Here is a 56616-nt window from a genome sequence, read left to right on the forward strand (position 1 = left end):
CTCATGCTGCTCCTGCAGTACATCGTGTACCGGACGCGCTTCGGCACCTCGATGCGCGCCGTGTCCTTCGACTCGCAGGTGGCCGGGCTCATGGGCATCAACGTGAACCGGGTCATCGCGGGCACCTTCGCGCTCGGGAGCGCGCTGGCGGCCGCGGCGGCGCTGCTCTTCGCGGGCTCCCGGCCCAAGGTCGACCCGCTCATGGGCCTCACCCTCGGCATCAAGGCCTTCGTGGCCGCGGTCTTCGGCGGCATCGGCAACGTGCCGGGCGCCATGGTGGGCGGCCTCGCGCTGGGGCTCGCCGAGGAGTACGTCTCGGGCTACGCGCTCTCGTCGTACCGCGACGGCATCGCCTTCGCCTTCCTCATCATCGTCCTGCTCGTCCGCCCGGCCGGGCTCTTCGGCTCCTTCCGCCCGGAGAAGGTGTAGCCGTGAGACCCGTACGCATCGTGCTGCGCTCGGCGCTGCCCTTCCTCGTCGCGCTCCCCCTGCTCTTCGCCCTCCAGGGCGTCATCTCGCCCGGCTGGGCCATCGTCCTCATCTCGGCCGGCATCAACGTCATCCTGGCGGTCTCGCTCAACGTGGTGAACGGCTTCACCGGCCAGTTCTCCATCGGCCACGCCGGCTTCGCGGCGGTGGGCGCCTACACCGCGGCCAAGATCACGACCGCCATGCACGGCCTGCAGATCGTCGGGCTGTCGGCCGGGGTCTCGGACCAGGTGGTGTTCCTGCTCGCGCTCCTCGCCGGCATGGTCACCGCCGCGCTGGCCGGCGTGCTGGTGGGCATGCCCTCCCTGCGGCTCCGCGGCGACTACCTCGCCATCGTGACGCTCGGCTTCAACGAGATCATCCGCGTCATCATCGAGAACACGCCCTTCCTCGGGCAGGCGACCGGCATCAGCGGCCTGCCTCGGCTCACCACCGTGGTCTGGGTGGGGATGGGCGCGGTGGCCACCATCTCCATGGCGCGGCGGCTGGTGGGCTCCACCCACGGCCGCGCGCTGCTCGCCATCCGCGAGGACGAGGTGGCGGCCGAGGCGATGGGGGTCGACACCACCGGCTACAAGGTGCGCGCCTTCGTCATCGCCTCCGCCTTCGCCGGCCTGGCGGGCGGGCTGCTCGTGCACCTCATCCAGCTCTGCACCCCGCGCTCCTTCACCTTCGTGAAGTCGATCGAGGTGGTGGTGATGGTGGTGCTGGGCGGGATGGGCTCGGTCACCGGCTCCGTGGTCGCGGCGCTCGTGCTCTCCTTCGCGCTGGAGGGGCTGCGCGAGGTGCAGCAATACCGCATGGTCGTCTACTCGCTCCTCCTCATCGTGCTCATGCTCACCCGCCCGAGCGGCATCTTCGGTACCCGCGAGATCTGGGACATCGTGAAGCTGCCGGGGGGCCGCCGCAAGGCCGCCGGCGCGGAGACCTCGCCGTGAGCACGCCCGCCGCGGTGCTCGAGGCCCGCAACGTCACCATGCAGTTCGGGGGCCTCAAGGCCCTCGCCGACTTCAACCTGACGCTCCTGCCGGGCGAGCTGGTGGGCCTCATCGGCCCGAACGGCGCCGGCAAGACCACCGCCTTCAACGCCATCACCGGCGTCTACCCGCCCAGCGCGGGCGACGTGCTGGTGGCGGGCGAGCGCGTGAACGGCCGGCGGCCGCACGAGATCTGCATCGCCGGGGTGGCGCGCACCTTCCAGAACATCCGGCTCTTCAAGGAGCTCACCGCGCTCGACAACGTGAAGGTGGCCTGCCACCACGGGCGCAAGGCCGGCTTCGCGGGCGCGTTCTTCCTCACCCCGTCCTTCGTCGCCGACGAGGAGCGCATCACCGCCCGCGCCGACGAGTACCTGGAGGTCATGGGGCTCTCCCACCGCCGCGCGGCGCTGGCGAAGAACCTCCCCTACGGCGAGCAGCGCCGGCTCGAGATCGCGCGCGCGCTCGCGAGCGGGCCCAAGGTGCTGTGCCTCGACGAGCCGGCCGCCGGCATGAACGCCTCGGAGAAGGTGGCGCTCATGGAGCTCATCCACCGCATCCGCGACCAGTTCCGGCTCGCGATCCTGGTCATCGAGCACGACATGCGGCTCGTCATGGGCGTCTCGGAGCGGCTGGTCGTCCTCGACCACGGCGTCACCATCTCCCAGGGCGCGCCGGAGAAGGTGCGCAAGGACCCCAAGGTGATCGAGGCCTACCTCGGCGACTCGTACCTCGAAGAGAAGAAGATCGCCGTGCCCGGAGCGCCGACGCCATGAGTGAGCCCGTGCTCTCGGTGAAGGACCTGGTGGTCCACTACGGCGCCATCGAGGCGCTGCGCGGGGTCTCGCTGGAGGTGCCGGAGGGGCAGGTGGTGGCGCTCATCGGCGCCAACGGCGCCGGCAAGACCACCACCCTGCGCGCCGTCTCGCGCATGCTGCGCCCGACCTCCGGCTCGGTCCGCTTCCGCGGCGAGGAGCTGACGCGGCTCATGCCGCACGACATCGTGGCGCGCGGGCTCGCCCACGCGCCCGAGGGGCGGGGCATCTTCCTCAACCTCACGGTGAAGGAGAACCTGGACCTGGGCGCCTTCCTCCGGCGCGACGGCGACGGCATCGCCGCCGACCGCGAGCGGATGTTCTCGCTCTTCCCCATCCTGCGCGAGCGGATGAGCCAGGTGGCGGGCACCCTCTCCGGCGGCGAGCAGCAGATGCTCTCGGTGGCGCGGGCCCTCATGAGCCGGCCGAAGCTCCTGCTCCTCGACGAGCCCTCGCTCGGCCTGGCGCCGCAGGTGGTCGAGCGCATCTTCCAGGTGCTGCGCGACGTCTCGGCCCAGGGCGTGGCGCTGCTCCTCGTCGAGCAGAACGCGCACAAGGCGCTGCAGATCGCGCACCGCGCCTACGTGCTCGAGACCGGCGAGGTGGTCATGACCGGCACCGGCGCCGAGCTGCTCGCCTCGCCCGAGGTGCGCAAGGCCTACCTCGGCGAGTAGGGCGGGGGCTTGTCCCCCGCCGCCGCACCTCCCACCACCTTCGGCGCGAAATCCCGATGCAGGGCGGCGGCTTGCCCCCCGCCGGACCGTCCGCGGAGGATGAATCCGCGCCCGCCCCGGGATAGGGTGTCCCCCGTCCATGGCTCCTGGCCCCGGCCACACCGTCCTCCTCGTCGACGACAACCACGAGCTGCTCCGGCTTCTGGCGCGGCTGGTGGAGGGGGAGGGCTGGCGCGCGGTGACCTGCGCGCGCGGCAAGGCGGCGCTCGACGCGATCGCCACCGAGAAGCCGGCGGTGGCGGTGGTCGACATCCTCCTGCCGGACATGATGGGCTACGACATCGGGGCGGCGCTGCGGAAGGCCGGGATCCCGTTCGTCTTCATGACGGGCATCTTCAAGGGCGGGCGCGCCGCCTCGGAGGCGCGCGTCCAGCACGGCGCGGCGGGCTTCTTCGAGAAGCCGTTCGAGGCGCGGAAGCTGCTCGAGACCCTGAAGAACCTCCTGCCCGCGCCGGCCGGCCCGCCGCCCCGCCCCGAGGTGGCCGGCGAGGACTTCGAGGTGGAGGTGGCGGTCGAGGCCGAGGAGCCCATCGACGCGCTCTCCATCACCGGCAAGGTCGAGGTGCGCGAGACCGGGCGCGTCTCCGCCGTCATCCGCGGCGACCCGCTGGAGGCGGCGCCGGTGGCGGCCTTCACCCCGCCGCCCCTCAAGCCTTCGGCGGCGCCGGCGGCGCGGGTCGAGCCGGCCGCCGAGGCGCGGGCCGGCCGGGCCGAGCCGCCCGACGAGGGCGAGCTCCGGGACAACCTGCCCGACCTCATCACCGCCTTCTGGCTGACGCAGCAGACCGGCGAGCTGACGCTCCAGCGCGGCAAGGTGAAGAAGACCATCTACTTCGACCACGGCCGGCCCTGCTACGCCATCTCGAACCTGGTAGCGGACCGGTTCGGCCAGTTCCTGGTGCGGGTGGGGAAGCTCACCACGGCCCAGCTCGAGCTGTGCGAGAAGACGGCCGAGCGGCGGGGCGTCCGCGCCGGCGACGCGCTGGTGGAGCTCGGCATCCTCAAGGAGACGGAGAAGCTCTACTACGTGGCGCAGCAGGTGAAGGCGATCGCGTACTCGCTCTTCGGCTGGGAGGAGGGGCGCTACCGGATCCACTTCAGCGGCCGCGCCCAGGCGGAGTCGACCAAGATCGACGTCCACCCGGCCCACCTCATCGCGCGCGGCGTGAAGAAGCTCTACCGGCGCGAGCGCCTGGTGCGCCTGCTGCCCGACGGGGCGCGCCTCATGCCCACCCAGCAGCCGGCGTTCGGGCTGCACGAGGTGGAGCTCGAGATCTGGGAGGCGCAGCTCCTGCCGCACGTGGACGGGACCCGGACGGTGGCGGAGCTGGTGGCGCTGGCGCGCAGGCCGCCGGAGGAGGTGCGCGCGAGCCTGTGGGCGCTCGTGGCGCTCGAGATCTTCGAGCCGCGGGCCTAGGCGGCGGTCGGGTCCTTCCCCGTCGCCAGCGGCGGGATGCGGGCAGCGAGCGCGAGGTGCTCCGCGGTGCGCAGGCGCGCCCGCGCCGCGCGCGGATCCGCCGCCGGACCGGCCCAGCGCAGCAGCGCCGCCACCCGGCGCCGCGCCTCCGCCAGCCGCTCGCGCGAGACCTGCCCGCGCTCGACGGCGGCGCGGGCGAGGTCGATGGCGCGGTGCTGCACCGGCGCCTCGTGGCAGACGAGCAGCGCGTCCACGCCCGCCGCGAGCGCCTCGGGCACCGCCTCCTCCAGCGGGAAGTGCTCCGCCACCGCCTTCATCTCCAGGTCGTCCGAGATGACGCAGCCCTGGTAGCCGCACGCCTCGCGCAGCAGGCGCAGCACCGGGGCGGACATGGTGGCCGGCCGGCGCGCGTCGAGCGCGTCGAAGACCACGTGGGCGGTCATGACCGAGGCGACGCCGGCCTCGGCCAGGGCGCGGAACGGGACCAGCTCCACCGCCCGCAGCCGGGCCAGCTCGTGCGGGAGCCGCGGCAGGTCGCGGTGCGAGTCCTGGCTCGTGTCGCCGTGCCCGGGGAAGTGCTTGGCGCAGGCGGCGACGCCCTCCGACTGCAGGCCGCGGGCGAGCGCCACCCCGAGCCGCCCCACCGCCTCGGGGTCGCGCGAGAAGCTGCGGTCGCCGATGACCGGGTTCTGCGGGTTCGTGTCGACGTCCACCACCGGCGCGTAGTCCTGGTCGATCCCCACCGCGCGCAGCTCGCGGCCGAGCAGCGCGCCCGCGGCGAAGGCGACCTCGGCGTCGCCGGTGTGCCCGATCGCGCGCATGGGGGGCAGCTCGGTGAAGCCTTGGGGCGAGCGCAGCCGCGCCACCCGGCCGCCCTCCTGGTCGATGGAGACGAGGAGCGGCCGCCCCGCGGCGTGCTTGAGCGCGGCGACCAGCTCCGCCACCTGCTCCGCGTCCACCACGTTGCGCGCGAACAGGATGACCCCGTACACCCCGCGCCGGAGGAGCTCCAGCACCTCGGGCGAAGGGGTGGTGCCCTGGAAGCCGACCGAGAAGAGGCCGGCGACTTCTGCGTCGAGCGTCGACATGCGTGGCTCCGCCTCTCCCGTCACGCCACCAGCAGCCCCTCGGCGAAGAATGCCACGATCCCGAGGGCGAGGAGGATGGACCAGAGGGGAATCCGGCGCGGGCCCTGGGCGGCGTCGCTGGCGACGCGGGCGTGGCCCTCGCCGCCGAACCAGGCGGTGAGCTCCTGCGGGTCGAGGCGGGCGGTGTCGCTCTCGCGCGGGTCGGGCAGCGCGGCGAAGGCGAGGCGCGGGTCGAGGCGCTGCTCGCCGCGCTGCTCCACCTTCACCTGCCACAGGCCGGGCCGGTCGGGCACGAGCGAGAGCGCGCCCGCCGCGTCCCGGCGCAGGGCGGAGGCGGGGAGCTCGCGGCCGTCGGGGGCCACCACCGAGACGAGGCGCTGCCCCTCGCCCGGGGCGAGCGCGCGCGGCGCGTCGACGAGGGAGGGGCGGTCACGCCGCTCCTCGAGGCTGCCCGCCAGGTAGGCCGCGAGCCGCTGGATGGCGGGCAGGAAGCTCGTGCGGATGGTCCAGTCGGACCAGGCGCGGTCGACCGTGGAGGTGTAGAGCATGACGCGCCCCTGCCCGCGCCGCGCCTCGACCAGCGCCGGCGCGCCGTCGTCGTAGGAGACCAGCACGCGGTCGCCGGGGCCGCCCCGCTCGGCCGGCTTGAGCAGCATGTAGCGCCAGGTCCGCACCCCCTCGAACCCTTCCCGCGCCGGGCCGGTGAAGACCTGCAGCGCCGGGTGCTCCCAGTCCACGTCGGCGAACCGCGCCGCGCGCGCCTCGGCGCCGGGCGCGCCGCGCTCGGCGGCGGTCTTCACGACGTGCAGCGGGCGCGGCAGGAGCGCCTTCAGCTCCTCGTCCCAGCGGTCGGGGTCGACCTCCTCCCCCATGGCGAGGAAGAGCCCGCCGCCGGCCTCCACGAAGGCGCGCAGGTCGGCCGCCTTGGGCCCGACGGCGCGCACGTTGAGCAGGAAGACCACGTCGTAGTCGGCGAGGCGCACCGTCCGCAGCGCCTCGACGTCCACCACCGTCGGGCGGACCGGCGAGGCGGACGAGGCGAGCGCGGCCTCGACGAAGAACGCCTCGTCCCGGTGGCGCACCGGGGACGGGGCGCCGTTCACGACGAGCGCCTTCACCTCGCGCGGGACCTCCAGCGTCGCCACGCGCGCGTCGTCCACCTCCAGCGGGTCGGCCGGGAGCGTCACCGAGAGCGCGGCCGGGCCGCCCTGGGGGAAGCGCACCGAGAGCGTCTTCTTCACCGCACCGCCGGCGGGCACCTGCGCGTAGGAGCGGATGGCGACGGGGGCGGCGGGGGGGCCGAGGTGGAGCTGGAGCTCGACGTCTTGCCCCTCGCCCTTCTTCGCCGCCTCGCGGCCCCGCTCGGCCCGCCCGCCGTACGAGGTGACGGTGGCGGTGACGCGGTAGCCGCGGGGGCCGGCCGAGGCGTCCGGCTCGGCGGTGAGCTCGGTGACGGCCAGGTTCGGGAGCGGCTCGCCGCGCGCGGCGTCGAGCAGCGTCACCTCCGGGCGCTCGCGGCCGGTCGCGCCCTGCACCATGGGCGGCGCGGCGTCGAGCCGCCAGGAGGAGGCGGCGAGATCGGTCGCGATCACCAGCCGCTTCGCGAGCGGCGCGCCGGTGGCGCTCTCGGAGAGGGCGCGGGCGGCCGCGGCGGCGCAGGCGGTCAGGTCGGCGTGGCCGAAGGTGACCTGCGCCTCGCGCAGCGCGCGCCGCACGGCCGCCTTGTCGAAGCTGGGCGGCGGCGCCGCCGGGGCGGCCGGCCCGCCGCACACGACCAGGGTGGCGGGCTCCTCGCCCGAGAGGTCGTCGAGGGCGGCCAGCAGATCGGCGCGCGCGCGGTCGAAGAGCGCCCCGCCGCGCAGCCGGTAGCCCATCGAGGCGGAGGCGTCGAGCACGAGCGCCACCGCCGCCGGGCCGCGCGCGGCGGCCGCCCGCGCCTGCTCGGGCCGCTCCAGCCGTGGGCGCATCAGCGCCGCGGCCACCGCGGCGAGGAGCAGGGTGCGGGCGGCGAACAGCACCAGCTTCTTGAGCCGCAGCCGCCGCTCGGTCTCCCGGCGGGCCCGCAGGATGAAGTCGATGGCCGGGAAGGGCGTGGGCCGGGGGCGCCGCCGGAAGAAGAGGTGGATGGCGAGCGGGACGAGGGCGGCGAGGAGCCCCCAGCCGAGCGCCGGGTGCAGGAAGGAGAGGCTCATGCGGCGCGCCGCTCCCGCCGCGCCAGGAAGGGCAGGAGCACCTCGTCGAGCGGGCGGTCGCTGCGGCAGAGCACGTGCTCGAGGTCCGCCTCGGCGGCGGCCCGGCGCGTGCCCTCCAGCCAGCGGCGCAGCACCTCGAGGTAGCCCTTCCTCACGTCGCGCCCGTTCGCCTCCACCTCGCGCGCGTCCTCCATGGAGAGGAACAGCGTCGGGTCCTCGAACGGGAAGTCGAGCTCGTGCGGATCGAGCACGTGGAAGAGCGTCACCTCGTGCTTGCGGCGCCGCAGCAGCGCGAGCTGCCTCGACACCTGCTCCTCGGCGTCGAAGAGGTCGCTGAAGACGAGCACCGAGCTGCGCCGCGGCGCGTGCTCGAGCACGTGGTCCACCGCCGCGGCCAGGCGGGTCGGGCCCTTCGGCGCGAGCGCGGCCAGGGTGTCCACCAGCGCCGGCAGGTGCGAGGCGGCCGCGCGCGCCGGGATGGTCTTCACCACGCGGTCCGCCACCACCACCAGCCCGGCCGCGTCGCCCTGGCGGACGAGCAGGTACGCGAGCGAGGCGGCGAGCGCGCTCGCGTACTCGAGCTTGGTGAGCCGCTCCGGCTGGCCGCGGTAGCCCATGCTCCCGGACGCGTCCACCACCAGGAACGCGCGCAGGTTCGTCTCCTGCTCGAACTGCTTCACGTAGTACTTGTCGAACTTGCCGTAGGCCTTCCAGTCGATGCGGCGCACGTCGTCGCCGGGCGCGTACTCCTTGTGCTCGGCGAACTCGACCGACTGGCCGTGGTGGGGCGACTTGTGGAGGCCGGTCAGCACCCCCTCGGTGATGGCGCGCACGCGCAGGTGGAGCGTGGCGAGGCGCGCCAGCACCACCGGGTCGAGGAGGGGCCGGCCGCCGTTCACGGCCGGATCTTCTCCAGGAGCCGGTCCACCACGTCCTCGCTCCGCACGTTCTCCGACTCGGCGCGGAAGTTGGTGATGACGCGGTGGACGAGGACCGGCTTCGCCAGCGCGCGGACGTCCTCCACCGAGGCCGCCAGCCGCCCGTCGAGGATGGCGCGCGCCTTGGCGCCGAGCACCAGGTTCTGGCTGGCGCGCGGGCCAGCGCCCCACTCCACCAGCGCCTTCACGAAGTCGGGCGCGCCCGGCTCCTTGGGCCGGGTGAGGCGCACCAGCTCCACGGCGTGCCGGATGACGTGGTCGGCGGCGGGGACCCGCAGCACGAGCTCCTGCAGCTCGCGGATCTTGTGGGGCGACAGCACGCGGGTGAGCGCGCGCCGGACGGCGGTGGTGGTGGAGCGGACGATCTCCACCTCCTCCTCGGCGCTCGGGTAGTTCACGTGCACGTAGAACATGAAGCGGTCGAGCTGCGCCTCGGGCAGCGGGTAGGTGCCCTCCTGCTCGATGGGGTTCTGGGTCGCGAAGACCAGGAACGGCAGCTCGAGCGGGTAGGTCTCGCCGCCCGCCGACACGCGGTACTCCTGCATCGCCTGCAGGAGCGCCGCCTGCGTCTTGGGCGGCGTGCGGTTGATCTCGTCCGCCAGGATCAAGTTGGCGAAGATGGGCCCCTGCACGAACCGGAAGGCGCGCTTGCCGGTGGTGTGGTCCTCCTCCAGCACGTCGGTGCCGGTGATGTCCGACGGCATGAGGTCGGGCGTGAACTGGATCCGGTTGAAGGAGAGGTTCAGCACCTCCGCCACCGTGGAGATGAGGAGCGTCTTGGCGAGCCCGGGCACGCCCACGAACAGGCAGTGCCCGCGCGCGAAGAGCGCGGTGAGGAGGTGGTCCACCACCTCGCGCTGGCCGACGATGCGCTTCTCGATCTCGCCCAGGAGCAGGCGCCGGGCGTCGGCGAGCTCCTTCACCGCGGCGAGGTCGGCCTCGGGGGACGGCGGGAGCGGCGGCGGGTGGGTGGTCATCGTGGTGTCCAAGGTACCCTCACTCGTGCGCGAGCAGCTGCGCGAAGCGCTTCTCCCGCGCCGCCAGCTCGGCCTGGCCGGAGGCCTCGTGGACGGCGGCGAGGCCGGCGTGGATCTCGGGGTCGAACGGGTCCTGGGCGTTGGCGAGCAGGAGCTGCTCCTTCGCCTCCGGCCAGGCCTTCCGCTTCACCTGCAGGCGGGCGAGGTGCAGGTGCAGCGCAGCGTACTGCGGGTGGCGGCGCAGCGCCTCGGTGAGCGCCTCCTGCGCCTCGGCGTCGTGGCCCGACATCATGGCGGCCAGCGCGAACTTGTCGGAGAGGACGGCGATGCCCTTCCCGGCGCGCGCCACCGCCTTGCCGTACTCGACCCGGGCGGCGGCCCACCGGCCGCGCTCGCGGAAGATCTCGCCCAGGCGGGCGAAGCCGCGCGCCCGGTCGTCCGGGATCTCCGCCCACTCCGAGTGCGCGCCGCCGTGCTTCGGGTCGCCCTTGAAGCGCAGCTTCTCCTCGACGTGGAGCCCGCCCTCGGGCAGGGGGCGGGCCGCCATGAAGCGCTTCCAGTCGGCCAGGAACGCCTCGTAGCTCACGCCCAGCGCCTGCGCCACCGCGCGCTCCGCCGGCTCGCCGCCGGTGACGCGGTCGAGGATGCGGTTCATGAGCGGCGCGCCGCCCTTCGCCTCCAGGTATTCGACCGCCAGCTCCACCTCGGCGAAGGCCAGCGCCGCCGCCTCCTGGGAGGGCAGCTTCGCCATCGACGGGTGCATCTGCGCGAAGGTGATGAGCTGGTCCTTGCGGAGCGCGTCCTTGAGCAGCCCGGCGGAGGAGGCCGACAGCTCGCCCCCCTTCCCGCGCCAGCGCGTCTCGGAGAACTTGGCCAGCCCCTCGTGCAGCCAGATGGGCGTGTTGTCGTGCGTGCGCGCGGTCACCACGTAGTGCGTGTACTCGTGGGCCGCCGTGTCGAGCCAGTCGTACCCCTTCACCAGCGCCTTGGGCGACACGATCATGAGCTTGTTGAACTTGCAGAGCGCGATGGTGCCGGAGGTCTTGATCTCCTCCTCGGTGAGGGTCGACAGCCGCGCCAGCTCGCGGGTGTCGTTCAGGATCTCGATGGTGACCTTGCCGGCCGTGGACCAGCCGAGGTCCTGCGCCAGGGCCGCCCGCTGCGCCTCGAGCGCCTCGAGCACGTAGGGGACGAGCACCTCGTCCTTGCCCTTCGGGTAGGAGACGGCGAAGTGCTCGCCCTCGGCGCGGGCGTGGTCCTTCGTGACCTCGCGGGCGGCGCGGGCGAGCGCGAGGTAGTCGAGGGAGCCGGTGCCGAGGCGGCTCTTCTCGAGCAGGTCCACCGCCTCGCCGTACCGCTGCTGGTAGAAGCGCACCAGCCCGGCCACGAGCTGCACCGCCGGGTCCTTGGGGCGCTTCTCCAGGATGGGCCGGACGAGCGCCTGCGCCTCCAGCACGTTCTCGTCCTCGAGCAGCGAGACGGCGCGGCGGAGATCGAGGAAGTCCGGCGAGCGCTCGGCCAGCGCGCTCGTCGGCGCGGCGGCCGGGAGCGACGGGGCGGCGGCGAGCGCCAGCGCGAGCCAGAGCGCCTTCACTTGACGAGCTCCTCGTAGTAGCGCTTCACCTCGCCCTGGTACGGCTCGGGCGTGCCCTGCTTCATGGCCTCGAGCAGGTCCTTGCGGAACTCGTCGGGCGCCTTGAAGGCGTCGGCGCCGGGGATCTCCACCTTCTCCTGAGACGGGTCGGCGCCGTCGCCCTCCCGCCCGCCCTGCTCCTCCCCGAACGGGAACGGGAACCCGCCCCCGCCGCCCTGGCCGCGCTTCGCGTTCTTGGCCATCTCGTCGAGCCCGCGCTGGAACCGGGACAGGTCGTCGAGCGCCTGGCGCTGCTCGCCGTGGCCGCGCTGCGCGTTCTTCTGCGCCAGCTCCCCCCGCGCCCGCTGCATGTGCCCCTGCGACCCCTCCAGCATCTCCTGCGACTGTGGCGGGAACACCGGCGCCCGCTGCGCCAGCTCGGAGAGCTTCTGCCGCAGCTCGCCGGCGCGCTGCTCGAGCTGGCCCTGCTCCTGCGACAGCTCGGAGAGGCGCTGCTGCTCCTTCGGCCCGAGCACGCTCTTCGGGTCGGGGAACATCTTCTCCAGCTCGTCGCGCACCTTGCGGGTGGGGCCCAGCGCCCCGGAGGCGTGCCGCTCGGCCTCGCGCAGCACGCGCGGGTCCTTGCTGCGGAGCGCCCGGTAGCGCTCGCCCATGGAGGCCTCGTCGCCGAGGTCCATGGCGAGCCGCTGCATGGGCGGTAGCGCCCGGCGGACCGTCTCGAGCGCGGCGTCGAGGTCCTTCGCGGCGAGCGCCTTCTGGAGATCCGCCAGCCGATCGCGCGCCTGCCCGAACTCGTCCTCCGAGCGCGGCGTCACGCCCGGCTCCGCGCGGTCGAGCTCGCGCCGCGCCTCGGCCGCGAGCCCCTCGAGCTGCTTCGCCCCCGCCTCGAGCTGCTTCAGCTTCTGCGCGAGCCGCTGCTGGTACTGGCCCTTCACCTGCTCGGTCTCGCGCGCCACCTGCTCCTGCGAGGCCTTGACCTCCTCCAGCTCCTTCTTGAAGGCGAGCATGTCCTTCATGAGCGCGGCGTTCTGCTCGCCCGGGCGCCCGGCGGTGCGCTCCAGCGAGGCGAGCATGTCCTGCATGGCGTTGCCGAGCTGGTCGAGCGCCTTCATGGCCCCCTCGACGTCCCCCTGGGCGAGCTTCTTCTCCACCTCGTCGAGGCCGCCCATCGCGTCCTTCGACCTCGCCAGCTCCGCCAGCGCCTCACGGTTCATGTGCTCGTCGTTCATCCCCTTCGCGAGCTCGCCCATGCGCCGCATCATCTCGGCCATGCGCGCCTTCATGCGCGCCACCTCGGCCAGGAGCTCCTTCTTGGCCGCCTCGCTCGGCGCCTGCTTGTACTTCTCGAGGAGCTGGGCCAGGTCGCGGCGGCGCGCGGCCAGGTCCTTCGCCACCTTCACCAGGTCGTCGGCGCGCTGCTGGTCGAAGAGCTGCTCGAGGTAGAGGACGTCCTTCTCCAGCTCGCGGTCGAGCCGGCCGTCCACCTCGGCCACCCGGTCGAAGAGGGGCGAGGCGCCGGCGCGCTGGAAGTGGAGCATGCGCGAGAGCGTGAGGCGCAGGGCGGCCAGGTCCTGCTCGATGGGGCGGATCCCGGCGGCGGCGTTGGCGAGCGCCTGGGGGAGCTGGCGCGGCACCGAGCGGTCCTTCCTGAGCTCCTGGGCCGCGGCGCGCAGCCCCTCGTGCAGCTCGCGGGTGCGCCCGTCGAGCGCCTGCGCCTGCTGGGTGCGCTCGTCGGTCCAGCGCGGGCCGCCCTCGAAGAAGTCGAGCCGGTCGCCGAGGAGCTTCACCATGTCCTCCCACAGGCCCTGCGCCCGCAGGAGCGCCAGCCGGTGGTGCTCGGCCTCGCTGTAGATCTTGAGGGTGTGGGTGGCGGAGGCGCCGCGCTTCGGCCCGGAGACGACGTCGCCGTCCTCGGCCTCCAGCCAGTAGAGGAGCTTCTCGCCCTCGGCCAGGCGCAGCGGGGCGAGCTCGAGCTCGTGCACGCCCGACTCGCGGCGGGTGCCGGCGAACGCCTTGAGCTGGGTGCGGCGCTCGTCGCCGCCGGGCGGCTTCGTGACGAGGGTGAGCTTCTCGAGCCCGAAGTCGTCGGAGGCGGCCCACTCGATGCGGACGCGGGCGCGGGCGTCCACCTCGAGCTCCGGCGCCGGGGCGGTGATGCGCACCTCGGGCGGCGCGTCGGGCTCCACCGCGAGCGCGATGGGGGGACCCTCGGCGACGAGCTTCTTCCCCTTCAGGAAGCGGAAGCGATAGGCGCCGGGGACGTCGACGGTGAGGTGGCCCTCGAGGTCGCGGCGGTTCGCGACGGTGAGCGCGTAGACGGCGGGCCCCTCCTTCCTCGCGGCCGACTCGAGCGCGAGCTCCGCGCGCTGCACCTCGCGGTCGGCGCGGGTCTTGAGGGTCACCTCCGTCCCGCGCGGTGCCGAGATCTCGCCGCCGGTGCCGGAGATCGTCCGCGGCTCCCGGTGCATGTACGCCGGGTAGACGTAGCTCACCTCGACGTCGCCGGTGATGGGCTCGGCCCGGCGGACCGGCGCCGCCGGCCCGAGGCCCAGGAGCCGCTGCCACCCGGCGGCGAGCACCCGCGGCGCGGCGGCCAGCGCGACCAGGTTCACGAGCGCCGCGGCCGCCAGCGCCGCCCCGGCCCGGCGCGCCGGCCGCGCCGGGATGACGCGCGCGAGGTCGAGGCCGCGCGCCCGCTCGGCGGTGCGGGCGATGTGGGCGTCCACCAGCGCCACGCTGTAGCGCCCGGTGCGCTGCACCTCCTCGTAGTCGTCCTCCAGCTCGACCGAGCTGACCAGATCGCTCCTGAGCTCCGGCGCCGCCTCGCCCACCCGGCGCGCCACCGCCAGCGGCGACGAGGCGCGGCGCATGGCCGCCACCGCCGCCCAGGCGAGCGCCGAGAGCGCCACCAGCGCCGCGGCCGCGAGCGCCGCGGCGCGCACCGGCGTCGGGCGTCCGACACCGGCGCCGAGGAGCGCCGCCCCGCCGAGCCCGACGAGCAGGACGGCGCAGAGGGCGCCGCCGGCGGCGGTGGCGAGCACGACCCACCCCTGCCTGCGCCGGGCCCCGTCGAGGACCCGCGCGATTTCGGAGTAGGCGATCGCCATGGGGGTCGAAGGAAAAACAGGCGGGCAGGCCAGCCATTCCGGCCCGCGGCGCTGAATACTAATGAATCCGGGGAAGAAGCGCTGCTGTGGTAGAACTCCCCGGTGCGGTGAATTTCCCCGCCCGCTCGCCCGTCCTCTGCCATGGAAGCCGACGACCTCACGCTGGTCTCGAGAGCCAAGACCGGTGACCCCGAGGCCTTCCGCGCGCTCGTCGTCCGCTACCAGAGGAAGGTGTACGCCGTGGCGCTCGGCATCGTGAAGGACCGCGATCTCGCGTGGGATGTCGCCCAGGAGGCGTTCGTGCGAGTGCACGCGCACCTGGCCGATTTCAAGGGAGATTCCACCTTCTCCACCTGGGTGCTCCGCATCGGGAGCCACCTCGCCATCGACGCGGTCCGCAAGGAGCGCACGGCGGCCAAGGAGGAGCTCGACGAGGTGCGCGGGCAGGACGTGGCGCGAGGGGGCGAGGGCATCCTCGCCACCGCGCTCGGGAACGATCCGCAGGAGAACGCGCTCAGGCGGGAGCTGGCCGGCAAGATGACCGAGGCCCTGGCGCAGCTCCCCGAGAAGCACCGCGCCATCCTGGTGCTGCGCGAGCTGGAGGGGCTCTCGTACGAGGAGCTGTCGGAGCAGCTGGGGATCCCGAAGGGCACCGTGATGAGCCGCCTCTTCCACGCGCGGAGCAAGATGCAGGCGCTCCTGCGCGAGTACGCGGGGCTCCCGGCTGACGAGGGCGCCCAGACCGTGGGGCGGGGGCTCGCCCCCCGCCGCGGGGGCGAATCATGACCGCGTGCACCCGCTTCGCGCCCATGCTGGGCGCCCGCCCGGGCGAGCTCTCCGAGCCGGAGGCGCAGGCGCTGGCCGAGCACCTCGCCGGCTGCGACGCCTGCCAGGCGCGGCTCGCGGACGAGGAGGCGCTGGCGGGGATGCTGGGCGACGCGCTCCTCGCCGAGGCGAACCGGCGCGACTTCGCGACCTTCTCGGACGAGGTGCTGCGGCGCATCCCGGAGTACCGGGCGCGCCCCGCGGCCGCGCCGGCGCGGGCGGCCCGCGCGGGCGGGCTGCTCGACTGGGTCCGCCATCACCGGTTGTTCACCGCCGTGGGGACCCTCGCTCCGGCGCTGGCCGCGCTGGCCGTCGTCGTGTACGTTGGCCGCTCGCCGTCCCCCGCGCCCGGTGACGAGGCCGCGCTGCAGGTGAGCGCCGAGGGACGCGGCACGACGGTGCTCGACACGACCGAGGGGCCGGTGGTGCTCCTCGGCGACGACGAGCCGGCCGGGACGTAGGAGGGGACATGCGGAGCCGCAGGACCTTCGTCGCGCTGCTCGCCCTCGCGCTCTGCGCTGCGCTGGCGCCGGCCGCCGTGCACGCGGCTCCCACCATCCCGGTCCGGGTCCGGATCCTCAAGGGCTCGCGCCAGGGCCCGCCCGCGGTCGACCCTCGGCTCGCCGATCTGCACGGCCAGCTCGGGAAGCTCGCCTACCAGCGCTGGGACCAGGTGGGGGAGCAGCAGGCTGCGATGGAGCTCGACAAGCCGCTCACGCTCCCGCTCCCCGACGGCTCGACGCTCGAGCTCACGATCGTCGACGCGCGCAAGGACACGGTGACGTTCGACGTGAAGGTCGCGGCGCGCAAGACGCACTCGCGCCTGACCATCTCGAAGGACCAGCGCATCGTGCACCAGGTCGCGGGCGAGAAGGACGGGGCGGCCCTGTTCGCGACCGTCCGGCCCTGGCCGTGACCGTCAGCCGGCCTCGGGCCACGCGCCCCTGAGCTCCGCCCGCAGGAGCTTCCCGGCCTCGCTGCGCGGCAGCGCCGCGAGCGCCGTGAACCGCACCGGGACGCGGTACGGCGGCATCCGCTCCCGGCAGAAGCGCCTCAGCTCGTCCTCGCCCGGCCGCGGGCCGTCGCGGAACACCACGAACGCCTCCGGCACCTCGCCCATGAGCGCGTCGGCGGCCCCGACCACCGCCGCCTCCAGCACGTCCGGGTGGCGCGCCACCACCTGCTCGATCTCGATCGGGCTCACCCGGTGCCCGCCGATCTTGAGGATCTCCTTGGCCCGCCCGCGGTGGAACAGGAAGCCCTCCTCGTCGCGGGAGGCGAGGTCGCCGGTCCAGAGCCACCCGTCGTGGAGGATGGCGGCGGTCTCCTCCGGCTCGTCCAGGTAACCCTGGGTGACGTTGTCGCCCCGGGCCACCAGGTGCCCGGTCTCGCCGGGTGGCAGCTCGCGCCCCGCCTCGTCCACCACGCGCAGCTCGACGCCGGGGATGGCGACTCCGATGGAGCCGCGCTTGTCGTGGGCGCGCTCGGGCGGGAGGTACGAGAGCCGCGCCGTCGCCTCGGTCTGCCCGTACATCACGAACAGCCGCGCGGGGTGAAACGCCTGCCGCACCCAGTCGATGGTCTCGGGCGCCATCCCGCCGCCCGCCTGCGTCAGGTAGCGGAGCCGCGGGAAGGCCAAACTGGAGACGTCCACCTGGCGCCGGAGGATCTCGAAGGTGAGCGGGACCCCGGCGAAGCCGGTGCACCCCTCGGCGGCCATCGCCTCGAGCGCCAGCCGCGGGAAGGCGAACCGGTTCTCGAGGAAGACCGAGCCGCCGGCGAACAGGTGCGTCTGGAGGACGCTCCGGCCGTAGCAGTAGTAGAGCGGCAGGGTGAGGAGGGCCCGATCCTCGGGGCCGAGCCCCAGGTAGCGCACGATGGAGCGCGTGTTCGCGTCGACGTTGCGGAAGGTCTGCACCACGCCGCGGGGCCGGCCCATGCTCCCCGAGGTGTAGAGGATCAGCGCCGGCGCGTCGGGGCCGAGCCGGGGGCGCGGCGGCGGAGGCGGGGGCCCGAGGTCCGGGTCGAGGCGGCCGTCGTCCCCCAGGAACGCGGCGGGCTCGCCTCCCAGCGCCTCCTGCGCCGGCCCTCGGGAACGCCCGGGGTGCACCACCCAGAGCCGGTCCAGGCCGCCCCCGGCGCGGACGGCGCGCCAGGTCCGGGCGTCGCGCGCGCTCACGAAGGCCACCCGGGCTCCGCTCTGCGCGACGATGCCGGCCAGCACCTCCGGGCTCCACTCCCGGTTCACCTCCACCGTCGTCCCGCCGGCGGCGTTCACCGCCAGCCCGGCCACGACCGTGGCCGGCTCGTTGGGCAGCGCGAGCAGGACCCGGCTCCCGGGCCCCACGCCGCCGGCGGCGAGTTGCCCGGCCAGGGCGCGGACGCGCTCGGCCAGGTCCGCGTAGCTGAGGCGGACCGAGGGCGTCGCGACGGCGGGGGCCTCGGGCCTCCGCGCCGCGTGGGAGAACAGCCAGTCGTGGAGGAGGGGGGAGTCCAAGAGAGTCCCTGCGTTCGGGTCGTCGCGCTGCGTCCTCGGCGCCCGCCTCCGGTCGAGGCGCGGCGCCGTCCTGGCGCCGCGGGACGCGCTCGCGCCGCAAGAGCAGCGGTCCCAGCCGAGCATCTGCGCATCGTGCACTGACCGTACAACCGCTTGCCCGGGTCCTGGCCGGGCGGGCGGGGCGGCCCTACTCCTCCTGACTGGAGCGGCCATGATCTCGCGAGATCTGCTGTCGATCGACGCCCCGCGCGTCGCGGACGAGATCGGGCGCGCCGTGCGGGAGCAGGTGCTCGGCCAGCTCCGGCGGCGCGGCGCGGTGGTGGGCCTCTCCGGCGGGATCGACAGCTCGGTGGTGGCGGCGCTGTGCACGCGCGCGCTCGGCCCCGATCGCGTGCTGGCCCTGCTCATGCCCGAGCGCGACTCCTCGGGCGACGCGCTGCGCCTCGGCCGCCTGGTCGCGGACGGGCTCGGCGTGCAGCACGTGGTGGAGGACCTCGCGCCGGCGCTGGAGGGGCTCGGGTGCTACGCGCGCCAGCTGGAGGCGATCCGCACCGTCTTCCCCGAGTACGGGCCCGGCTGGCGCTGCAAGCTGACGCTCCCCTCCTTGCTGGAGAGCGACCGGCTCAACATCACCACCCTGACGGTGTCCGACCCGGAGGGGCGCGAGCGCAGCTCCCGGCTGCCGCTCGCGGGCTACCTGCAGCTCGTCGCCGCGACCAACTTCAAGCAGCGGGCGCGCGCGATGGTGGAGTACTACCACGCCGACCGGCGCCACTTCGCGGTGGCCGGCACGCCCAACCGCCTCGAGTACGACCAGGGCTTCTTCGTGAAGCAGGGCGACGGGGCCGCCGACTTCAAGCCCATCGCCCACCTCTACAAGACGCAGGTCTACGCGCTGGCCGCGCACCTCGGCGTGCCCGAGGAGATCCGCCGCCGCCCGCCCACCACCGACACCTTCTCGATGCCGCAGACCCAGGAGGAGTTCTACTTCGCGCTCCCCTACCAGGACATGGACCTCTGCCTCTGGGCGTACGACCACGGGGTGCCCGCCGCCGAGGCGGCGCCGGCCCTGGAGCTCGCGCCAGCCCAGGTGGACCGGGTCTACCGCGACATCGAGGCGAAGCGCAGGGTGAGCCGGTACCTGCACCAACCGCCGCTGCTGGTCGAGGCCGTCCGGGGGAGCTGACGATGTGTGGCATCGCTGGGGTCGTCTTGCTCCGCGAGGCGCTGCCGCCGCCCCGGCTGGAGGACGTCGGCGCGATGATCCAGGCCCTCGGCCACCGGGGGCCCGACGCGTGCGGGGCCTACCGCGATCGGCGGGCCGCGCTGGGCCACACCCGGCTGTCGATCGTCGATCTGGCCGGTGGGCAGCAGCCGCTCGCGAACGAGGACGAGACGCTGTGGATCGTCTTCAACGGGGAGATCTTCAACCACCTCGAGCTGCGCGGGGAGCTCGAGGCGCTCGGGCACCGCTTCCGCACGCGCAGCGACACCGAGGTCGTGGTCCACGCCTACGAGGCCTGGGGCGACGCGGCCTTCGCCCGCTTCAACGGCCAGTTCGCGGCGGCGCTGTGGGACTCGACCGCCGAGACGCTGGTGCTGGCGCGCGACGCCGCCGGCGTGTGCCCGCTGTACCTGGCCGAGCACGAGGGGCGGCTCTGGTTCGCCAGCGAGGTGAAGGCCCTCTTCGCCGGCGCGCCCGGGCTCTCCCGGGCGCTCGACCCGGTCGGCCTGGCCGAGACGTTCACCTTCTGGACGGTGGTGCCCCCGCAGGCGGTCTTCCAGGCGGTCACCGAGCTCGAGCCGGGGCACGTGCGCAGGATCTCGCGCGGGCTCGGCACCGATCGCGCCTTCTGGACCCCGCGCTACCCGGCGGGTCCCGGCGAGGGGTTCCAGGGATCGCTCGACGAGGCGGCCGAGCGCGTCGGCGCCGCGCTCGGGGAGGCCGTCCGGCGCCGCGTGCTCCAGGCCGACGTGCCGGTCGGGAGCTACCTCTCGGGCGGGCTCGACAGCTCGCTCGTGGCGGCCCTCGGGTGCCAGGCCCGGGGCGGCAGGTTCCGCACCTACTCCATCCGCTTCGAGGAGCCCGAATACGACGAGACCCGCTACCAGCGCGCGGTCGTCGAGCTCATCGGGAGCGAGCACCAGGAGCTCCTGGTGCGGCGGGAGGACATCGCGGAGGCCTTCCCGGCCGTGGTGGAGCACGCGGAGCGCCCCCTCTTGCGGACTGCCCCCGCCCCGCTCTTCCTGCTCTCGCGGCTGGTGCGCGACTCCGGCGTGAAGGCGGTGCTCACCGGCGAGGGGGCCGACGAGATGTTCGCCGGGTACGACCTCTTCCGGGAGGCGAAGGTGCGGCGGTTCTGGGGGCGCCGCCCCGCGTCCGCGCTGCGCCTGCGGCTGCTGGAGCGGCTCTACCCGTACCTGGCGCGCTCGCCCGTCGCGCAGCGGGCGCTGGCGCGGGAGTTCTTCGGGCGGGACCGCGAGCGGCCGCACGCGCCGGGCTTCGCGCACCAGACGCGGTGGCGGCCCACGGCGGCGCTGCAGCGACTCTTCTCCCCGGACCTCCGGGAGCTGGCCCGCACGGCCCAGGTCACCGCGCGCCTGCTGGGGACGCTCCCGGCCGAGTTCGGCAGCTGGGTCCCGCTGGCCCAGGACCAGTACCTCGAGATCCGCACCCTCCTGGCGGGCTACCTGCTCTCCTCGCAGGGCGACCGGATGCTCATGGCTCACGCGGTGGAGGGCCGCTTCCCCTTCCTCGACCCGGAGCTGGTGGAGCTCGCGAACGCGCTCCCCGCCCGGTACAAGCTCCGCGCGCTCCGCGAGAAGCACGTGCTGAAGCGCGCCGCCGCCAGCCACCTCCCGCCCGAGATCGTCCGGCGGACGAAGCAGCCCTACCGGGCGCCCGACGCGCTCTCCTTCGTGGGGCCGCGGGCGCCGGCCTGGGTGGGCGAGCTGCTCGGCGAGCGCGCCGTCGCGCGGGCGGGGGTCTTCGACCCGCGCGCAGTGGCGCGGCTCTGGCGCAAGTGCCGGGCCGGCTCCGCCGCCGCGCAGCTCTCGCACTCGGACAACATGGCGCTCGTCGGCGTCCTCTCCACCGCGCTGCTGCACGAGCAGCTGGTGCGGCGGCGGCCGGAGCGGCGCGCCGCGCCGGAGCTCGGGACGCTGGTGGACCGGCTGGGGGAGTGGCCGGGGAGCGAGGCGCCCCTGCAGAGGAGATGCGGACCATGACCGTGGAACAGCGGCTGCGCCAGTTCGTGATCGAGAACTTCTACGTGAGCGAGCCGGCCGAGCTCCACGACGACACCCTGCTCGTGTCGGGCGGCTACGTCGACTCGACGGGGATGCTGGAGGTCATCGGCTTCCTCGAGCAGGAGTTCGACGTCCGCATCGCCGACCAGGAGATGACGCCGGAGAACCTCGACTCCATCTCCCGCATGGCGGCGTTCCTCGCGCGCAAGCGGCGCGAAGCGGCCGCCGGCGGCCCCACCGTCGCGGCAGCACCTTGAGCCTCGAGGCGCGCCGGCCGGGCGCCGCTCGGCATCCGGCGCGCGCCGATCTCACGTTGGGTGTAATGCACCAGAACAGGCCTCACCTGTCCGAGCGACTGTCTCTCCCCCGCGCGCAGCACATATTGGCCCTGCGGCAATCTGGATTGCCGCCTGCCCTTCGGGCTGGAGCGACGCATGTTGCCGATTGCGCTGGTGCTGGCCCTGTCGTGGGTGATCTCCCTCGCCGCCACCGCGCTCGTCCGCCGCGCCGCCCTGGCGCTCGGGGTGGTCGACTCGGCCCAGAGCTCCCGGAAGATCCACCACCGGTCGGTGCCGCGCCTGGGCGGGCTCGGCATCGTGTGCGGGATCTACGGAGCGCTCGCGCTCGGCCTGCTCTTCCCTTCCATCCGGGCAACCCTGGCGGGCGACGGGCAGCGGATCGGGGCGCTCGCGATCGGCGCCCTCGCCGTCGCGGCGGTCGGGCTCTGCGACGATCTCCGCGACGTCCGGGCGCGGACCAAGCTCCTGGTTCAGTTCGCCGCTGCCGCGCTCCTGTACGCCTCGGGGTTCCGGATCGACCATGTCGACTTTCCCTTCGGCGCGGACATCCTGCTCGGGCCGCTCTCCCTCCCGGTGACGCTCCTCTGGATCGCGGGCCTCTCGAACGCCTTGAACCTCATCGACGGCCTCGACGGGCTGGCCGGCGGCGTCGCCGTCGCGGCGGCGCTGGCGACCCTGTTCATCGGCGTGGGCCAGGGGCCCGACCTGGCGGGCATGCTGGTCGCGGCGGCCACCGTCGGCGGGGTGATGGGGTTCCTCGCCTACAACGTCGTGCCGGCCTCCATCTTCATGGGCGACTCGGGGAGCCTCTTCCTGGGCGTCCTCCTGGGGGCGCTCGCGATCCGGCCTCACGCGCGCGGCTCGGGCGGCATCCTCCTCGTCGCCATGGGCGTCGTGCTGGCGCTGCCCATCGCGGACACCGCGCTCGCCATCCTGCGCCGGGTGGCGCGGGGCTCGCCCGCCTTCAGCGCCGACCGCGAGCACCTCCACCACCGCCTCATCGACGCGGGGCTCTCGCACGGCCAGGCCGTCCTCGTGCTCTGGACCGCGGCCGCCCTGCTGGCGGCGGCCGGGGTCCACCTCGCCTCGGGGATGCACGGGCGCACCCTGACCTTGGCCGTGGTCCTGGTGACCGGCGCCCTGCTCCTGCACCGCCTGGGGATGTTCACCTTCACGCGCGCGGACCAGAGCGCCCGCAGGCGGGACAACCGGGAGCTGTACGACGCGGTCCGCGTCGCCTCCAGGCGGCTCCGCGTCGCCTCCCACCTCGCGGAGGTGCGCGAGGAGCTCTCGCGCGCCGGCGCCGCCCTGCAGGTGCGCTCCCTGCGCCTCCGCACGAACGCCGAGACGCCGCCCCTGGGAGTGAGCGCGGGCGAGCTGGGCGCGCGCACCCGGTTCGTGCTCGACGCCTCGAGGCCCGAGCTGGGCGCCCTGGAGGTGGCCTGGAGCGACCTCAGATCCGGCCGGGACCGCGACGCCGAGATCGCGTTCGAGCTGCTCTCGCGCGACGTCGCGACCGCGCTGCGCCGCATCAGGTCGGCGCAGCCGCCGGAGCCCCGGCTGGCGCCGGGCGCCGGCAGGCCCTGGAGGGCGAAGAGCCCCGGGTCCGACCCGGTGGGGCCGGCGTCCCCACCTTAGGCCCTGCGCTCGGGGCAGATTGAGCGCGATTGCGCACGGAATGACCCGGAGGGTGCGTCCTCCAACGACTTGTCGTCTCCGGGGGAAGTCCTATATCAGCACGCAGACGCTCGCCTGAGCGCTGGCGATCCACGCCGCGCCGGACACCGTCCTCGCCGTGCGAGGTGTCATCGTGATGCCAGACCCGCCGGAGCCCATCCGCCTGGCCGGCGCGCCCGAGCCGGGGACCTCCCCCGCGCGAGGCGCAGGCCTCCCCGAGCCGCAGCTCCTCCGCGACGAGGACGAAGGGGGCTACGTCGCCACGCTCTTCGAGAGCCGCTACCTCATCGCGGCCTCGGCGCTGGCCGCGCTCCTGGCGGGCGTCGCCTACGTCCTGCTCGCCACGCCGACCTGGAAGTCCGAGGCGACCGTCCAGATCGACGAGAAGAACAAGACGCTGGCGGGGCTCGAGGACCTCACCACGGCGCTCACCGACGCCAACCCGGCCGACGCCGAGATCGAGCTCCTCCGCTCGCGCTCGCTCCTGGGCGCGGTGGTCGACCAGCTCGACCTCGCGGTCGAGGCGCACCCGCGGACGTTCCCGCTGGTGGGCGCCGCCGCCCGGCGCCTGCACACCGGGCCGGGGCTGGCCGCCGCGCCCCTCGGCCTCGCTTCCTACGCCTGGGGCGGAGAGCAGCTCCAGGTGGCCGAGCTCGCGCTCGGCGACGAGCTCATGGGCAGGTGGCTCGACCTCGTCGCGCTGGGCGAGGGGCGCTTCGAGCTGCGGGGCCTGGGCGGCGAGCTGCTCGCCGCCGGCGAGGTGGGGAAGCCGGCGGAGGGCGCCGGCCAGCGCATCCTCGTCGAGCGGCTGGTGGCGCGGCCCGGGACGCACTTCCGCGTGCGCGCCCGCTGGCGCGAGGCCGTCATCGACGAGCTCAAGGAGCGCATCCGGGTCGCCGAGCAGGGCCGGAAGACGGGCGTCATCGGCCTCTCGCTCTCCGGGCCGGACCGGGCGCTGGTCCCCGCCATCCTCGACACCCTCGTCCACAGCTACGTCCAGCAGAACGTGCAGCGCAAGTCCGCGGAGGCCGCGAAGACGCTCCAGTTCATCGAGGAGCAGCTCCCCGCGCTCAAGGCGCGCGTCGACGCCGCCGAGAGCGCCCTGAGCCGGTTCCGGCAGAGCAAGGGCTCGCTGGACCTGCCGGCCGAGGCGCAGGCGATGCTCGACCGGAGCGTCGAGGTCGACAAGACCCTCTCCGATCTCGAGCTGCAGCAGGCGGACCTCTCCGGCCGCTTCACCGGGGCGCACCCGCTGGTGGCCGCCACCCGGCAGAAGATGGAGCGCCTGCAGGCGGAGCGCGCCGCGCTGGCGGAGAAGATGCGCGCCCTGCCCCAGCAGGAGCTCGAGACCGCGCGCCTCACGCGCGACGCCCGCTCCTCGGGCGAGCTCTACGTGCTCCTCCTCAACAAGGCGCAGGACCTCCGGGTGGTGAAGTCCGGGACGCTCGGGAACGTGCGCGTCGTGGACGGCGCCATGCGCCCGTACGAGCCCGCCAGCCCGAAGCCGCTGCTCTCCTGCGCGCTGGCGCTCGCGCTCGGCCTGGTCGGCGGCGTCGGGATGGCCTTCGTGCGCGGCTCGCTCAAGGGCGGGCTGGAGGACCCGGACGCGATCGCCGCGCTGACCGGGCTCTCGGTGTACGCGACGGTGCCGCACAGCGACCGCCAGGCGGCGGTCGCGCGCGGCCGCCCGGAGCCGGGCGCGCCGGCGGCCGCGCTCGCGGTCGAGGATCCGGCGGACGGCGCGGTCGAGGCGCTCCGACGGCTCCGCACCAACCTCCAGTTCGCGCTGACGAACTCCCGGAACAACGTCATCGCCATCGAGGGCCCGGTGGCCGCCGTAGGCAAGTCCTTCGTCTGCTGCAACTTCGCCCACATCCTGGCGGACGCGGGGCGGCGGGTGCTGCTCGTCGACGCGGACCTGCGGCGGGGGCAGCTGCACCGCGCCTTCGGCGGCGAGCGGGCCCCGGGCCTGTCCGACGTCCTCGCCGGCGAGGCCACGCTCGCGACCGCCGTGCGGACCACGAAGGACGCCCGGCTGGCGTTCCTGTCGTGCGGCACGCACCGCGCGCGCCCCTCCGAGATGCTGGCCAGCCCGCGCCTCAAGAGCCTGCTGGAGGAGGCGGCGCGCGCCTACGACGTGGTGCTGGTGGACACCCCCTCCGTGCTCGCCGTGACCGACGCCGCGCTCGTCGCCCGGTTCGCCGGGGTGAACCTCCTCGTCCTCAAGGCGGGCGCGCACCCGCCGCGCGAGATCGCGCTCGCGCTGAAGCACCTCAAGGACGGCGGCGCGGCGCTCCGGGGCCTCGTCATCAACGACGCGGTCATCGGCTCCTCGCGCTACGGGCGCTACGCCCGGTACGGCTACCAGCGCTACGAGTACGGCGGCGAGCGCTGACCGCCGCTCACTCGCGGTCGCGGAGCGCCGCGTTGTCGTAGCCGACGCGGACGACGCGGGCGGGGTTCCCCATGACCAGGCTGTCCGGGGGCACGTCCCGCGTCACCACCGCGCCGGCGGCGACCGTGGCCCCGGCGCCGACGTGGACCGGGCCCACGATGCGCGCGTGCGGGCCGACCCACACCCGGTCTCCGAGCCGCGGGCCGGCGCCGCCTTCGGGCGCGGGCTCCACCCGGACCTCCTGGTGGATCACGCAGCGCTCCCCGAGGCGACACCCGCGGAGGCGGATGCCGCCCAGGTGCCAGATCTGGAGCCCGGCCCCGATCTCGGCCGAGGCGTCCAGGTGGATGTCGAAGGCGCGCCGCACCCACGCGTCGAGCAGGGCCCAGGCCGGCGCCAGGCCCGCCGCGGCGGGCCAGCGGGCCGGGCGGCGGGCCGCCGCGCGCACCCATCGGCCGAGCCGGTAGGCCACCAGGGCCTGCAGCCCGGAGCGGTAGAAGAGCAGGAACGGGATGCGGCCGGGGACGAGCACGCGCCGCGGCTCCGGGCCGGGCGAGAGGTCCGAGGTGCACTCGAAGTCGGCGCGGAGGTCCTCGAGCACGGGCGCCCCTTCACCCCGCGCCGGTCCCGGGCGGCGAGCCGCACGCCGCCGCGAGGCCGCGCCGCAGCGCGCCGTGGTCGGCCTCGCGCCGCACGACGCGCGCCGGATTGCCCTGGACGACCGCGCCCGCCGGCACGCTCACGCTGAGCACGGTGTCCGGCAGCACCGTCGCCCCGTCGCCTACGCGGATCCTCCCGAAGATCACGCAGCGCGGCCCGATCCACACCCCGCGCCCGATGTCCGGCTTGTCCTCCGGCAGCGCGCCGCGGCCGATGGTGACGTGGTCGTGGACGATCGTCCCCGCCCCCATGGAGCGCGGCCCGATGATGATGTGGCCCCGCTCGGAGAGGTAGACGCCCCCCTCGATCACCGCCCCGGCCGTGATCGAGCTCTTGAAGAGCACCTCCCCCGCCCGGAGCGCCAGGATCGCGCCCAGGCGCGCCCCCCGCCGCAGCGGCCGGAGCGAGCCGGAGGCGGAGCCCCAGGCCAGCGCGGCGGACCCCACCCTGCGGATCGCGAGCAGGTGCAGGCCGCGCGCGCCCGCGAGGACCTTCGCCCGCGCCCACCAGCCGCCGCGGCCGCCGGGGTGGCGGAGCGCGTAGGCGAAGCGCGCGTCCTCCCGGAGCGCCCGCCACGGGCTCGAGGGCCCCGCGAGCGGCGCGGGGGTCCGGGCGGGCCCGGGCCTCGCCGCCGCGCGCTCGCGCACCGGGGCGCCGCGCGCGCCGCGCGCGAGCTGCTCGCTGGCGATCTGCTCGCTGGCCATCCGGTCCAGCATCGTCATCGCCCCCGCCGCGCGCCAGCGATCTGCCGCCTGCCGGGCGGAGCCGACCGCTCGGGGCCGCGGCCCGGGGGCCCTCGCGAGCGGCGTGGGCAGCGCGTTCAAAGGGCGCAGGGGCCGGGGTCGGAGCCCTTGCACACCAGCGCCTTCGAGACGTAACCGTTCCAGTTGTGGTCGGCCGCGCCGCTCCCCACCGTGAGCTGCCCCCCGGCGAGGTCGGGCGGTGGGACGTTCGGGAGCCCCGGCGGGTCCGATCCGGCCGTGCCGGCGGCCGCGCCGTCGACGTACAGGTGGAGCTCCCCGGCGGGCGTGACGCACCCCTTCACCTCGTGCGCCGAGCCGTCCGCCAGCCCGGCCGTCGGCGCGCAGGCCCAGCGCGTCTCACCCCCGCGCGCCGCGGTGGCGAGGTCGAGGCACAGCTGGCCGGAGGTCCCGGCGCCGACCCGGAGCTGCGACCAGGTCTGCCCGTCGGCGGCCATCCACTCGGCGGCCACCCGCCAGCTCGCGAACCGCGCGCTCCACGGCAGGTGCTCGGCCGGCGCCGCCACGACGCTCAGGCAGTAGCCGCTGCCGGTGCTCTGGGTGAGCGGAGGGAGGAGGAGCTTGTCGATGGCCTCGGTCCCCTGCGTCCCGCCCGACGAGTACAGGGACGGCCCCGGGTCGAACCCGCCGAGGTCCCCGCCGCCGGCGAGCTCGGTGAGGACGGCGCCCCAGGCGTCGAACTCGACCTGACTCGAGGAGGTGTTGGCCAGGATGAACTGGGCCACGCCGGTGGGGTCCGTCCTGAGCCCGGGGACGAACACGCGCGTCCAGCCGGTGCCGATCGCGGCGAGGTCGATGGCGAGGTCGGCACCGGGGCCGCGGCCGTCCTTCACGACGACGGTACCGCTCGCCGACCCCGGCACCTGCCGGACCCAGAGCTGACCCTGCAGCACGGTGCTCGCCGGGAAGGTCCCCCGCTGCGTCGCCGTGAGGGTGGCGCCGGCGGGGAGCGTGACGCGATCGGCCGAGGCGCGCTCGCTGTCTCCGGGCGGCTCGCTCTGGTCGGCCACCACGGCCGCGCCGCCGGCCGCCGTCCAGCGGTCGAGCGCCTCGGGGTCCGCGAGCCGGTTGTAGCCCTGCAGCCCGAACAGGAACCCCTTCGCCGGATCGATGCGCGGGCCGTGCAGCCAGGTGGTGTGGTACTGCCCGTCCACGCCGACGAACGGCGCCTCGCCCGGGCGGAGGTAGGTGGCGACCGAGCCGTCGGCCAGGGTCAGCCCCTGGAACGCCGCCAGCTTCGCCTGGAGGTTCTTGGGGGTGGCGGCCTCCTTCCACACCGCCGTCTCGTAGACGCGCCCGTGGAACGCGTGGTTCGGGTCGCCGTTGGCGTAGCCGCCGATCGTCGCCGGCTCGGTCGGGGCGACCATCGCGCCCGTGATCGTCATCTCCTGCATGGTGTCGGCGACGCCGTTCGCCGACATGCGGATCGTGTCGCCGTCGCGCCCGGCGCAGACGACGACGTAGGACGCGTTGAGCTCCTGGTTGCGGCTCCCGGCCGGCGCGTCCCCGAGGTGGGTCGAGGTGGTGATCATCCACTGCCCGGGCGTCATGAAGCTCCCGGCGCCCCCCGCCTGGTAGTGGAAGCAGAACTGGTCGTGCATCTGCATCAGCACCCAGCCGCTCTCGCCCTGGAGGCCCTTCGCGACGATGATGCCCTCGTTCCCATCCACGAGCGGATTGAGCTGCGGCTTCACCACCGCGCAGACGGTCATGTCGCCGCGGAGGTCGAGCGCGTCGCCCCCCGCCGCCTGGAAGCGGCTCGCGTCGAACGGGCCCGCGCCGTAGCGCGGCCCGTCGGGGAATCCGCCGAACGCGCGCTGCGCCGGCGCCGCCGCCCCGACGGTCGACCAGGAGATCCCCTTCGTCTCGACGAGCGACGCCCCGTCGAAGCGCGCGTGCTGGACCAGCGTCGAGGCGCCGTCCTGCCAGGGCGCGCCCCAGGTGGTCGGGGACACCCAGGCCTGGACGACCGGGCCGCTCGGCGGAGGAGGCGGCGGCGGCGAGGAGGACGACGCCCCGTGACAGCCGGCGAGCACCGCCAGCGCGACGAGGGACGTGCGGGAGCGGGCGAGCCGCATGGCGACCCCTTTCGGAAGCGTGTTTCGGCGGGACCTCTCTCATGGGGGCGCGGGCAGCCGAACGCCAGACCAGCAAGGGGTCGGCCCCCGCGGCCCTCTGGAGCCGCCGTTCGCGAGGGCCGTCGAGGCCCCGGTACCTCGCGGGTCGACCCCCCGGACCGCAGTTGCCCCCTGTGCGCGAAGCGAGCACCTGAGCTGCTGGGCGCTCGGAGCCCGGCCCCGTGGCGGGCCGGCCGGGAGGCCCTGGCCGCAGCTCGCGCGCGAGCGAGGGTGAGACATGGACGACCGGCAGCCGCTCCCCGGCAGGCGTGGGCTCCTCTCGAAGGTCCCTGGCCGGTTGCCCATCTACTCGATCGGCATCTACACCGGTCCGTCCCCGCTGGCGCTCGCCTCGCCCGCCACCGGCCTCGCGAACCCGGTGCTCACGCGCGAGAGCGTCACCGACCACTACGCCAGCTTCATCGCCGACCCGTTCATGATCCGGGCGGGCGGGAGCTGGCACATGTTCTTCGAGGCGCTCAACTGGGAGGGGAGCCGGCGGAAGGGCGAGATCGCCCACGCCGTGAGCGCCGACGCCTTCCACTGGTCGTACCAGGGGGTGGTGCTGGCGGAGCCGTTCCACCTCTCGTACCCCTACGTCTTCGAGTGGCAGTCCGAGCGCTACATGATCCCGGAGAGCTCGGAGGCGGGCGCGGTCAGGCTCTACCGGGCGCAGCGGTTCCCCGACCGCTGGACCTTCGTGAAGGACCTGCTCGTCGGCCCGGTGCACCTCGACAGCTCGATCTTCCACCGCGACGGCCGCTGGTGGCTGCTCACCAACACCGACGAGGAGCGGGGGACGCTGCACCTCTTCCACGCGACGGAGCTCCTCGGACCGTGGGTCGAGCACCCGCGGAGCCCGGTGGTGCGGTCGGACCTCGCGCTGGGGCGGCCCGCCGGCCGGGTCATCTCGGTCGGCGACCGCCTCCTCCGCTTCGCGCAGGATTGCCGGCAGGCCTACGGCGCCAGCGTGGCCGCGGTCGAGATCACCCGCCTCACCCCCACCGAGTACGAGGAGCGGCCGCTGGCCGAGCGCCCCGTGCTGGCGGGCACCGGCCAGGGCTGGAACCGGGTCGGCATGCACCACCTCGACGCCCACCAGCTCGAGGACGGGAGCTGGATCGCGTGCGTCGACGGCTGGCTCGACCGGTTCCGCCGCCCGCGCGAGCTGGCCGCCTGGGCGGCGGATCACGCGCGGCGCCTGATGTCCTCCTGAGGCGCCGCGGCCGCGCGCGCCCGGCGCCCGGCGCGGGCGCCCGCCCGGCCGTCGAGGACCTCCTCCAGGACCGCCTCCGTGCGGCGCGCCATCTGCTGCACGGAGAAGCGCGCCTCGACCGACGGCCGGGCGCGGGCCGAAAGGCCGCGCAGGAGCTCCCGGTCCGCGGCCAGGCGCGCCACCGCCGAGGCGAAGGCAGCCGTGTCGCGCGGCGCGACGAGCAGCCCGTTCTCCCCGGGCACCACGATCTCGGACACGCCCCCGATGGCGGCGGCCACCACCGGCTTCCCCATCGCCAGGCACTCGAGCAGGGCGAGCGGCAGGGACTCGGCGGTGGAGAACAGGATGCCGGCGTCCAGGATGGAGATGAGCTCCCGGGGATCGCGCAGGGAGCCCAGCCAGCGGACGCGCTCGCCGAGCCCGAGCTCGCGCGTCCTCCGCCGGAGGCGCTCCTCGTCGCGCGGGTCGGGCGCGCCGCCGGCGAAGAGGAGCTTCACCCGGTGGCCGCCCTCCGCGAGCCGGGCGGCGGCCTCGAGGATGCCGGCGTGGTTCTTCTCCGGCCGGATCGCCGCCACCATCCCGAGCACGAGCTCGCCGCCCTCGACGCCGAGCTCGCGCCGCAGCGCCGCCTTTCGCGCGGCCGGGACGTCGTCCCGGTACCGGTCGAGGTCGATCCCGTTGGGCACGGTGACGAGCTTCGGGCGGAGCGCGGGGTACTTCGAGGCCCAGAACCGCCGCTGGGCGTCGCACACCGTGATCACGCGGTCGCAGCCGCTCATGAGCGGCACGTAGAGCAGCCGGTCGGCGAGCTCCAGCCGCCGGCCGCGGTTCTGGGTGGTGTGGATCGCCTCCACGAGCGGGAGCCCGCGCCCGGAGCGGTGGATGGCGCCGCGCGCGACGAGCAGCGCCATCTGCAGCGTGCAGTGGACGAGCTCCGTCCGCTCCTCCCGCAGCAGGCGCGCGAGCTGGTCGACCGGCCCGGTGTCGAACCGGGAGCGCCGGAGCGCCCGGACGCGGCGCACCCGCGGGTCGACCGCCGCCCCGAGGTCGTCGGCCGCCTCGAAGGTGAACAGCGTCGCCTCGAACCGCTCGTGGTCGAGGTGGTTCACGAGGTCGACCACCTGCCGCTCGGCGCCGCCGAGCTGGAGGTCCGGCACCACGAAGGCGATCCGGCGCCGGCCGCTCACGCCGCGATCTCCTCGTACAGCCGGGCGGTGCGCTCGGCGATGCTCCGCCACGAGAGCCGCGTCTGCGCCAGCCGCCGCGCGCCCTGCCCGAGCCGCCGCCGGAGCGCCGGATCGCCGAGGACGGCGATGAGCGCGGCGGCGAGCTGCTCCGGCGCCCCCGGGTCCACCAGGAGCCCCGACTCCCCCTGCTCCACCGCCTCCGGGATGCTGCCCACCCGGGTGGCGACGACGGGCTTCCCGAACTCGTAGGCAAGGGGGAGGACCCCGCTCTGGCTCGCCTCGCGGTACGGCAGCACCACCACCGCGGCCCGCCTGAAGAGGCGCGGGATCTCCCGGTTCGGGATGAACCGGTTCTGGAGCTCGAAGGCGGCCGGGTCGAGCGCGTCCCGGTAGGCGTCGAGCGGCCCCTGGCCGGCGAGGACGAAGCGCGCCTGGGGGAGGGCGGCCGACACGAGCCGCTGGGCGGCGATGAGGTCCTCGATCCCCTTGTAGAGCACGATCCGGCCGAAGAAGAGGACCGTGAACGGCTCCTCCTCGACGCTCGGGTCGTCCCAGGCGCGGTAGAGCGACAGCGCGCCGTGGGGGAGCGCCACCACGTCGGCGCCGCGCGCCAGCGCCGGGAAGGTGCGCTGGAACTGCAGCCGGAGCGCCTCCCCGTGGACGATGACCTTGCGCGCCGTCCGGAGCAGCAGCCGGAACAGGAACGCCTGGAGGCCGCGGCTGCCGTCGTCCCCGGGGTGGCGGGTCACGTCGTGGACCGTCACCACCACCCGCCGCTTGCGGCTCAGCAGGACGAGCAGGACGACGCGCCAGTCGACGGTGTCCTGGACGTGCACCACGTCCGCGCCCCAGCGCCGGATCTTGCGGTGCAGCCGGAGCACCTCGAGCAGGCTCCGCGGGTCGCGCCGTCGGTACCGCAGGCGGTCCACCTGCACCTTCTTGCTGAGCGCGGAGTCCAGGTACTCGGCGAGGCGCATCGGGGCGTCGGGCGAGGACACCTCGAAGTCGTGGTCGCGAGGGACGAGCAGCACCTCGTGGTCCTCGGCCATCGCGTTCGACAGCTCGGTCGCGTAGAACAGGAACCAGTCGAGGAGGTAGACGACCTTCAGCCGCTCCCCGGTCATGGCGTCCCCCGGTGGTAGCTCGGCTGGCGCAGGCGCCGGAGCTCGGCGACGGCCTCGCGCCCCACGACCAGCACCGCCAGCGCGTACGCCGTCACCCCAGCCGACACCAGCGCGGCGAGGCGCGGCGCCGGGGCCTCCGTCACCAGGGCGGCGTCGGTGGCGGCCACCGCCGCGGACATCGCCAGCGTGGCCGCGAGCGGCCCCTTGAGCGTCGCGAGCCAGGCGCCCAGCGTGCCCCCGCACTCCCGCATCGCGCCGCGCACGAAGAGCAGCGTCACCGGCGCGGAGGCGAGCCCCACGCCCGCGGCCACGCCGGTGAGCCCGCCGAGCCTCGCGCCGAGCCCGACGCCCACCACCGTGGCGACGAGCGAGAGCACGTTCAGCACGAGGTTCCGGCGCGTGCCCGCCCGGGCGTTGATGACCGACCCGGCGGTCGCCTCCACGACCTTGAAGAAGGCGAGCGCGCAGAGCAGCTGGGTGGCCCCGACGGCGGGGCGCCAGGAGGCGTTGAGCATGAGCGCGAAGAGCTGCGGCGCCACCAGCGCCAGGCCGGCCAGCGCCGGCAGCGCGACGAAGGCGGTGTACCGCGTGACGTCGAGGAACGCCTGGCGCAGCCGGTCCACCTCGCCCTGCAGGCGCGAGAAGACCGGGAACACCACGCGGGAGAGCGTGGCCGAGGCGAACTGGGGCAGCGCCCCCGCGAACTGCCAGGCGAGCGCGTAGAGCCCGAGCACCGTCGGCCCGAGGAAGCGGCCGACGATGAACTGGTCGGCGCGGCTCGCGCCGAACCACGCGATCTTGGAGAGCGTGATGTCCACCCCGTACCGGACGAGCGGCCGCATCGCCTCCCAGGAGAGCTCGAAGGTGAGGCGCCACCGCGCGCGCCGGTAGCAGGACATCGAGAACGCCATCTCTGCCAGGATCTGCGGGAGGATGAGGCTCCACACGCCCGCCCCGCGGAGCGCGAGCGCGATCGAGACCGCGACGCGCAGGACTGCGATGGCCGCCTCCCGCTTCGAGAGCTCGTCCACGCGCACGTCGTGCGCGAGGATCGCCTGCGCCACCGTGCGGAACGGCAGGAAGAGGAGGATGCTGCTCTGCACCGCGATGATCGTCCCGATCCCCGGGGTGCCGAAGACGAGGTCGAGGAGGGGGCGCGCCAGCACGGAGGCGCCGAACCCGGCGCAGCCGGCGACCAGCAGCAGCCAGAAGGAGCCGGCGAGCTCGCGCTGGGTGAGGGTGGGGCGCTGGATGAGCGCGTAGAGGAACCCGGCGTCGATGAACTGCTGCAGGAAGCCCAGGTAGATCTGGGCCATCGCCACCAGCCCGAAGTCGGCCACGGGCAGCAGGCGCGCCAGGAGCAGCGTGCCGACGAGCGTCGTGCCCTGGGACACGAGCTTCGCGAGCACGCTCCAGGAGAACGAGGCTAGCGCGCGGGAGCGGAGCGATTCCACGGTCGTCTCCACGCTCCGACGGCCTGCCGCGCCGGCTCGCCCGCGCCCGCCCACGCGCCGAGCCCGAGCCCCGCCACCAGGAACAGGGCCAGCTCGGGCGCGCCGCCCGCCCCGTACACGTCGGTGTTCATGTTGAGCAGCGTCGCCCCGAGCGCCGCCGCGGCCGCCCCGTGCCACATCCGCGCGGCGCCGGCCGCGCGGCGCGCGCGCCGGACGAAGGCCGCCAGCGTGAGCGCCCAGAGCGCCAGGTACAGGACGCCGCCCGGGACCCCGGACTCGGCGGTGACCAGCAGGAACTTGTTGTGGACCGGGTAGGGCAGGACCGGCCCGTAGGCGCCCATCGCGGCGACGTAGTTGCCGGGGCCGACGCCGGTGAGCGGGTTCGCGAGGATCATGTCGCGCGCCTGCTCGAGCTGGGCCGCGCGGCCGTCGTCGCCCTGCACCTCGGCCGAGACCTCGGTGACCCGCGCCAGCACCGCGTGGGCGAAGTAGGCCGCCACGACGAGCGCGACGAGCGGGAGGGCCCAGCTCACGAAGAGCTTGCGGGAGCGGGGCACGGCGGCGTTCGGCAGGGCGAGGGCGGCCACGGCGATGGTGCTGAGCCCGAGGTTGACGAGCCCCGCGCGCGAGAGCGTCGCGGCGGAGGCCACCGCCGCCGCGCCGAAGAGCGCGAGCAGCGCCGCCGCGGCAGCGCGGCGGCGCACCGTGAACGCGGCCGCCAGGACGAGCGGGGCCAGCACCCCGATGTACTCGGAGAGCACGGTGGGGTTGAGCGTCCCGCCGCTGCGGGTGAACACGCCGGCGGCCGTGCTCTCCTCGAAGTGCTCGTACAGGCCGAAGGAGCTGCCGGCGACCCGCTGGGCGATGGCGAGGGCGGACTGGGCGAAGAGCCCGAGGAACAGCCCGGCCTGCGCCCAGCGCACGCGGGCGGCGTCGGTGGCGCAGGCGGCCACCAGCGCCAGGGCGAGGAGCAGCCGGCAGTAGACCAGCACCTGCGCGGCGGAGGCGTCGGGGTGCCGCGCGCCGAGCGCGCAGTAGCCGAGCCAGCCGACGAAGGCGAGCCCGAGCCCCAGGACGCCGCGGGCGGTCCGGTCGAGGCGCACGGCACCGCCGGAGGTGGCCCGCAGGAAGAGCGCCACCAGCATCATCGCGAGGGGGACGTCGAGCGCGCTCAGGGCCAGGCTCTCGCCGGAGGCGCCGGGCGCGGTCTCCCGCAGGATCTTGGTGAAGTTGAAGGCCGACGCGGCGCCGGCGAGGAACAGCCACAGCCTGGTGTCCCGGACCGTGAGCGCGATGGGAACGGCGAAGAACACCACCGCCGCGTAGAAGAGGCGCCACTTCGCCTCGAGCGCCAGCACCGGCAGCACCGCGAGCGCCGGCAAGAGGACCACCACGAGGGAGCCCTTCCAGGCGCGACCGGATGCGAGGTCAGGACACATTGGGATCACACCGCCACGGTCGCCAGCGCCATCGATCCTCGCTCGGGGGGCGTCGGGGTGGAATCTAGGCGCAGGCGCTCGCCCGGACGAGTGGGGCACCCCATCGCGGGCTCGGGTGGGGCCGCCTCCACCCTCTCCACTGTGGGCGAAGGACGCCCCGCGGCGCCGGAGTGCTGACCCCGCCGCCGCGACTTAGACTCGGAGCGTGAGCGGACGAACGAAGATCCTCCACGTCGTCGGCGCCCGGCCCAACTTCATGAAGATCGCGCCGGTGATGCAGGCCGTCGCGAAGGCCGGCTTCGCCGAGCAGAAGCTCGTCCACACCGGCCAGCACTACGACGTGGCGATGTCCGACGTCTTCTTCACCGACCTCGGCATGCCGGTCCCGGACCTGCACCTCGCGGTGGGCTCGGGCTCGCACGCGGAGCAGACGGCGAAGGTGCTGGTCGCCTTCGAGCGCGTCTGCCTCGCGGAGCAGCCCGACCTGGTGGTGGTGGCGGGGGACGTGAACTCCACCCTCGCCTGCGCCCTCGACTGCGCGAAGCTCCGCATCCCCTGCGCGCACGTCGAGGCGGGGCTCCGCTCCTTCGACCTCGCCATGCCGGAGGAGGTGAACCGGATCGTCACCGACCGGCTGTGCGAGATCCTCCTCACGCCCTCGCCGGACGCGGACGAGAACCTCCGGCGCGAGGGGACCGACCCGGCCCGCGTCTTCCGGGTCGGCAACGTCATGATCGACACCCTCCGGGCGCACCTGCCGCTGGCGCGCGCCACCGGCTCGCCCGCCCGCCACGGCGTCCAGCCCGGCGCGTACGGCGTCCTCACGCTCCACCGGCCCTCCAACGTGGACGACCCGGCGGTGCTGGCCGGCCTGCTCGAGGCGGTGGGCGAGCTCCAGCGCCAGCTCCCCATCGTCTTCCCCGCCCACCCGCGCACCCGCCGGCGGCTGGAGGAGTCCGGGCTCGCCGCCCGGGCAGCCGCCATGGGCGGGCTGCACCTGTGCGAGCCGCTCGGCTACCTCGAGTTCCTCGGCCTCGTCGCCGGCGCGAAGCTCGTCCTCACCGACTCGGGCGGCTTGCAGGAGGAGACGACCGCGCTCGGCATCCCTTGCCTCACCCTGCGCGAGAACACCGAGCGGCCGGTCACGGTCTCCGAGGGGACGAACACGCTCGTCGGCGTCGACCCGCGCCGCATCGCCGCGGAGGCGCGCCTGGCCCTCTCCGGCCAGGGCAAGGCGGGCCGCGTCCCGGCGCTGTGGGACGGCCACGCCGCCGAGCGGATCGCGGAGGTGCTCCGGACCTGGAGGCGGTGACCTTCAGGCCTTCACCACCCGCGGGCCCTTCGCCCCGCCGTGGAAGAGCGCGGCGAGGGTGTTGCGGGTGTCCACGACCAGCGGGACGTCGCGGTACAGGGCGGCGTCCTTGAACTGGTCGTGCGCGGTGGAGATCACCAGCGCGTCGTGGCGGGCGAACGCCTCCGGCGTGACCGGGACCGACTCGAGCTCGAGGTCGTGCTTGCGGGTGCGGGGCGTCCTCGGGAAGAACGGGTCGCAGTAGGCGATCTGCGCGCCGGCCTCCTGGAGCAGCTCGAGGATCTCGTAGGACGGCGACTCGCGGTCGTCGTCGATGTTCGCCTTGTACGAGAGGCCCAGCACCAGCACCCGGGCGCCCTTGAGCGCCTGGCCGCGCTCGTTCAGGCCCTGCGTCACCTTGGCCACGACGTAGGCGGGCATGCGGGTGTTGATCTCGCCGGCCATCTCGATGAAGCGCGCCCACAGGCCGTGCTCGGCGGCCTTCCAGGAGAGGTAGAAGGGGTCGAGCGGGATGCAGTGCCCGCCCAGGCCCGGCCCCGGGTAGAACGGCATGAAGCCGAACGGCTTCGTCCGCGCCGCCTCGATCACCTCCCAGATGTCGATGCCCATCCGGTCGAAGATCACCTTGAGCTCGTTCACCAGCGCGATGTTCACCGATCGGAAGACGTTCTCGAGCAGCTTGGCCGACTCGGCCACGCGCGTGCTCGACACCGGCACCACCCGGTCCATGGCGGCGCCGTAGAGCGCCACCGCCGCCTCGGTGGAGGTCGGGTCGACGCCGCCCACCACCTTGGGGATGCTCTTGGTGGAGAAGTCCTTGCGGCCCGGGTCCTCGCGCTCGGGCGAGAAGGCGAGGAGGAACTCCTTCGAGCACTGGAGCCCGCTCTCCTCCAGGATCCCCTTCACCTCGGTGTCGGTCGTGCCGGGGTAGGTGGTGGACTCGAGCACGACGAGCTGGCCGTACCGGAGCCGCTTCGCGATCTCGCGCGCCGTGGAGTGGATGTACGAGTTGTCCGGCTCCCGGTGCGTCCCGAGCGGCGTTGGCACGCAGATGAGGACCGCGTCGCAGGCGCGGAGCCGGCTGAAGTCGGTGGTCGCCTCGTACCGGCCGCTCGCCACCGCGCCGCTCACGCGCTCCGGCCCGATGTGCTTGATGTACGACTCGCCGCGCGCGATCGCCTGGACCTTGGCCGGGTCGAGGTCGAAGCCGGTGACGCGGAACCCCGCCTCGGCGAAGAGGAGCGCCAGCGGCAGCCCCACGTAGCCCTGGCCGATCACCCCCACCCTGGCGGTCCGGTTCGCGATCTTCTCGAAGAGCTCTTGCATGGTCCGCGGGTCCTCAGGGTGAGCACACGTTGTTCGTGATGTTCGCGACGGGGTTCTTGCGCGTGTCCTGGACGAAGATCTGGTCCGAGCAGAGCGCGGTCCGGCCCTTCCAGCCCCGGGCGGCCGCGTTCCCGCGGAGCACGTTCCCCTCGAGCCGCGTCTCGAACGAGCCGGTCCAGCTGGGCAGGGGCTCCACCGCCTGGAGCGCGGGCTCGAAGGCCGCCGTCTCGACGTCGCTCGCGTAGCCCTCGTCGCCCAGGTAGATGCCGGAGATCCTCCACCCCGAGGCGACCGCGTTCCCCTGGATCGCGCTGTCCAGGATGGCGTCGCGCCAGGCGCCGGAGGCGAGCCAGAAGCCTCCGCCGCGCGGGTTGGAGTGGACCTTCATGTTCCGGAACACGTTGTGGCGGCCGGTGCCGGCGGTCACCGCGGGCGCGTCCTGCGCCGTGCACGCCGCGCCGCCGGCGCGCCCGGTCGAGCAGCCGTTCCCGTAGACCTCGACCCCGTCGAAGGTGTTGAACGAGGCCTCGCGCCCGTCCTCGCCGTTCCAGAGGTGGATGCCCGAGTCGCGGTTCGCGTGGTACCGCCCGCGCGCGACCGTGTTCTTCATGGAGCGGAGGTACAGCCCGTGGAGGTGCATGGCCACGCCCGGGGCGCCGTTGCCGTGCACGTCCAGGTCGAGGAACTCGTTGTAGTCGCCCGCGCCCCAGTAGATCCCGTGCGTGGGCGAGTTCAGGACCTCGAGCCCCTGCAGGCGGATGTGGTGCGGCCCGGTGGCCGGGGCGTCCCCGCCGTTCCAGGAAGGCTGCACCCAGATCGCGGCCGCGGAGGCCCCGGCGACGTCGCGCGCGTCGACGACCAGCTTCCCGCCCTCCGCCGGATCGGAGCCGAGGGTGACGTAGCGCGGGCAGCCGTCGGAGCAGCGCCCGTACTGGCACGGGCCGCTCATGGCGAGCGGGACGCCCTGGGTGTGGCAGCGGAACAGGATCACCGCGGCCGGGCGCGTGCGCTCGCCCCGGAGCGCGGGCCGGAGGATCGCCGTCTCGCGCGGGTAGGCGCGGATCGTGACGCGGTGCTGCTCGTCGGTCCCCCGCGGCCCGGCCGCCTCGGACCAGGTGAGGGAGCGCGCGTAGGTGCCGGCGCGCAGGCAGAGCACCTCGCCCGGGGCGAGCTTCCCGAGCCCGGTCGGGAGATCGCAGGGCGCCGCCGCCGAGCAGACGTCGCCGGCGCCGCGCGGGGCCGCCACGTGCGTGCAGGCCGCGGCCCCGGGCCCGCCCGCGCCGGGCGCTCCGCGGGCGCTCGCTGCGGGCGAGGATCCCAGCGCGAGGGCCAGGCACAGCGCGCGACCTCTGGACCTCGCCACGGGGGAGCCCCTCCGCAGCTTGGAGTAAGCATCCCGCCGCGCGCCCGGTAGACGTGGAGCGGCCCGGCGAGCTTCCCCGCCGGGCCGTTCCGAGGTGCTGCGCGCCTTGTCCCGCGGGGAGCGGACGTCAGTGCGCGGTGGTGTTCCCCGTGAGCGTGGTGCCCTGGGCCTGCGAGCCGGTCCGGATCTGGCCGGTCGCGTCGTTCCCGGCGCCGTTGCCGTAGACCACGTTGTTCGTCACGGTGCTGTTGCCGACGACCGCGCCGCGCGAGGCGCCGTGCAGGTCGGGGTCGAGCGGCTCGTAGTTGCCCGCGCAGCCCTGCCCGTTCCACCACACGTCCACGCCGACCTGCACCGCCGGGCCGGCGTTCGCGTAGATGGTGTTCCCGCTGACGACCGTCCCCCAGGCGCCGTCGTGCAGCGAGACGCCCGAGCCCGGGCCGTCGGCGGTGGTCTGGCTGTAGATCGTGCTGTTGAGGACCTTGTTGCGCGCCCCGCAGGAGAGGCCGATGGCCCAGTAGCCGTTGCCGGAGATGGTCACGTTCTCGAAGGTGTTGTCGCTCGCGTCACCGCAGTCCTCGCCGGTCCAGGTGTGCACCCCCTCGTCGTGGTTGTGGACGATGGAGCCGCCGCTGACCGTCCAGTGCTTGGCCTCGAGGTAGAGGCCGTGCGTGGCGTGCGCGGTGTTCACGAAGCCGTTGTCGTGGATGGAGCTGTTGAGGAACGTGGTGTAGTCGCCGACGCCGAAGACGCCCTGGTCCGGGCCGTTGCGCACCTCCACCGTGTCGAAGGTGAGGTGGTGCGGGCCGATGGCGGCGTCGCGGTTCACGCAGGCGCTGACGCCGGTGCCCATGAGGAAGACCACGTAGGAGCTGGTGTTGAGCCCGGCGCCGTCGAAGATCAGGTTGCGGAAGGTGAGCCACTGCGGGACCGAGGCGGAGCACCGGCCGGTGTAGCAGTTCGACGCGGGGTTCGTGTCGTAGCTGGCGGTCGCGCTCGAGCCGGGGTTGACGCCGAGCACGTACTGGCCGCCGCTCGGCTTCAGGATCACCGTCTCGCCCGGGTAGGCCTGCACCGTGATGGGCTGGCTGGCCGTGCCCCGGAGCCCCGGGTTCACGCCGATGGACTGGGCGTAGGTCCCGCCGCGCAGGCAGAGGACGGCGCCCGGGGTGAGGGCGTTCACCGCGCTCGACAGGTTGGCGCTCGTCGTGACGGTGGACGTGCACGCCGGGGCCGGGGTCGGCGTGGGCGTCGGGGTCGGAGTCGGAGTCGGAGTCGGAGTCGGGGTCGGGGTCGGGGTCGGCGTCGGCGTCGGCGTCGGCGTCGGGGTCGGGGTCGGGGTCGGCGTCGGCGCCGGGTCGGTCACCGTCACGGTGGCGGTGGCGCTCCGCGAGCTGGCGGCCTGGCTCGTGGCCACGACGTGGTAGGTGCCGGCGGCCGACGGGGCCGTGTAGAGGCCGGTCGAGCTCACCGCGCCGCCGGCGGCGCCCTCCTGCACCGTCCAGCTCACGGAGGTGTTGGTGGTCCCGGTCACGGTGGCGGTGAGCTGGGCCGCGCCGCCGGTGAGCACCGACGCCGTCGCGGGCGTCACCGTCACGGCGACGCCGCGCGCGCGCCGGAGCGCCGCGTCGGCCTCGTCGATCTGGGCGGTCCCGCTGGCACCGCCACATCCGAACTGCAGGGTCATGAACATCGCTACGAGGGCCAGCCACCTGCTCTTGCTCACTTGCTTCCTCCTGGGTGCCACTGACCCGGGTCGAGTTCGATGCGCCTCTGCGGGCCGCCCCAGCCGAGCGGTTCGGCGTTGCGGATGTCACTCGAATACAGGACACCCCGTGTGGGCGATCAAACGACTCCGGTACACCTCGAGCGAAGCAAGCAGGGTCATTGCGGACCCCCGTTGACGGAGAGGAAACGACCGGCGAGTGGGTGCGGGGCGAACCGGCGCGGCGGGTGGCCGAGGCGGTCGCCCGGGCCCTTCCCCCCAGCGCTAAGCGGGGCCTTGCTGGGCTTTTCCGAGGACCCCACGTTCCCGCTGCGATCGGCGCGGCGCGGGCGAGGGGCTCGCGCGCTCGCCGTCCCGGCCGCGGACTTCCCCGCGCGAGGTGCGAGGCGTCATGACGCCCGAGGCTCCCAGCAGCGTCCCGCAGCGGCTCGAGATCCTCGGCGTGCCGGTGGACGCCGTCGACATGGCGCGCGCCGTGGCCTTCGCGGACGAGGCGGTGCGCGCCGAGAGCCGCCCCCAGTCCATCCTGGCCGTGAACCCCGAGAAGGTGATGTCGCTCGCGAAGGACCCGTGGCTCGCGGAGTTCTTCCGCGGCGGCCGGCTGCTCATCCCCGACGGCATCGGGGTGGTCTGGGCCGCGAAGCTGCAGCACGCCTCGCTGGCGCGCGTCCCGGGCGCGGACCTCATGCAGGAGCTCTGCGCGCTGGCGGCGCGGCGCGGCTACGCCATCTACCTCTACGGCGCGAAGGAGGAGGTCAGCGCCGCCGCCGCCGCGCACCTCCAGGCGCGCCACCCGTCGCTGCGGATCGCGGGGCGGTCGAACGGCTACGTCCCCGCCGAGCGCATGGGCGAGCTCGTCGACGCCATCAACCGCTCCGGCGCCCGGATCCTGTTCGTCGCGCTCGGCAGCCCGCGGCAGGAGCGGTGGATCGCGGAGCACGCCTCGCGGCTCCAGGTGAGCGTGATCCAGGGGATCGGCGGGACGCTCGACACGCTCTCCGGCCACGTGAAGCGCGCCCCCGAGGCCTGGCAGCGGATGAACCTCGAGTGGCTGTACCGGCTGCTCTCCGACCCCCGCCGCATCCGGCGGCAGGCCGCCCTCCCCGTCTTCGCATGGCGCGTCCTCGTCCAGACCCTCGCCCACCGGGTGCCGGCCGGCGTCGGACCCGGCCCCACGGACACGCTGCATTGACGCCCGGGGGGAGCGGCGCGCAGCCCGCGGCCCCGGCGCCGCCCCGCCTGCGCGTCCTCATGGTCGGGCCCGACCCGAAGATGAAGGGCGGGATCGCCTCGGTCGCCGCGACCTACCTCGGCTCGGAGTACGCCCAGCGCGTGGCCTTGCGCTACCACGCGAGCACGGTCGAGGGCGGGAAGCTCCGGAAGGCGTGGAGGAGCGCCGGCGCGCTCCTCCGCTTCCCCGCCGCGGCGCGCGCGTTCCGGCCCGACGTGGTCCACCTCCACTACGCGTCGCGGCTCAGCTTCTACCGCAAGCTGGCGTACCTCCTCGTCGCGAAGGCGCTGCGGCTCCCGACCGTCGTCCACGGGCACTCCGGCACCTTCCCCGACTTCCGCGACGCGTCGGCCCTCAACGCTCGCTGCGTGAAGCTCTTCCTGGAGCGGGCGGACGCCTGCATCGCGCTCTCGTCCACCTGGCAGGCCGTGCTCGCGGGCTACGCGCCCGGCGCGCGCATCCACGTCGTCCCGAACCCGGTGGAGGCCCCGGAGCTCGAGGCGGCGGCCGGCGCGCCGGGCCCCGGGGGCGAGCAGGTCGTCCTCTGCCTGGGCCGCCTCGGGCAGGCGAAGGGCACCTACGATCTCCTCCGCGCCATCCCGCTCGTCCTGCAGTCGGCGCCAGCCGCGCGCTTCGTGCTGGCGGGCGACGGCGCGGTCGAGGAGGTGCGGCGCCGCGTGCGGGCCCTCGGGCTCGAGCGTGCGGTGGAGCTGCCGGGGTGGGTCGCGGGCGAGGCCAAGCTGCGCCAGCTCGCGCGCTGCGCCGTCTACGTGCTCCCCTCCTACCGCGAGGGCATGCCGGTCTCGATCCTCGAGGCCATGGCGGCGGGCAAGCCGGTCGTGGCCACCCCGGTCGGCGCCGTCCCGGAGCTCGTCGAGGAGGGCGTGAACGGCTACCTGGTGCCGGCGGGCGACGCGGCCGCGCTCGCCGCGCGCGTGGCCGCGCTGCTCCTGGACGCGCCGCTGCGCCGCGCCCAGGGCGAGCGCAACCGGGCCAAGGTCGCGGCGTCCTACTCCATGAGCGCCGTGGCCGGCCGGCTCATCGCGGTCTACGAGAGCGTGCGGCGCGCGTGAGCTCGAGCGCCTGGCGCCCGTGGTCGGCCGCCCAGACGGCGAGCTCCCGCGGGCGCCGCGCCCGCTCGCGCCAGCCGTCCACGCAGGCGATGAAGCCGCCCTCCTCGCGCGGGTGGACGTCGAGGTGGTGCATGCCGAGCGCGCGCCAGCCCTCGCCGCCCCCCGCCAGCAGGGGTCCGCCGGCGACCTCGCGCTCCTCGTACTCGCGCTCGGTCAGGCGGGTGATCTCGAGCGCGCGCACGGCGACGCCGTAGTCGAGCTCGCAGTCCTGCGCGAAGCGGACGAGCCGGTCCGGCGTCGCGAGCACCCGGCCGGCGGGCCGGGCGGTGCGCGGGTCGGCGGCGACGACCGGGCTCCTCGGGTGCTCGCGCCAGGGCCCGGTGAGCTCGCGGGCGTGGAACAGGCGCAGCGTGCCGCGCGCCGCGTCGGTCTCGGTGAACATCCACCAGCGCCCGTCCCGGTGGAAGACGGAGCTGTCGAGGAGCACCGGGCCCTCGAGGAGCACCGCCGCGAGCGTCCAGCGGGTCGGGAACGGGTCGGCCCGGTACAGCCGGACGCCGCCCGCCGCCGTGCTCTCGGGGATGAGGTAGTGCTCGCCCTCCCACGCGAAGACGTGCGGGTAGGACAGGTGAAAGGGCTCGGCGAGGACGATCCGCTGGTACGCCCAGCGGAGCCCATCCCGGCTGGTCGCGAGCCCGATCTCCCCCTTCTTCGACAGCGCCCCGCACGCCAGCACCTCGAAGAACATGTGCCAGGTGCCGTCCACCCGGATCATGAACGGGTCCGCGACGAAGGAGGCGTAGCGGTCGGTGACGCTCTCGCGCGTCAGGACCGGGTTCTCGAGCCCCGCGGGCGGCCCGAGCGCCAGCGGCGAGGGCCCGGTGTAGATCCCGATCGAGAAGACGGTGCTGAAGACGGGCTTCTTACACCACGGCCGGCGGCTTGGCACCCGCGAGACCCCCAGCTCCGCGCCCTGGCGCTACCTCGTGCGCTGGACGATGTCGTACGTCTGCCAGATGCCCTGGATGGTGGGCAGGATCTGCAGGATGACGCGGTTGAAGCGCGAGAGCTCGTAGGTCGAGACGAACACCACGTCGCGCGGCTGGAGCGGGAACTGGGCCGCGAGCAGGATGGCGTCGGGCGAGCTGGCGTCGAGGTGGTAGATCTGCGGCGCGTCGTAGCTGCCGCGGATGACGTAGATCTTGGCCGGGTTCGCGGCGGTGGGATCGAGCCAGTTGACGACGGTCCCGCTCGACGCGGCCGAGGACATCCCGACCGTGGTGCCGGTCGTGTCGGCCAGGGCCTCCGCCAGCGACATCCGGCCGCGCACCATGAGCCGCGACTGCGGCGCGCGCACCTCGCCGATGACGAACACCTTGTTCCGGCTGCGGTCCGGCACGTTCACCACGTCGCCGTCCTGCAGCAGCCAGTTCTGCGAGAGATCGCCCCGCTCGTAGAGCGCCTGGAGGTTGAGCTCGAAGGTGGTCCCGGCGCGCGACAGGGTCACCCGCGAGAAGTCGGACTCGGAGGTGAACCCCTTGGCGAGGGCGAGCGCGTCCTGGACGCGCAGGGGCACGTCGGTGACCGGGATGGTGGTGGGCGCCACCACCTCGCCCGTGACCTGCACCTTCTTGCCGCGGAAGGCCACCACGCGGACGTCGATCTGCGGCCGGGTGATGGCGTGGGCGATGCGGTCGGTGAGGAGCTGCCGCACCTCCTCGACCGTCTTGCCCGCGACCGCGACCGCCCCCACGTAGGGGTAGAACATGGTCCCGTCGGCGTGAACCTGGTTGCCGTTCTCCTCGGGCGAGCGGAACTGGCCGGTGGGCGCGGTCAGCTCCGGGTGGTCCCACACGATGACCTGGAGCACGTCGTAGGGGGCCACGCGATAGTGGTAGTGCGCCGCCTCCTCCGCGAGCGGGTCGGTGAGCGGCGCCGGGTGGACCGCGCCCTGCTCCGCCAGGCGCTTCACCAGGGCCTGGGTCACCGGCTCCACCTTGAACTGGGGGTCCTTGGTGGTCTCCTGGCCGCGGCGCACCGCCGCGTCCTCGTCGAGGCGCATGCCGGGCGCGAGCGCGCAGCCGGCGGCGGAGGCGAGCGCGAGGACCGCGAAGAGCCGGAGCGAGGTGTCCACGGGTGAACGGTCCACAGGGTCTCCACGGAGATATGCAGGCTGGTCCTGGACAGCAAGCGCTCGCTCGGAGGGGGCACGGGCGGGCGAGCGCCGCCGATGCTACCCCCGCGGCGCGCGGCCGCCCGCGTCACTGATGGTGCGCGTCGACTGCCGAGCCGGGGCGCGTCCCGCCGGACCCCCCGGCGGCCTCACCGCTGCTGGCGGCGGCGGTTGAGCCACTCCATCCGGTTGATCCGGCGCTGCTCGCGCATCTCGAGCATGGCGTCGCCGCGCTCGCCCTCGTCGGGCGACTGGAGCCGCTCCTGGTACTCCGGGGCGGCGACGGGCTCGGCCCGCACCGGCGCCGACACGGGCTGCTGGGCCACCGGGACGGGCGGGGCAGGCGGCGCGGGCGCCAGCGCGGCGGGGGCCGGCGGCTCGTAGGCGGGGAGCGGCGGCGCCGGCGGGGCGGCCGCCGGCGCGCGGGCCGGCGCCGCGGCTCCGCTCAGCGCGTAGACGGCCGCCATGGCGCCGGCGCCGAGGAGGACGATCGCGATCGCTGCCCACAGGAACGGCTTGCCCATGCCGCGATCCTATATCGCCCCGGGCCGCCCCACGCCGCCGCCCGGATCGACCGCGCGCCGCCGGGCCGTTACACTCCGGCCCGGGAGGCGCATGCGACCCCTCGAGACCACCCGGACCTTCGCGCTCCAGCTCTCCACCGACGCCGCGCTGCGCCGCCGGTTCATGGTGGTGGACGCGCCGCTGCAGGGGAACCTGCGCTTCGGGCTCCTGCTCGAGGTGCTCGACAAGCTGGCGGAGGAGACCGCGCTCCACTACGCGCAGCGGGCGCACCCCGAGGCGCGCGTCGTCACCGCCGCCGTCGACAACATTCTCGTCCGCCACCCGGCGGACGTGGCGCGCGACATCCAGTTCAGCGCCCGGCTCAACCACGTGGGCCGCAGCTCGATGGAGGTCGGCATCCGGGTGACGCAGCCCGGGGACCCGCCGGTGCACGTCGCCTCCTGCTACTTCACGATGGTGGCGCGGCTCGGCCACGGCGACGAGGCGAGCAGCGTCGCCTTGCCGCCGCTCGAGTACGTGGACGCGCTGGAGCGCCACCGGGAGGAGCGCGCGCTCGAGCGGCGCGAGGCGTACCGGCGCCACCTGGCCGCGGCCCAGCAGCCGCCGAGCCACGAGGAGTACGAGCTCCTGACGCGGCTGCGGCGCGAGCAGGAGCAGCCTGGGTTCGCGGGGCTCCTGGCCGGCCGGCTCGTCACCGAGGCCTGGGAGCGGATGTACCCCGAGCAGGAGAACGTGCCGCGCAAGATCTTCGGCGGGTACGTCATGCGGCACGCCTACGAGCTCGCCTCCATCTGCGCCGAGCTGGCCGCGACCGACCGGCCGGTGCTGGCGGCCGTGAACCGCGTCAACTTCCTCCAGCCGGTGCGCATCGGCGACTCGCTGCACTACACCAGCCGGGTCGTCTACGCCGCGGGCGACCTGCTCTCGGTCGAGACGAGCATCGCCCGCCGCAGCCGCGACCGCACCACGAGCGCGCTCTCCAACTCGTGCCTGTTCACGTTCGTGAACGTGGACGCCGAGATGCGGCCGCGGCCCATGCCCCCCGTCTACCCGACCACCTACGCCGAGGACGCGCGGCTCCTCGAGGCGCGGCGGCACTGCGCCGAGCTGGCGCGGTACGGGGGGCGGCACTTCGGGGCGGCGGCGGTCGAGCGCCCGTGACGCGCGGCCGCGCGCGGCAGCGGCGCGGCGCCGGCGAGGAGTTTGACCGCGGGGGGCGGCGGGGTATGACTAGGCCTGCATGACGTCGTTCCTCGCCGCGCTCGGCCCGCTCCTCGGCCGGCTCCTGCTCTCGGGCATCTTCTTCTACTCGGGCTTCCAGAAGTGGACCGCCACCGGGCGCGCCGCGTCGGCCATCGCCGGCCGCGGGCTGCCCTTCGCCACCGCCGGCGCGTACGCGGCGGGCGCGCTCGAGCTCGGCTGCGCCGCGCTGCTCGCGCTCGGGCTCAAGGCGCGCGCGGCGGCGCTGGTCCTCTTCGCCTACCTGGCGGCGGTGAGCTGGCTCTTCCACTGGCACCCGGCGCTGCGCGGGGATCACGCGCAGATGCTCCAGCTGCTCAAGAACGCCGGGATCGCCGGGGGGATGCTGCTCCTCGCGAGCCACGGCCCCGGCCGCGCCTCGCTCGACCGGGGCTAGGGAGGTCCGCCCGGCGGCGCGGGCGGCTCGCGGCCGGAGAGGCCGTTCGCCCGGCCCTGGCGGAGCAGCGCGGCCACCCCGTGGTAGGCGTGCAGCCGGTTCGTGTGCGCCACCACCTCCACCTCGCCGTCCTCGGCCAGCACCCGGCCCACCAGCTCCTCCGAGAGCGCCTCCACCAGCGCCAGGGGCCCCTGGCAGAACGAGCAGACCTCGTCGTGGGTGGTCCCGAGCGCCTCGCAGTTGCGGCACCGCCAGCCGGACCGCTCGAAGTCCTCCTCCACGATGAGCCGGTGCACGCGGCGCTGGTTCACCGCCGCCACCACGTCCTCGGGGCCGAGCACCGCCAGCCCGCCGCGCAGCGCCTCCCCGATGGCGTGCTCCACCTGCGCCGCCTCCTGGCCGCGCTCGTGGCCGACGATCTTCTCCACCACCTGCCCGAGCAGCGCCGCCTTGCCGTCGCCGCGCCAGCTCTCCTTGCCCGGCGGCCGCGGCAGGCGCGCCAGCACCTTCTCCTGCATGCGCGCCGGGAGCGCGCGCTCGAACGCCGCCACCTTCTCGCTCGTGCCGACCAGCACCAGGTTCGCGCGCGGGTCGCGCTCCCAGAGCTGCCGCAGGAGCTCCACCGCCTCCCGGCGGGCGCGGTCGGCCAGCTCCTCGACGTGGCGCTGGTTCTTGCGCTCGCGCTCGTAGAAGGCGCCCCCCGAGGCCCCGCGCGGCGACGGGCTCGCGCCGCCGCGGATCCGCCCGCCCTGGCCGTGTCGGCCCGGCACCGGGCGCTCCACGGTGGCCTCGTTCACGATGGCGCCCAGCGCCACCTCGTACAGCCGGGCGCCGCGGTCGTGCACGAACACCAGGATGCCGGGCTCCACGTCGTCGGCGAGCCGCGCCAGCTGCAGGAGGTGCGGCCGCGCGTCGGTGCACAGCTCGTCCACGAAGGGCCGCGGCACCGCGTGCACGCTCCACAGCCCGAGCGCCTCGCAGGCGAAGATCGCGAGGCCGCGGTCCGCGCCGCCGGGCTGGCCCACCCGCTCGCCGGCGGCCGCCGCGACGCGGCCGAGCGTTCGCCGCAGCGCTTCGAGCTGCGGGTGCGCCGCGTGCCGGTCGACCGTCCGCCGGAGGGACTCCTGCAGGAAGACGCGCGAGCGCTCGCGCTGCTTCTCGTCGGGCCAGCGGGTGTCGAGGTAGAGCGACACGATGGGCTCGCCGTCGCTCCGCAGCTCGCAGAGCTCCGCGAGCGCCTGCTGCACGTGGTGGTCGGCCATTCACCGGAACGGTGAGCACGGGGCGGCCCCGGGGGGAGTCACGCGCTAGACTGTCCAGCCGTGGCCCTGCTCGACGCCCTGCGCGCCCTCACCGCCTTCGACCCGCCGGCCGAGCTGCCGCCGTGCGATCCCGCCGAGCTCTTCGAGGTGCTCGACGCGCACGGGCTCGCCCCGCTCGCCTCCTACCAGCTCGAGTCGCGGCGCCTCGGCGCTGGCGCGCCGGCCTCGCTCCGCGAGCGGCTCCTGCCGCTCTACCAGGGCACGGTGAACGACAACGTCTTCAAGCTCATGACGCTCAAGGGCGCGCTGCGCGGGCTCGGCGTCCCGGCGCTGGTGCTGGGCGGGGCGGCCTACGTCGACTGGCTCTACCCCCACCTCGCCTTCCGGCCGGTGGGCGACCTGCGCCTCCTGGTGCGCGCCGAGGACGGCGCCCGCTTCGCCGCGCAGGTGGGCGAGGCGGGGTTCCGGGCCCTCGAGACCGGGCCGGGGGGACACACCGTCACCTTCGACGACGGCCGGCTGCCGCTGCGGATCCAGGAGGGCCTGCTAGCGGGCCGCGCGGGGGACCTCGGCGCCTTCGAGCGGCGCGTCCCGACGCCGGCGCTCGGCCCGACGCTCGCCCGTCCCGCCGCCGAGGATGCGCTGCTCCTCGCCGCCGCGGAGCTGGCGCAGGCCGGGCTCTACGCGCCGCTCCTGCTCTACGTCGACGTCCGGGAGCTGCTCCACCAGCCCGACTTCGCGGAGCGCGCGACGGTGGAGGCGGTGCGGCGGCGCGCCGCCGAGCTGGGGCTGGCGCGGGCCCTCTACGGCGCCTGCGCCGTGACCGCGCGCTACTTCCCCGCCGCCGCGGAGCGCGCGGCGGCGCTGTCGCCTGAGCTGGGCCGCGCCGAGCGCGCGGCGGTGGAGGCGCTCGCCGAGAGCGCCGGCGACCCCACGCGCCTGCGCCGCGCGCGCGGGGCCGAGGCCGCGGCGAAGCTCCTGCTGGCGCCATAGGGCCGCGCTGCCTCGGCGCGGCGAGCGAGCCCCCGCCCGTCCGGCCGCCGCGCGCCCGGGGACGGCCCGGGCGGGACCGCGTGTTATCGTGCGGCGCTGCTCAGGAGGTCCTCGCCTTGAAGATCGCCGTCGTCGGCACCGGTTACGTCGGGCTCGTCACCGGGACGTGCCTCTCGGAGTCCGGCCACCACGTCACCTGCGTGGACGTGGACGAGAAGAAGATCGCGACGCTGCGGGAGGGTGGGATCCCGATCTACGAGCCGGGTCTCGAGGAGCTCGTGCGCCGCAACGCGCGCGAGCGGCGGCTCGCCTTCACCACCTCGCTCGCCGCCGCCATGCGGGACACCGAGGTGGTCTTCATCGCCGTCGGCACGCCGCCGGGCGAGACGGGCGAGGCGGACCTGACGCACGTGCTCACCGCCGCCGAGCAGGTCGGTCGCGCCATCGAGCGCTACACGGTGGTGGTGAACAAGAGCACCGTGCCCGTCGGCAGCTGCGAGCGCGTCCGCGAGGTGGTGGCGCGCTCCGCCCGGGCCGAGTTCGACGTGGTGTCGAACCCCGAGTTCCTCAAGGAGGGCTCGGCGGTGGACGACTTCATGCGGCCCGACCGCGTGGTGGTGGGCGTCGCCTCGGAGCGCGCCCGCCAGGTGATGGCGGACCTGTACCAGCCCTTCGTCCGCACCGAGCAGCCGATCCTCTTCATGGACCCGCGCTCGGCCGAGCTCACCAAGTACGCGGCCAACGCCATGCTGGCGACGCGCATCTCCTTCATGAACGACGTGGCCGCGCTGTGCGAGCGGCTCGGTTGCGACGTGGACCAGGTCCGGCGCGGCATGGGCTCGGACCGGCGCATCGGCTACCCGTTCCTCTTCCCGGGGGTCGGGTTCGGCGGCTCCTGCTTCCCGAAGGACGTCCGCGCGGTCATGACCATGGCGCGGCAGCTCGGGCTCGACTTCGACCTGCTCCGCGCGGTGGAGCGGGTGAACGAGCGGCAGAAGCGGCTCCTCTTCGACAAGGCGGTGAAGCACTTCGGCGCGCTCGCCGGCAAGCGCTGCGCGCTGTGGGGCCTCGCCTTCAAGCCCAAGACCGACGACATGCGGGAGGCGCCGGCGCTCACGCTGGCGCAGCTCCTCGCCGGCGCGGGCGCGGAGGTGGTGGCGCACGATCCGGTGGCGGCCGAGGTGGCGCGGCCGCTCCTCGGCCCGCACGTGCGCCTCGCCGGCGAGCCCTACGCCGCCGCCGAGGGGGCCGACGCGCTGTTCCTCGTCACCGAGTGGAACGAGTTCCGCGCCCCGGACTACGAGCGGCTCGGCCAGATCATGCGGGGCAAGGTGCTGTTCGACGGGCGCAACGTGTGGGACGCCGCCCGCGCCCGGGCTGCCGGCTTCACCTACTTCGGCGTCGGCCGCCCGGCGGCCTGACCGCGCTAGGCGCTCGGCGTCCGGCCCTGCGACAGCATGAGGATGACGCTCGCCACCTCGCCGGTGACGAGGTCGAGGCGCTTCGCCACGTCGAGCTCCTCGATGACCGCCAGGCGCTTGTCGGGCTCGCTCACCACCGCGGCGGCGACGAGGTCGGCGAGCGTCGAGGCGGAGGGGGTGCGGGCGGCCAGCTCGGCGAGCTGCGGCGCGCCCGACTCGGGCGGCAGCACCTCGGCGAGCTGCAGCACGCAGGCCTCCAGCGCCCGCCGCTGGCGGAGCAGCGCCGCGGACCCGGCCGGCGGGTAGACGTCCTCGAGGAGCTCGGCCCTGAACTCGCGGTACGGGAGCCCGTTCTCGAGCTCCTCCACCAGGCGCACCCGGGCGAGCCCGCGCACCAGGATGTGGAACCGGCCGTCGGGGAGCTCCTCCGCCTCCTCGATGAAGCCGGCCCCCGCGATGGGCTGGATGGGCGCGCGGTCCTGCGTGGCGCCCTCCTCCGAGGCGAGCGTCGCGACGGCGAGCATGCGGTCGCCGCGCAGCGCCTCGGCGGTGAGCTGCCGGTAGCGCGGCTCGAAGACGTGAAAGGGCGTGGGCGTCCCCGGGAGGACGACCACGCCCGGCAGCGGAAAGACCTTGAGGCGGGCGCAGGTCCGGACGAGGGCCGTCCGGAGCTCGTCGAGATCGATCACGTCCTCGTCGGCCAAGGCGGCCCCCCGCTGCGGGGGACGAGCCCCCGCCCTACGGACGCGTGCCCACGGCGCGCCGGGTGAGACGGCGCCCCCGCCCTCCACGGGGCGGGGGCCCGCCCGTGTCTACCCGTGCGCGGAGGCGGCGGGGCTGGCGTCCTCTTCGGCCGCCGCCACGCCCGTCTTGATGCGCATCCCGTAGAACGAGCGCCACACGAAGACGAGGGCGATGGCGAGGAACACGGCGAACGCGCCGATCTTGACGGCGGTGTCGACGCGGAGCGCCAGCTCGACGGCCAGCAGGCCGAACAGGGTCGTGAACTTGATGACCGGGTTCATGGCCACCGAGGAGGTGTCCTTGAAGGGGTCGCCGACGGTGTCGCCGACGACCGAGGCGTCGTGGAGCGGCGTGCCCTTCGCCTTGAGCTCGACCTCGACCACCTTCTTCGCGTTGTCCCAGGCGCCGCCGGCGTTCGCCATGAAGATGGCCTGGAAGAGGCCGAAGATGGCGATCGAGATGAGGTACCCGATGAAGAAGAACGGATCGAGGAAGGCGAAGGCGAGCGTGGCGAAGAAGACGGTGAGGAAGATGTTGAACATGCCCTTCTGCGCGTACTGCGTGCAGATGGCGACCACCTTCTTCGAGTCCTCCACCGAGGCCTTCTCGACGCCCTCGAGGCGGATGTTGGCCTTGATGAACTCCACCGCGCGGTAGGCGCCGGTGGAGACGGCCTGGGTCGAGGCGCCGGTGAACCAGTAGATGACCGAGCCGCCGAGGATGAGCCCGAGCAGGAAGAGCGGGTTCATGATGGAGAGCTTCTCGAGGTCGGCGGTGAGGCCGCCCGTCAGCACCATGATGATGGAGAAGATCATGGTGGTGGCGCCCACCACCGCGGTGCCGATGAGCACCGGCTTGGCGGTCGCCTTGAAGGTGTTGCCGGCGCCGTCGTTCTCCTCGAGGTAGTGCTTGGCCTTGTCGAAGTTGAGGTCGAAGCCGAAGTCCTTCTTCACCTCGGCCTTCACGTTCGGCACGTTCTCGATCAGCGAGAGCTCGTAGACCGACTGGGCGTTGTCCGTCACCGGGCCGTAGGAGTCGACGGCGATGGTGACCGGGCCCATGCCGAGGAAGCCGAAGGCGACCAGGCCGAAGGCGAAGACGGCCGGCGCCAGCATGAGCGCCGAGAGGCCGAGCGTCGAGACGGCGTAGGCGCCGCCCATCAGCGCGGCGATGACGAGGCCCATCCAGAAGGCGGAGAAGTTGCCGGCGGTGAGGCCGGCGAGGACGTTGAGCGACGCGCCGCCCTCGCGGGAGGCGGTGACGACCTCGCGCACGTGCCCGGAGGTGGTGGAGGTGAAGACCTTCACGATCTCGGGGATGATCGCGCCGGCGAGCGTGCCGCAGGTGATGATGGTGGAGAGCTTCCACCACAGCGTCCCGTCGCCGAGCTGGGCGATGAGCGCGTAGGAGAGCGCGTAGGTGAGGACGATGGAGACGATCGAGGTGAGCCACACCAGCGAGGTGAGCGGCGCCTCGAAGTTCATCACGTCGGCGGCGGCGTACTTGGCCTTCGCGACCGCCTCGTTGATGAAGTAGGAGAGGACCGACGCGACGATCATCATGATGCGCATCGCGAAGATCCACACCAGCAGCTGCACCTGCGTGCTCGGGTCCTTCACCGCCAGCAGGATGAAGCTGATGAGCGCGACGCCGGTGACGCCGTAGGTCTCGAAGCCGTCGGCCGAGGGGCCGACCGAGTCGCCCGCGTTGTCGCCGGTGCAGTCGGCGATGACGCCGGGGTTGCGGGCGTCGTCCTCCTTGATCTTGAAGACGATCTTCATGAGATCGGAGCCGATGTCGGCGATCTTCGTGAAGATGCCGCCGGCGATGCGCAGCGCCGAGGCGCCGAGCGACTCGCCGATGGCGAAGCCGATGAAGCACGGGCCGGCCACGTCCCGCGGGATGAAGAGCAGGATGAAGAGCATGATCAGCAGCTCGGTGCTGATCAGCATGGTGCCGATCGACATGCCCGCCTTGAGCGGGATGGCGTAGGTGGGGAACGGCTTGCCGCGCAGCGACGCGAAGGCGGCGCGCGAGTTGGCGTAGGTGTTGACCCGGATGCCGAACCAGGCGACGCCCGAGCTGCCCAGGATGCCGACCACCGAGAAGAGGAGGATGATCGCCACCTCCCCCATCGTCTTGTGCGGCTCGGTCAGGAAGCCGAAGTAGGCCACGATGATGACGGCGATGAAGGCCCAGAGCAGGGCGATGAACTTCGCCTGCGTGACGAGGTAGGTCTTGCAGGTCTCGTAGATGAGCTCCGAGATGTCCCGCATCGACCGGTGCACCGGCAGGTTCTTGAGCTGGTTCGAGATGGCGAGGCCGAAGGCCAGGCCGGCCGCCGAGACCAGGAGCCCGATCGCGAGCAGGCCCTTGCCGCTCATACCGAGGAAGCTGACCGAGGACAGGTCGGGCAGGACGAGGTTCGCCTCGCCGCCGCCTTCGGCCGCCAGCGTGAGGGATGACATCAGGGTAGAGAGGTTCATGGGCTTGCAGTTCCGGTGAGGACCCTTGTGTCCAGGAGTGGGGTGCGAGGTGGGCCAAGGGCCCGGAATTCGGAGGGCCGCGATACTAGCGGGGCGTGCCGGTCAGGGCAAGGGGCAGGCCAGCGGAAGGCCGGGCGGCGCACGGTCGGGGAGGAGGCGCCGCCGCGGGCCGGGCGCTCCTCCGCCCCGGGATGAGCGGGACGCCCCCTACTTCTTGGCGGCGGCCGGGCCGCCCTCTTCCATGGCGGCGAAGTTGATGTTGCCATACCCCGCCTCGGCGGCAGAGGCCAGCACGCGCCGGACCACGCGGAAGGGCACCTTCACGTCCGCCTGGACGTTCACCTCGCCCTTCCAGTTCTTCTCCCGGTCGCGGTCGTTCTGGTGGATGAAGTCCCAGCGCTTCTTCTCGTCGCGCAGCTTCTCGGTGAGCGGCGCGATGATCTGCGACGGGTCCTTCTCCAGGTCCGGCACGTCGGCCACCTTCACGCCCGAGACCACCACCTGCGCGGCGCTGATGGCGATCACCGGCGCCACCTCGATCTGCTGGCCGTGGCGGGCGTCGGGCAGCCGGATGTCCTTCTGCATGTAGAGCACTTCGCCGGTGGCCGAGAACTGCTGCAGGAGGAAGATGACGAGCATCGTCATCATGTCGACCATCGGCACGACGTTGAGCTCGACGTTCCCCGTGCGCAGGTGGCGGTGCATCTTGCCGCCCATGATCTTGGACGACTGGAAGCGCTTGGCGGGCCGCTTACCGGGCTGGACGATCGGCACGGCTCACCCCGCTCCCATGACCGAGACGTTCGAGAGCCCCGCCCCGACGCAGGCGTCGATGGTGTGGACGAGGTCCGCGTAGACGACGGCGTCGTCGGCGGCCACCGTGATGGCGGCCTGGTCGGGGAAGTCGGCCTTGAGCTTCTTGAGCCGCTCGCCCAGGCCCTTCAGGTCGTACTGCACGCCGCCGTCCGGCGCGCGCCCCAGGGCCGGGATCTCGATCTGCGCCCCGGCGCTGGTGGCGAGCACGAAGCCGCGCTCGCCCACCGTGAGCGTCACGGTGAGCGACTTCACCTGCTCGGTGGGGGCCGGATCGCCGTTCCCCATGGGCGTCGCCTGCAGCCGCGAGATCTGGGTCCAGACCGCGGTGAAGAGCAGGAAGGAGATGCAGCAGGAGAGGAGGTCGATGGCCGGCACGACGTTGACCGTCGTGTCGAGCGATCGCTTGCCCTTCTTGCCGCTCTCCGGGAGCGCGCCGCCGCCCATGCCTTACTCCACCGTCTCCTCGACGGGGGCCTCGGCCACGGCGCGCGCCGCCGGCAGCTTCATCTTGTCCTTGTTGGCCACGATGAGGTTCAGCACGCCCACCGCCGACTCGTTGATCTCGTCCACCATGCGCTGCGTGCGCCCCTGCAGCACCGAGTAGAGGACGAGCGCGGGGATGGCGGTCCCGAGGCCGAAGGCGGTGCAGAACATGGCCTCCGAGATGCCCTGGGAGAGGATGGTGGCCTTGTCGGCGGGGTTCGCGTTCGCCACCGCGCCGAAGCAGCGGATGAGGCCGGAGATGGTGCCGAGGAGCCCGAGCAGGGTGGCGACGTTGGAGATCATCGCCAGGTAGCCGGTGCGGCGCTCGATCTTGGGCGACTCGCGGAGCGTCGCCTCGTCCATCGCCGCCTGGACGTCCTCCTCGCCCTTCGGGACGTTGATGAGGCCGGCCTTGATGACCGAGACGAGCGGGGTCTTCTTCTGCCCGGCGCAGTAGCTGATCGCCTTGTCGAGGTCGCCCGCGTAGATGTGCTTCTTCAGCCCGCGCAGGAACGCTTCCTTGTCGACCGACGACTGGAAGTAGAGGACGAAGACGCGCTCGGCCACGATCGCGAGGGCGAAGATGAGCGCGACCGAGATGGGGTACATGCCCCATCCGCCCTTCTCGAACGACTCGAACACGCTGCCGAAGAAGTTCCCCATCGCGGCCCGTCCTCCAGAGGCTGGTACTCGCGGGGGGTGGCCGGGAATACCCGCCTGTCCCGCGCACGCACGACACCGAGCGAGAGCCCTATCACGGCGCCGGAAACGCAGTCAACGCGGCGGTTTACGTACTTTCGCTCACCCGCGGGGCCGGT

47 protein-coding genes (1 of these 47 cut by a window edge) are annotated in these 56616 nt (G+C 74.1%); 21 read left to right on the forward strand and 26 right to left on the reverse strand.

Features of this window, described 5'->3' with window-relative positions:
* The 5 genes from HWY08_RS11725 to HWY08_RS11745 form a co-directional block, all read left to right on the forward strand.
* A protein-coding gene (locus HWY08_RS11725) for a branched-chain amino acid ABC transporter permease (RefSeq protein ID WP_176065330.1) crosses the window boundary here: on the forward strand, positions 1-429 show its 3' end. The gene continues 501 nt to the left of window position 1, outside the view; only the last 429 of its 930 coding nucleotides appear in the window; its start codon lies beyond the left edge, outside the window; its stop codon occupies positions 427-429.
* A gap of 2 nt (positions 430-431) precedes the next feature.
* Positions 432-1427 carry a branched-chain amino acid ABC transporter permease gene (locus HWY08_RS11730; RefSeq protein WP_176065332.1) on the forward strand — a complete coding sequence of 332 codons (996 nt, stop codon included), beginning with the start codon at positions 432-434 and terminating at the stop codon, positions 1425-1427.
* A gap of 38 nt (positions 1428-1465) precedes the next feature.
* Positions 1466-2242: an ABC transporter ATP-binding protein gene (locus tag HWY08_RS11735; RefSeq protein ID WP_176065795.1), complete on the forward strand. Its 777-nt coding sequence runs from the start codon at positions 1466-1468 to the stop codon at positions 2240-2242.
* A complete protein-coding gene (locus tag HWY08_RS11740; protein ID WP_176065334.1) occupies positions 2239-2955 on the forward strand; it encodes an ABC transporter ATP-binding protein in 717 nt (238 codons plus the stop codon). Before HWY08_RS11735 ends, HWY08_RS11740 begins: the two co-directional genes overlap by 4 nt.
* 139 nt (positions 2956-3094) lie before the next feature.
* Positions 3095-4432, forward strand: coding sequence for a response regulator (locus HWY08_RS11745; protein WP_176065337.1), 1338 nt, complete (start codon positions 3095-3097; stop codon positions 4430-4432).
* On the opposite strand, the gene nagZ is transcribed toward HWY08_RS11745, so the two are convergent.
* From nagZ to HWY08_RS11775, 6 genes are read right to left on the reverse strand one after another with little or no spacing between them, the layout of a single operon-like run.
* A complete protein-coding gene (gene nagZ, locus HWY08_RS11750; RefSeq protein ID WP_176065339.1) occupies positions 4429-5520 on the reverse strand; it encodes a beta-N-acetylhexosaminidase in 1092 nt (363 codons plus the stop codon). The two genes, HWY08_RS11745 and nagZ, sit on opposite strands and share 4 nt — an antisense overlap.
* Before the next feature lie 20 nt (positions 5521-5540).
* A complete protein-coding gene (locus HWY08_RS11755; RefSeq protein WP_176065341.1) occupies positions 5541-7712 on the reverse strand; it encodes a BatA domain-containing protein in 2172 nt (723 codons plus the stop codon).
* Complete coding sequence (locus HWY08_RS11760) at positions 7709-8611, reverse strand: DUF58 domain-containing protein (RefSeq protein WP_176065343.1); 903 nt, start codon at positions 8609-8611, stop codon at positions 7709-7711. The genes HWY08_RS11755 and HWY08_RS11760 overlap by 4 nt, the downstream gene beginning before the upstream one ends.
* Positions 8608-9627, reverse strand: coding sequence for an AAA family ATPase (locus HWY08_RS11765; RefSeq protein WP_176065345.1), 1020 nt, complete (start codon positions 9625-9627; stop codon positions 8608-8610). Before HWY08_RS11765 ends, HWY08_RS11760 begins: the two co-directional genes overlap by 4 nt.
* 19 nt (positions 9628-9646) lie before the next feature.
* Positions 9647-11221, reverse strand: coding sequence for a peptidase MA family metallohydrolase (locus HWY08_RS11770; protein ID WP_176065347.1), 1575 nt, complete (start codon positions 11219-11221; stop codon positions 9647-9649).
* Complete coding sequence (locus HWY08_RS11775; protein ID WP_176065349.1) at positions 11218-14328, reverse strand: DUF4175 family protein; 3111 nt, start codon at positions 14326-14328, stop codon at positions 11218-11220. Before HWY08_RS11775 ends, HWY08_RS11770 begins: the two co-directional genes overlap by 4 nt.
* A gap of 141 nt (positions 14329-14469) precedes the next feature.
* On the opposite strand from HWY08_RS11775, the gene HWY08_RS11780 reads away from it, so the two are divergent.
* Genes HWY08_RS11780 through HWY08_RS11790 form a run of 3 tightly spaced genes read left to right on the forward strand, consistent with a single transcriptional unit; the run spans position 14470 to position 16069 of the window.
* Positions 14470-15114 (forward strand): RNA polymerase sigma factor, encoded by a 645-nt coding sequence (locus HWY08_RS11780; protein ID WP_176065350.1) that lies wholly within the window; start codon positions 14470-14472, stop codon positions 15112-15114.
* Entirely contained in the window at positions 15111-15614 is a 504-nt protein-coding gene (locus HWY08_RS11785; RefSeq protein ID WP_176065352.1) for an anti-sigma factor family protein, read from the forward strand. Before HWY08_RS11780 ends, HWY08_RS11785 begins: the two co-directional genes overlap by 4 nt.
* Before the next feature lie 8 nt (positions 15615-15622).
* Entirely contained in the window at positions 15623-16069 is a 447-nt protein-coding gene (locus tag HWY08_RS11790; RefSeq protein WP_176065354.1) for a hypothetical protein, read from the forward strand.
* Between the two features lie 3 nt (positions 16070-16072).
* On the opposite strand, the gene HWY08_RS11795 is transcribed toward HWY08_RS11790, so the two are convergent.
* Entirely contained in the window at positions 16073-17650 is a 1578-nt protein-coding gene (locus tag HWY08_RS11795) for a class I adenylate-forming enzyme family protein (protein ID WP_176065356.1), read from the reverse strand.
* A 211-nt stretch (positions 17651-17861) separates the two neighbouring features.
* Between HWY08_RS11795 and nadE the strand changes: the two genes are divergently transcribed.
* The 5 genes from nadE (at position 17862) to HWY08_RS11820 (ending at position 25270) form a co-directional block, all read left to right on the forward strand.
* Positions 17862-18836 (forward strand): NAD(+) synthase, encoded by a 975-nt coding sequence (nadE, locus tag HWY08_RS11800; protein WP_176065358.1) that lies wholly within the window; start codon positions 17862-17864, stop codon positions 18834-18836.
* 2 nt (positions 18837-18838) lie between these two features.
* Positions 18839-20878 carry an asparagine synthase (glutamine-hydrolyzing) gene (gene asnB / locus HWY08_RS11805; protein WP_176065360.1) on the forward strand — a complete coding sequence of 680 codons (2040 nt, stop codon included), beginning with the start codon at positions 18839-18841 and terminating at the stop codon, positions 20876-20878.
* Positions 20875-21156 (forward strand): acyl carrier protein, encoded by a 282-nt coding sequence (locus HWY08_RS11810; RefSeq protein WP_176065362.1) that lies wholly within the window; start codon positions 20875-20877, stop codon positions 21154-21156. The genes asnB and HWY08_RS11810 overlap by 4 nt, the downstream gene beginning before the upstream one ends.
* A gap of 177 nt (positions 21157-21333) precedes the next feature.
* Positions 21334-22836, forward strand: a complete 1503-nt coding sequence (locus tag HWY08_RS11815; protein ID WP_176065364.1) for a glycosyltransferase family 4 protein — start codon at positions 21334-21336, stop codon at positions 22834-22836.
* Between the two features lie 175 nt (positions 22837-23011).
* Positions 23012-25270: a polysaccharide biosynthesis tyrosine autokinase gene (locus HWY08_RS11820; RefSeq protein WP_176065366.1), complete on the forward strand. Its 2259-nt coding sequence runs from the start codon at positions 23012-23014 to the stop codon at positions 25268-25270.
* Between the two features lie 7 nt (positions 25271-25277).
* Here the strand turns inward: HWY08_RS11820 and HWY08_RS11825 are convergent, their stop codons facing one another.
* The 3 genes from HWY08_RS11825 to HWY08_RS11835 form a co-directional block, all read right to left on the reverse strand.
* Complete coding sequence (locus HWY08_RS11825) at positions 25278-25871, reverse strand: LbetaH domain-containing protein (RefSeq protein ID WP_176065368.1); 594 nt, start codon at positions 25869-25871, stop codon at positions 25278-25280.
* Between the two features lie 10 nt (positions 25872-25881).
* Complete coding sequence (locus HWY08_RS11830; protein ID WP_176065370.1) at positions 25882-26652, reverse strand: acyltransferase; 771 nt, start codon at positions 26650-26652, stop codon at positions 25882-25884.
* A gap of 98 nt (positions 26653-26750) precedes the next feature.
* Entirely contained in the window at positions 26751-28769 is a 2019-nt protein-coding gene (locus HWY08_RS11835) for a hypothetical protein (protein WP_176065373.1), read from the reverse strand.
* A gap of 277 nt (positions 28770-29046) precedes the next feature.
* Between HWY08_RS11835 and HWY08_RS11840 the strand changes: the two genes are divergently transcribed.
* Positions 29047-30024, forward strand: coding sequence for a glucosamine inositolphosphorylceramide transferase family protein (locus HWY08_RS11840; RefSeq protein WP_176065375.1), 978 nt, complete (start codon positions 29047-29049; stop codon positions 30022-30024).
* On the opposite strand, the gene HWY08_RS11845 is transcribed toward HWY08_RS11840, so the two are convergent.
* From HWY08_RS11845 to HWY08_RS11860, 4 genes are read right to left on the reverse strand one after another with little or no spacing between them, the layout of a single operon-like run.
* Complete coding sequence (locus tag HWY08_RS11845; RefSeq protein ID WP_176065377.1) at positions 29997-31211, reverse strand: glycosyltransferase family 4 protein; 1215 nt, start codon at positions 31209-31211, stop codon at positions 29997-29999. The genes HWY08_RS11840 and HWY08_RS11845 overlap by 28 nt on opposite strands.
* On the reverse strand, positions 31208-32335 hold the full coding sequence (locus HWY08_RS11850; protein WP_176065379.1) for a glycosyltransferase family 4 protein: 1128 nt from the start codon (positions 32333-32335) through the stop codon (positions 31208-31210). The genes HWY08_RS11845 and HWY08_RS11850 overlap by 4 nt, the downstream gene beginning before the upstream one ends.
* A complete protein-coding gene (locus tag HWY08_RS11855; protein ID WP_176065381.1) occupies positions 32332-33789 on the reverse strand; it encodes a lipopolysaccharide biosynthesis protein in 1458 nt (485 codons plus the stop codon). The genes HWY08_RS11850 and HWY08_RS11855 overlap by 4 nt, the downstream gene beginning before the upstream one ends.
* Positions 33762-35183: an O-antigen ligase family protein gene (locus tag HWY08_RS11860; protein WP_176065382.1), complete on the reverse strand. Its 1422-nt coding sequence runs from the start codon at positions 35181-35183 to the stop codon at positions 33762-33764. The genes HWY08_RS11855 and HWY08_RS11860 overlap by 28 nt, the downstream gene beginning before the upstream one ends.
* A 250-nt stretch (positions 35184-35433) precedes the next feature.
* Here HWY08_RS11860 and wecB point away from each other — a divergent pair, with 250 nt between their 5' ends.
* Positions 35434-36540, forward strand: a complete 1107-nt coding sequence (gene wecB / locus HWY08_RS11865) for a non-hydrolyzing UDP-N-acetylglucosamine 2-epimerase (protein WP_255499657.1) — start codon at positions 35434-35436, stop codon at positions 36538-36540.
* 3 nt (positions 36541-36543) lie between these two features.
* On the opposite strand, the gene HWY08_RS11870 is transcribed toward wecB, so the two are convergent.
* The 3 genes from HWY08_RS11870 to HWY08_RS11880 all read right to left on the reverse strand — a co-directional run bounded on the left by HWY08_RS11870 (position 36544) and on the right by HWY08_RS11880 (position 40955).
* A complete protein-coding gene (locus tag HWY08_RS11870) occupies positions 36544-37866 on the reverse strand; it encodes a nucleotide sugar dehydrogenase (RefSeq protein WP_176065383.1) in 1323 nt (440 codons plus the stop codon).
* Between the two features lie 13 nt (positions 37867-37879).
* Entirely contained in the window at positions 37880-39229 is a 1350-nt protein-coding gene (locus HWY08_RS11875) for a right-handed parallel beta-helix repeat-containing protein (protein ID WP_176065384.1), read from the reverse strand.
* A gap of 127 nt (positions 39230-39356) precedes the next feature.
* Entirely contained in the window at positions 39357-40955 is a 1599-nt protein-coding gene (locus HWY08_RS11880) for a right-handed parallel beta-helix repeat-containing protein (protein ID WP_176065385.1), read from the reverse strand.
* 391 nt (positions 40956-41346) lie between these two features.
* Here HWY08_RS11880 and HWY08_RS11885 point away from each other — a divergent pair, with 391 nt between their 5' ends.
* Both HWY08_RS11885 and HWY08_RS11890 read left to right on the forward strand, forming a co-directional pair.
* Entirely contained in the window at positions 41347-42147 is an 801-nt protein-coding gene (locus HWY08_RS11885) for a WecB/TagA/CpsF family glycosyltransferase (protein ID WP_176065386.1), read from the forward strand.
* Positions 42148-42206: 59 nt separating this feature from the next.
* Complete coding sequence (locus HWY08_RS11890) at positions 42207-43259, forward strand: glycosyltransferase family 4 protein (protein ID WP_176065387.1); 1053 nt, start codon at positions 42207-42209, stop codon at positions 43257-43259.
* On the opposite strand, the gene HWY08_RS11895 is transcribed toward HWY08_RS11890, so the two are convergent.
* From HWY08_RS11895 to HWY08_RS11905, 3 genes are all read right to left on the reverse strand, one after another.
* On the reverse strand, positions 43225-44208 hold the full coding sequence (locus tag HWY08_RS11895) for a glucosamine inositolphosphorylceramide transferase family protein (RefSeq protein ID WP_176065388.1): 984 nt from the start codon (positions 44206-44208) through the stop codon (positions 43225-43227). The genes HWY08_RS11890 and HWY08_RS11895 overlap by 35 nt on opposite strands.
* 30 nt (positions 44209-44238) lie before the next feature.
* Positions 44239-45393, reverse strand: coding sequence for a polysaccharide biosynthesis/export family protein (locus tag HWY08_RS11900; protein WP_235969591.1), 1155 nt, complete (start codon positions 45391-45393; stop codon positions 44239-44241).
* A 188-nt stretch (positions 45394-45581) separates the two neighbouring features.
* Positions 45582-45956: a hypothetical protein gene (locus HWY08_RS11905; protein ID WP_176065389.1), complete on the reverse strand. Its 375-nt coding sequence runs from the start codon at positions 45954-45956 to the stop codon at positions 45582-45584.
* Positions 45957-46047: 91 nt separating this feature from the next.
* Here HWY08_RS11905 and HWY08_RS11910 point away from each other — a divergent pair, with 91 nt between their 5' ends.
* Together HWY08_RS11910 and HWY08_RS11915 are read left to right on the forward strand one after the other, a co-directional pair.
* The gene (locus HWY08_RS11910) at positions 46048-47118 is read left to right on the forward strand and encodes an acyl-CoA thioesterase (protein ID WP_176065390.1); all 1071 of its coding nucleotides are present in this window, start codon (positions 46048-46050) and stop codon (positions 47116-47118) included.
* 79 nt (positions 47119-47197) lie between these two features.
* Positions 47198-47593, forward strand: a complete 396-nt coding sequence (locus tag HWY08_RS11915) for a DoxX family membrane protein (protein ID WP_176065391.1) — start codon at positions 47198-47200, stop codon at positions 47591-47593.
* On the opposite strand, the gene HWY08_RS11920 is transcribed toward HWY08_RS11915, so the two are convergent.
* A complete protein-coding gene (locus HWY08_RS11920; RefSeq protein WP_176065392.1) occupies positions 47590-48855 on the reverse strand; it encodes a baeRF10 domain-containing protein in 1266 nt (421 codons plus the stop codon). The two genes, HWY08_RS11915 and HWY08_RS11920, sit on opposite strands and share 4 nt — an antisense overlap.
* Before the next feature lie 60 nt (positions 48856-48915).
* Here HWY08_RS11920 and HWY08_RS11925 point away from each other — a divergent pair, with 60 nt between their 5' ends.
* Complete coding sequence (locus HWY08_RS11925) at positions 48916-49848, forward strand: nucleotidyltransferase family protein (protein WP_176065393.1); 933 nt, start codon at positions 48916-48918, stop codon at positions 49846-49848.
* 116 nt (positions 49849-49964) lie between these two features.
* Positions 49965-51269 (forward strand): UDP-glucose dehydrogenase family protein, encoded by a 1305-nt coding sequence (locus tag HWY08_RS11930; RefSeq protein WP_176065394.1) that lies wholly within the window; start codon positions 49965-49967, stop codon positions 51267-51269.
* A gap of 5 nt (positions 51270-51274) precedes the next feature.
* Here the strand turns inward: HWY08_RS11930 and HWY08_RS11935 are convergent, their stop codons facing one another.
* The 5 genes from HWY08_RS11935 to HWY08_RS11955 form a co-directional block, all read right to left on the reverse strand.
* The gene (locus HWY08_RS11935; protein ID WP_235969592.1) at positions 51275-51973 is read right to left on the reverse strand and encodes an LON peptidase substrate-binding domain-containing protein; all 699 of its coding nucleotides are present in this window, start codon (positions 51971-51973) and stop codon (positions 51275-51277) included.
* A 108-nt stretch (positions 51974-52081) separates the two neighbouring features.
* The gene (locus HWY08_RS11940) at positions 52082-54499 is read right to left on the reverse strand and encodes a sodium-translocating pyrophosphatase (RefSeq protein WP_176065395.1); all 2418 of its coding nucleotides are present in this window, start codon (positions 54497-54499) and stop codon (positions 52082-52084) included.
* 207 nt (positions 54500-54706) lie between these two features.
* Entirely contained in the window at positions 54707-55273 is a 567-nt protein-coding gene (locus tag HWY08_RS11945) for an ExbD/TolR family protein (protein ID WP_176065397.1), read from the reverse strand.
* A gap of 3 nt (positions 55274-55276) precedes the next feature.
* Positions 55277-55759 (reverse strand): ExbD/TolR family protein, encoded by a 483-nt coding sequence (locus HWY08_RS11950; protein ID WP_176065399.1) that lies wholly within the window; start codon positions 55757-55759, stop codon positions 55277-55279.
* Between the two features lie 3 nt (positions 55760-55762).
* A complete protein-coding gene (locus tag HWY08_RS11955) occupies positions 55763-56461 on the reverse strand; it encodes a MotA/TolQ/ExbB proton channel family protein (RefSeq protein ID WP_176065401.1) in 699 nt (232 codons plus the stop codon).
* Positions 56462-56616 lie beyond the last annotated feature (155 nt).

Source organism: Anaeromyxobacter diazotrophicus (assembly GCF_013340205.1).
Classification (GTDB): Bacteria; Myxococcota; Myxococcia; order Myxococcales; family Anaeromyxobacteraceae; genus Anaeromyxobacter_A; species Anaeromyxobacter_A diazotrophicus.

Coding starts and splice junctions, on each gene's coding strand:
- HWY08_RS11790 (WP_176065354.1), top strand. CDS start 15,623: ATGCGGAGCCGCAGGACCTTCGTCGCGCTGCTCGCCCTCGCGCTCTGC.
- HWY08_RS11905 (WP_176065389.1), bottom strand. CDS start 45,956: ATGGGCAAGCCGTTCCTGTGGGCAGCGATCGCGATCGTCCTCCTCGGC.
- HWY08_RS11785 (WP_176065352.1), top strand. CDS start 15,111: ATGACCGCGTGCACCCGCTTCGCGCCCATGCTGGGCGCCCGCCCGGGC.
- HWY08_RS11940 (WP_176065395.1), bottom strand. CDS start 54,499: ATGAACCTCTCTACCCTGATGTCATCCCTCACGCTGGCGGCCGAAGGC.
- HWY08_RS11910 (WP_176065390.1), top strand. CDS start 46,048: ATGCGACCCCTCGAGACCACCCGGACCTTCGCGCTCCAGCTCTCCACC.
- HWY08_RS11950 (WP_176065399.1), bottom strand. CDS start 55,759: ATGGGCGGCGGCGCGCTCCCGGAGAGCGGCAAGAAGGGCAAGCGATCG.
- HWY08_RS11850 (WP_176065379.1), bottom strand. CDS start 32,335: ATGACCGGGGAGCGGCTGAAGGTCGTCTACCTCCTCGACTGGTTCCTG.
- HWY08_RS11955 (WP_176065401.1), bottom strand. CDS start 56,461: ATGGGGAACTTCTTCGGCAGCGTGTTCGAGTCGTTCGAGAAGGGCGGA.
- HWY08_RS11780 (WP_176065350.1), top strand. CDS start 14,470: ATGGAAGCCGACGACCTCACGCTGGTCTCGAGAGCCAAGACCGGTGAC.
- HWY08_RS11810 (WP_176065362.1), top strand. CDS start 20,875: ATGACCGTGGAACAGCGGCTGCGCCAGTTCGTGATCGAGAACTTCTAC.
- HWY08_RS11820 (WP_176065366.1), top strand. CDS start 23,012: ATGCCAGACCCGCCGGAGCCCATCCGCCTGGCCGGCGCGCCCGAGCCG.
- asnB (WP_176065360.1), top strand. CDS start 18,839: ATGTGTGGCATCGCTGGGGTCGTCTTGCTCCGCGAGGCGCTGCCGCCG.
- HWY08_RS11765 (WP_176065345.1), bottom strand. CDS start 9,627: ATGACCACCCACCCGCCGCCGCTCCCGCCGTCCCCCGAGGCCGACCTC.
- HWY08_RS11885 (WP_176065386.1), top strand. CDS start 41,347: ATGACGCCCGAGGCTCCCAGCAGCGTCCCGCAGCGGCTCGAGATCCTC.
- HWY08_RS11840 (WP_176065375.1), top strand. CDS start 29,047: ATGGACGACCGGCAGCCGCTCCCCGGCAGGCGTGGGCTCCTCTCGAAG.
- HWY08_RS11815 (WP_176065364.1), top strand. CDS start 21,334: ATGTTGCCGATTGCGCTGGTGCTGGCCCTGTCGTGGGTGATCTCCCTC.
- HWY08_RS11735 (WP_176065795.1), top strand. CDS start 1,466: ATGCAGTTCGGGGGCCTCAAGGCCCTCGCCGACTTCAACCTGACGCTC.
- nadE (WP_176065358.1), top strand. CDS start 17,862: ATGATCTCGCGAGATCTGCTGTCGATCGACGCCCCGCGCGTCGCGGAC.
- HWY08_RS11745 (WP_176065337.1), top strand. CDS start 3,095: ATGGCTCCTGGCCCCGGCCACACCGTCCTCCTCGTCGACGACAACCAC.
- nagZ (WP_176065339.1), bottom strand. CDS start 5,520: ATGTCGACGCTCGACGCAGAAGTCGCCGGCCTCTTCTCGGTCGGCTTC.
- HWY08_RS11740 (WP_176065334.1), top strand. CDS start 2,239: ATGAGTGAGCCCGTGCTCTCGGTGAAGGACCTGGTGGTCCACTACGGC.
- HWY08_RS11830 (WP_176065370.1), bottom strand. CDS start 26,652: ATGACGATGCTGGACCGGATGGCCAGCGAGCAGATCGCCAGCGAGCAG.
- HWY08_RS11835 (WP_176065373.1), bottom strand. CDS start 28,769: ATGCGGCTCGCCCGCTCCCGCACGTCCCTCGTCGCGCTGGCGGTGCTC.
- HWY08_RS11755 (WP_176065341.1), bottom strand. CDS start 7,712: ATGAGCCTCTCCTTCCTGCACCCGGCGCTCGGCTGGGGGCTCCTCGCC.
- HWY08_RS11870 (WP_176065383.1), bottom strand. CDS start 37,866: ATGCAAGAGCTCTTCGAGAAGATCGCGAACCGGACCGCCAGGGTGGGG.
- HWY08_RS11920 (WP_176065392.1), bottom strand. CDS start 48,855: ATGGCCGACCACCACGTGCAGCAGGCGCTCGCGGAGCTCTGCGAGCTG.
- HWY08_RS11775 (WP_176065349.1), bottom strand. CDS start 14,328: ATGGCGATCGCCTACTCCGAAATCGCGCGGGTCCTCGACGGGGCCCGG.
- HWY08_RS11890 (WP_176065387.1), top strand. CDS start 42,207: ATGGTCGGGCCCGACCCGAAGATGAAGGGCGGGATCGCCTCGGTCGCC.
- HWY08_RS11915 (WP_176065391.1), top strand. CDS start 47,198: ATGACGTCGTTCCTCGCCGCGCTCGGCCCGCTCCTCGGCCGGCTCCTG.